The organism is Lacinutrix sp. C3R15, from assembly GCF_018860825.1.
Taxonomy (GTDB): domain Bacteria; phylum Bacteroidota; class Bacteroidia; order Flavobacteriales; family Flavobacteriaceae; genus Oceanihabitans.
Genome location: NZ_JAHKPZ010000036.1, coordinates 115,343 through 170,596, shown reverse-complemented (window position 1 = coordinate 170,596; position 55,254 = coordinate 115,343). Strand labels below are relative to the sequence as shown.

General features: G+C 30.2%; 54 protein-coding genes (1 of these 54 running past the window's edge). 36 read left to right on the top strand and 18 right to left on the bottom strand.

Going from position 1 to position 55,254, the window contains the following annotated elements; translation table 11 throughout:
- Positions 1-216 precede the first annotated feature (216 nt).
- From KO494_RS14780 to KO494_RS14715, 14 genes are all read left to right on the top strand, one after another.
- Entirely contained in the window at positions 217-2,235 is a 2,019-nt protein-coding gene (locus KO494_RS14780) for a YHYH protein (RefSeq protein ID WP_215968387.1), read from the top strand.
- Positions 2,236-2,484: 249 nt separating this feature from the next.
- Entirely contained in the window at positions 2,485-3,360 is an 876-nt protein-coding gene (locus tag KO494_RS14775; protein ID WP_215968386.1) for an alpha/beta fold hydrolase, read from the top strand.
- Entirely contained in the window at positions 3,350-3,844 is a 495-nt protein-coding gene (locus KO494_RS14770) for an RNA polymerase sigma factor (RefSeq protein WP_215968385.1), read from the top strand. Before KO494_RS14775 ends, KO494_RS14770 begins: the two co-directional genes overlap by 11 nt.
- 2 nt (positions 3,845-3,846) lie before the next feature.
- Complete coding sequence (locus KO494_RS14765) at positions 3,847-4,425, top strand: hypothetical protein (RefSeq protein WP_215968384.1); 579 nt, start codon at positions 3,847-3,849, stop codon at positions 4,423-4,425.
- 153 nt (positions 4,426-4,578) lie between these two features.
- On the top strand, positions 4,579-5,559 hold the full coding sequence (locus KO494_RS14760) for a hypothetical protein (RefSeq protein ID WP_215968383.1): 981 nt from the start codon (positions 4,579-4,581) through the stop codon (positions 5,557-5,559).
- 176 nt (positions 5,560-5,735) lie between these two features.
- Positions 5,736-6,989, top strand: a complete 1,254-nt coding sequence (locus KO494_RS14755) for an alpha/beta hydrolase-fold protein (protein WP_215968382.1) — start codon at positions 5,736-5,738, stop codon at positions 6,987-6,989.
- Positions 6,990-7,242: 253 nt separating this feature from the next.
- Positions 7,243-7,665 (top strand): hypothetical protein, encoded by a 423-nt coding sequence (locus tag KO494_RS14750; protein ID WP_215968381.1) that lies wholly within the window; start codon positions 7,243-7,245, stop codon positions 7,663-7,665.
- Between the two features lie 243 nt (positions 7,666-7,908).
- The gene (locus KO494_RS14745) at positions 7,909-8,754 is read left to right on the top strand and encodes an SDR family oxidoreductase (protein ID WP_215968380.1); all 846 of its coding nucleotides are present in this window, start codon (positions 7,909-7,911) and stop codon (positions 8,752-8,754) included.
- A gap of 13 nt (positions 8,755-8,767) precedes the next feature.
- Complete coding sequence (locus KO494_RS14740) at positions 8,768-9,016, top strand: Atu4866 domain-containing protein (RefSeq protein ID WP_256447839.1); 249 nt, start codon at positions 8,768-8,770, stop codon at positions 9,014-9,016.
- 16 nt (positions 9,017-9,032) lie between these two features.
- Complete coding sequence (locus KO494_RS14735; RefSeq protein ID WP_215968378.1) at positions 9,033-9,947, top strand: AraC family transcriptional regulator; 915 nt, start codon at positions 9,033-9,035, stop codon at positions 9,945-9,947.
- A 243-nt stretch (positions 9,948-10,190) separates the two neighbouring features.
- Positions 10,191-11,108 carry an AraC family transcriptional regulator gene (locus KO494_RS14730; RefSeq protein ID WP_215968377.1) on the top strand — a complete coding sequence of 306 codons (918 nt, stop codon included), beginning with the start codon at positions 10,191-10,193 and terminating at the stop codon, positions 11,106-11,108.
- A gap of 69 nt (positions 11,109-11,177) precedes the next feature.
- Positions 11,178-11,642 (top strand): hypothetical protein, encoded by a 465-nt coding sequence (locus tag KO494_RS14725; RefSeq protein WP_215968376.1) that lies wholly within the window; start codon positions 11,178-11,180, stop codon positions 11,640-11,642.
- On the top strand, positions 11,643-11,963 hold the full coding sequence (locus tag KO494_RS14720) for a DUF3817 domain-containing protein (protein WP_215968375.1): 321 nt from the start codon (positions 11,643-11,645) through the stop codon (positions 11,961-11,963). It abuts the gene before it with no gap.
- On the top strand, positions 11,960-12,169 hold the full coding sequence (locus KO494_RS14715; RefSeq protein WP_215968374.1) for a hypothetical protein: 210 nt from the start codon (positions 11,960-11,962) through the stop codon (positions 12,167-12,169). The genes KO494_RS14720 and KO494_RS14715 overlap by 4 nt, the downstream gene beginning before the upstream one ends.
- Positions 12,170-12,708: 539 nt before the next feature.
- Here KO494_RS14715 and KO494_RS14710 read toward each other — a convergent pair.
- From KO494_RS14710 to KO494_RS14695, 4 genes are all read right to left on the bottom strand, one after another.
- Positions 12,709-13,947 (bottom strand): DUF1566 domain-containing protein, encoded by a 1,239-nt coding sequence (locus tag KO494_RS14710; RefSeq protein ID WP_215968373.1) that lies wholly within the window; start codon positions 13,945-13,947, stop codon positions 12,709-12,711.
- Positions 13,948-14,104: 157 nt separating this feature from the next.
- Positions 14,105-15,292: a DUF1566 domain-containing protein gene (locus KO494_RS14705; RefSeq protein ID WP_215968372.1), complete on the bottom strand. Its 1,188-nt coding sequence runs from the start codon at positions 15,290-15,292 to the stop codon at positions 14,105-14,107.
- A gap of 90 nt (positions 15,293-15,382) precedes the next feature.
- Positions 15,383-16,099: a LytTR family DNA-binding domain-containing protein gene (locus tag KO494_RS14700; protein WP_215968371.1), complete on the bottom strand. Its 717-nt coding sequence runs from the start codon at positions 16,097-16,099 to the stop codon at positions 15,383-15,385.
- Positions 16,096-17,205 (bottom strand): sensor histidine kinase, encoded by a 1,110-nt coding sequence (locus KO494_RS14695; protein WP_215968370.1) that lies wholly within the window; start codon positions 17,203-17,205, stop codon positions 16,096-16,098. The genes KO494_RS14700 and KO494_RS14695 overlap by 4 nt, the downstream gene beginning before the upstream one ends.
- Before the next feature lie 612 nt (positions 17,206-17,817).
- On the opposite strand from KO494_RS14695, the gene KO494_RS14690 reads away from it, so the two are divergent.
- From KO494_RS14690 to KO494_RS14630, 13 genes are all read left to right on the top strand, one after another.
- Positions 17,818-18,399 (top strand): hypothetical protein, encoded by a 582-nt coding sequence (locus KO494_RS14690; protein ID WP_215968369.1) that lies wholly within the window; start codon positions 17,818-17,820, stop codon positions 18,397-18,399.
- A gap of 147 nt (positions 18,400-18,546) precedes the next feature.
- Positions 18,547-19,035 (top strand): hypothetical protein, encoded by a 489-nt coding sequence (locus KO494_RS14685; protein ID WP_215968368.1) that lies wholly within the window; start codon positions 18,547-18,549, stop codon positions 19,033-19,035.
- Between the two features lie 778 nt (positions 19,036-19,813).
- Entirely contained in the window at positions 19,814-22,102 is a 2,289-nt protein-coding gene (locus tag KO494_RS14680) for a discoidin domain-containing protein (RefSeq protein WP_215968367.1), read from the top strand.
- Between the two features lie 661 nt (positions 22,103-22,763).
- On the top strand, positions 22,764-23,750 hold the full coding sequence (locus KO494_RS14675; RefSeq protein WP_215968366.1) for a hypothetical protein: 987 nt from the start codon (positions 22,764-22,766) through the stop codon (positions 23,748-23,750).
- A gap of 884 nt (positions 23,751-24,634) precedes the next feature.
- Positions 24,635-26,161 (top strand): sensor histidine kinase, encoded by a 1,527-nt coding sequence (locus KO494_RS14670; protein WP_215968365.1) that lies wholly within the window; start codon positions 24,635-24,637, stop codon positions 26,159-26,161.
- Complete coding sequence (locus tag KO494_RS14665) at positions 26,145-26,801, top strand: response regulator (RefSeq protein ID WP_215968364.1); 657 nt, start codon at positions 26,145-26,147, stop codon at positions 26,799-26,801. Before KO494_RS14670 ends, KO494_RS14665 begins: the two co-directional genes overlap by 17 nt.
- Before the next feature lie 317 nt (positions 26,802-27,118).
- Complete coding sequence (locus KO494_RS14660) at positions 27,119-29,041, top strand: T9SS type A sorting domain-containing protein (RefSeq protein WP_215968363.1); 1,923 nt, start codon at positions 27,119-27,121, stop codon at positions 29,039-29,041.
- Between the two features lie 327 nt (positions 29,042-29,368).
- Entirely contained in the window at positions 29,369-30,022 is a 654-nt protein-coding gene (locus KO494_RS14655) for a methyltransferase domain-containing protein (RefSeq protein ID WP_215968362.1), read from the top strand.
- A gap of 97 nt (positions 30,023-30,119) precedes the next feature.
- Positions 30,120-31,091: a bile acid:sodium symporter family protein gene (locus tag KO494_RS14650; RefSeq protein ID WP_215968361.1), complete on the top strand. Its 972-nt coding sequence runs from the start codon at positions 30,120-30,122 to the stop codon at positions 31,089-31,091.
- A gap of 291 nt (positions 31,092-31,382) precedes the next feature.
- The gene (locus KO494_RS14645) at positions 31,383-32,801 is read left to right on the top strand and encodes a carbon starvation protein A (protein WP_215968360.1); all 1,419 of its coding nucleotides are present in this window, start codon (positions 31,383-31,385) and stop codon (positions 32,799-32,801) included.
- 311 nt (positions 32,802-33,112) lie between these two features.
- Positions 33,113-34,738 carry an AMP-binding protein gene (locus tag KO494_RS14640; protein ID WP_215968359.1) on the top strand — a complete coding sequence of 542 codons (1,626 nt, stop codon included), beginning with the start codon at positions 33,113-33,115 and terminating at the stop codon, positions 34,736-34,738.
- A 29-nt stretch (positions 34,739-34,767) separates the two neighbouring features.
- Entirely contained in the window at positions 34,768-35,517 is a 750-nt protein-coding gene (locus tag KO494_RS14635) for a YoaK family protein (RefSeq protein ID WP_215968358.1), read from the top strand.
- 252 nt (positions 35,518-35,769) lie between these two features.
- Positions 35,770-36,468 carry a hypothetical protein gene (locus KO494_RS14630; protein WP_215968357.1) on the top strand — a complete coding sequence of 233 codons (699 nt, stop codon included), beginning with the start codon at positions 35,770-35,772 and terminating at the stop codon, positions 36,466-36,468.
- 125 nt (positions 36,469-36,593) lie between these two features.
- Here KO494_RS14630 and KO494_RS14625 read toward each other — a convergent pair whose 3' ends face one another.
- The 7 genes from KO494_RS14625 to KO494_RS14595 all read right to left on the bottom strand — a co-directional run bounded on the left by KO494_RS14625 (position 36,594) and on the right by KO494_RS14595 (position 41,786).
- A complete protein-coding gene (locus KO494_RS14625; RefSeq protein WP_215968356.1) occupies positions 36,594-37,589 on the bottom strand; it encodes a hypothetical protein in 996 nt (331 codons plus the stop codon).
- Positions 37,564-38,610 (bottom strand): cytochrome-c peroxidase, encoded by a 1,047-nt coding sequence (locus KO494_RS14620; RefSeq protein ID WP_215968355.1) that lies wholly within the window; start codon positions 38,608-38,610, stop codon positions 37,564-37,566. Before KO494_RS14620 ends, KO494_RS14625 begins: the two co-directional genes overlap by 26 nt.
- Before the next feature lie 61 nt (positions 38,611-38,671).
- Entirely contained in the window at positions 38,672-39,478 is an 807-nt protein-coding gene (locus KO494_RS14615) for an MbnP family protein (RefSeq protein ID WP_215968354.1), read from the bottom strand.
- A 167-nt stretch (positions 39,479-39,645) separates the two neighbouring features.
- A complete protein-coding gene (locus KO494_RS14610; protein ID WP_215968353.1) occupies positions 39,646-39,972 on the bottom strand; it encodes a hypothetical protein in 327 nt (108 codons plus the stop codon).
- 146 nt (positions 39,973-40,118) lie between these two features.
- The gene (locus KO494_RS14605; protein WP_215968352.1) at positions 40,119-40,316 is read right to left on the bottom strand and encodes a hypothetical protein; all 198 of its coding nucleotides are present in this window, start codon (positions 40,314-40,316) and stop codon (positions 40,119-40,121) included.
- 145 nt (positions 40,317-40,461) lie between these two features.
- Positions 40,462-41,262 (bottom strand): TIGR00266 family protein, encoded by an 801-nt coding sequence (locus KO494_RS14600; RefSeq protein WP_215968351.1) that lies wholly within the window; start codon positions 41,260-41,262, stop codon positions 40,462-40,464.
- 62 nt (positions 41,263-41,324) lie between these two features.
- Positions 41,325-41,786, bottom strand: coding sequence for a DUF4442 domain-containing protein (locus KO494_RS14595; protein WP_215968350.1), 462 nt, complete (start codon positions 41,784-41,786; stop codon positions 41,325-41,327).
- Positions 41,787-41,930: 144 nt separating this feature from the next.
- On the opposite strand from KO494_RS14595, the gene KO494_RS14590 reads away from it, so the two are divergent.
- The 4 genes from KO494_RS14590 to KO494_RS14575 all read left to right on the top strand — a co-directional run bounded on the left by KO494_RS14590 (position 41,931) and on the right by KO494_RS14575 (position 45,764).
- Positions 41,931-42,377 (top strand): DUF4870 domain-containing protein, encoded by a 447-nt coding sequence (locus tag KO494_RS14590; protein WP_215968349.1) that lies wholly within the window; start codon positions 41,931-41,933, stop codon positions 42,375-42,377.
- Positions 42,378-42,472: 95 nt separating this feature from the next.
- A complete protein-coding gene (locus KO494_RS14585; protein WP_215968348.1) occupies positions 42,473-42,817 on the top strand; it encodes a PadR family transcriptional regulator in 345 nt (114 codons plus the stop codon).
- Entirely contained in the window at positions 42,810-44,624 is a 1,815-nt protein-coding gene (locus KO494_RS14580) for a PspC domain-containing protein (protein ID WP_215968347.1), read from the top strand. The genes KO494_RS14585 and KO494_RS14580 overlap by 8 nt, the downstream gene beginning before the upstream one ends.
- 291 nt (positions 44,625-44,915) lie before the next feature.
- A complete protein-coding gene (locus KO494_RS14575) occupies positions 44,916-45,764 on the top strand; it encodes a GIN domain-containing protein (protein ID WP_215968346.1) in 849 nt (282 codons plus the stop codon).
- An 82-nt stretch (positions 45,765-45,846) separates the two neighbouring features.
- Here the strand turns inward: KO494_RS14575 and trxB are convergent, their stop codons facing one another.
- Entirely contained in the window at positions 45,847-46,830 is a 984-nt protein-coding gene (gene trxB, locus KO494_RS14570; RefSeq protein WP_215968345.1) for a thioredoxin-disulfide reductase, read from the bottom strand.
- A 163-nt stretch (positions 46,831-46,993) separates the two neighbouring features.
- Here trxB and KO494_RS14565 point away from each other — a divergent pair, with 163 nt between their 5' ends.
- On the top strand, positions 46,994-48,358 hold the full coding sequence (locus KO494_RS14565; protein WP_215968344.1) for an NAD-dependent succinate-semialdehyde dehydrogenase: 1,365 nt from the start codon (positions 46,994-46,996) through the stop codon (positions 48,356-48,358).
- A gap of 266 nt (positions 48,359-48,624) precedes the next feature.
- On the opposite strand, the gene KO494_RS14560 is transcribed toward KO494_RS14565, so the two are convergent.
- Entirely contained in the window at positions 48,625-48,819 is a 195-nt protein-coding gene (locus KO494_RS14560) for a hypothetical protein (RefSeq protein ID WP_068704658.1), read from the bottom strand.
- A 223-nt stretch (positions 48,820-49,042) separates the two neighbouring features.
- On the opposite strand from KO494_RS14560, the gene KO494_RS14555 reads away from it, so the two are divergent.
- From KO494_RS14555 to KO494_RS14540, 4 genes are read left to right on the top strand one after another with little or no spacing between them, the layout of a single operon-like run.
- Positions 49,043-49,798: a hypothetical protein gene (locus tag KO494_RS14555; RefSeq protein WP_068704656.1), complete on the top strand. Its 756-nt coding sequence runs from the start codon at positions 49,043-49,045 to the stop codon at positions 49,796-49,798.
- Between the two features lie 2 nt (positions 49,799-49,800).
- Positions 49,801-50,223 carry a DUF5675 family protein gene (locus KO494_RS14550; protein WP_068704654.1) on the top strand — a complete coding sequence of 141 codons (423 nt, stop codon included), beginning with the start codon at positions 49,801-49,803 and terminating at the stop codon, positions 50,221-50,223.
- Positions 50,201-50,419, top strand: a complete 219-nt coding sequence (locus KO494_RS14545) for a hypothetical protein (protein ID WP_068704652.1) — start codon at positions 50,201-50,203, stop codon at positions 50,417-50,419. Before KO494_RS14550 ends, KO494_RS14545 begins: the two co-directional genes overlap by 23 nt.
- 4 nt (positions 50,420-50,423) lie before the next feature.
- Positions 50,424-50,612: a hypothetical protein gene (locus KO494_RS14540; protein WP_068704837.1), complete on the top strand. Its 189-nt coding sequence runs from the start codon at positions 50,424-50,426 to the stop codon at positions 50,610-50,612.
- 26 nt (positions 50,613-50,638) lie between these two features.
- On the opposite strand, the gene KO494_RS14535 is transcribed toward KO494_RS14540, so the two are convergent.
- From KO494_RS14535 to KO494_RS14515, 5 genes are all read right to left on the bottom strand, one after another.
- Entirely contained in the window at positions 50,639-51,016 is a 378-nt protein-coding gene (locus KO494_RS14535; protein WP_068704649.1) for a DUF2493 domain-containing protein, read from the bottom strand.
- An 11-nt stretch (positions 51,017-51,027) separates the two neighbouring features.
- A complete protein-coding gene (locus tag KO494_RS14530) occupies positions 51,028-51,432 on the bottom strand; it encodes a hypothetical protein (protein ID WP_068704647.1) in 405 nt (134 codons plus the stop codon).
- A gap of 1,201 nt (positions 51,433-52,633) precedes the next feature.
- Complete coding sequence (locus KO494_RS14525; protein ID WP_215968343.1) at positions 52,634-54,238, bottom strand: Eco57I restriction-modification methylase domain-containing protein; 1,605 nt, start codon at positions 54,236-54,238, stop codon at positions 52,634-52,636.
- Positions 54,235-54,861: a hypothetical protein gene (locus tag KO494_RS14520; protein ID WP_215968342.1), complete on the bottom strand. Its 627-nt coding sequence runs from the start codon at positions 54,859-54,861 to the stop codon at positions 54,235-54,237. The genes KO494_RS14525 and KO494_RS14520 overlap by 4 nt, the downstream gene beginning before the upstream one ends.
- On the bottom strand, positions 54,861-55,254 hold the 3' portion of the coding sequence (locus KO494_RS14515; protein WP_215968341.1) for a hypothetical protein. 266 nt of this gene lie beyond the right edge of the window; the window shows 394 of its 660 coding nt (coding positions 267-660); the start codon falls outside the window, past its right edge — the gene reads right to left on this strand; it ends in the stop codon at positions 54,861-54,863. The genes KO494_RS14520 and KO494_RS14515 overlap by 1 nt, the downstream gene beginning before the upstream one ends.

The window sequence follows — 55,254 nt, the reverse complement described above, 5'->3', positions numbered from 1 at the left end:
CTTAAGCCGTGTATAATTAATGGCTGGTTCTCGCCTACTTACGAAAATCCTCGCGGATTTTATATTTAGTTTTTATTTACTAAATTAGGTGCTTAAACACGCCACTAATCATACACAACAACGTTGTAACCAATTTAACTAAACCTGTCTGAATTTACTTCCTTTTTAAATTAAACCATTTAGAAAAAAAAGTGTCTAACAAACAAAATATTTAAAATGATAAAATACTTAATATTAATGATGGTTTGCTTAGGCTCTAAACTTTTTGCACAAGAAAATAATAACCATTTAACGGCAACAATAATTGGCTCTGGCTCACCTAAATTTAATACAGAACGTTCGGGTCCTTCTGTATTGATATCCTACAAGAACACTAAAATTTTAGTAGATATGGGAAATGGTACTCAAGCCAACCTCCATAAAATTAACACCAAAATTAAAGACATTGATGGTTTTCTTTTTACACATCATCATTTAGACCATAATGAGGAGTTTGCCCCTATTTTTATTCAGTCGCTACTTGGCAGAAATAAAACAACTATTGCTGGCCCAAAACAAACAACGTCAATAATTGATAATATTATTGATATTTATAAAGAAGATATTGAGTATAGATTATCAAAATCTGGAAGAAGTTTAAAAAGTGTAAAGTCCAACTATGCAGCTAAAAACTTGACAGGAAACTCTCCACTTTATATTGGAGATATAAAAATCACATACACTGCTGTAAACCACACGATTGAAACCTTAGCCTATCGTTTTGATGTAGGTGGTGAATCTATTGTAATTTCTGGAGATTTAACATACTCCAAATCCTTACCTATTTTGGCTAACAATGCCGATTATTTAATTATGGATTCTGGTGGAGCTATTGAATTAGGAAAAAAAAGAAATGCTACAAGAAGTAACAACGATAGAAGCGGTACTAAAACTAAAGAAAAAGCACACGTAAATTTAGTAGAAAGTTCGCAAATGGCTAAAGAGGCTAATGTTGAAAACTTGGTATTAACACATTTCAACTTTACAAATGTTGATAAAGAAGCTACATCTACCGAAATTCGCAAAAACTATGTGGGCACAGTTTTATACGCTAAAGATTTGATGGTATTACCGCTAGAAAATGAGGTTCATAGTCATAACGGCATATCTCATTCGCACAATAATGAACACTTGCCAGAAATAAAGAACTCTTCCAAGGAAAAACTATTACTTCAAAACAAAGTTTCTATAACAGAAGATAAAAAAAATGATGTTCGAATTATAAAATCCAATGCTATTCCAAATCATACTGTTGGTCAATTTCCCACAAAAGGAAATCCAAACACAATTACAGAACAAAACAAAGAATATACTATTGATTTAACACCAACATTAGCGAACAAAATCACCTATGTTTATGATTTAGGAATTGATAAAGGAAGACCAAGTTATGTATTTGGTGTTGCTATTAATGGAGTGAAATTTGAGCCTTCTGCCAACGAATATTTTAGAAACATAGAAACAAATGAACCTAATCATGAATGGACACTTGAACCTTTAAGTGAAGAAGTGAACTTAGGTGAAGACTATAACAACGCTCACGTTCAACCAAATGGCGAGTATCACTATCATGGAACACCAACAGGATTGGTTGCTGATTTTGATAAAAACAAAATGACTTTAGTGGGTTGGGCAGCAGACGGATTTCCTATGTATTATAAAATGGGTTATGAAGACCCAATGGATGCAAAGAGTAAGGTTGTTCAATTAAAATCTAGTTACACATTAAAAAAAGGAGAACGACCTGGAGATGGTATTTCTGCACCAAACGGAACATATTCTGGAAAATATGTGCGTGATTACGAATACCAAAATAACTATGGTGATTTAGATGAATGTAACGGAAGAACTGGAGTAACACCAGAATTTCCAAACGGAACATATTATTATGTAGTGTCAGATGAGTTTCCTTCTGCTAGCAGATGTTTTATGGGAACACCAAGTAACGATTTTAAAATTGGAGGAGGAAGAAACCAAACACAGCAAAGGCAAAACCAACCACGACAAAGGGAAGAAAAAACAAATGAAAACACGCCTCCAAGTTTCACGAATATACTCAAAAGAATGGACACAAACAATGATGGAAAAATATCAAAATCTGAAGCTAAAGGAAATCTAAAAGAAAATTTTCAGAATAGAGACAAAAACAAAGATGGTTATATCACACAAGATGAAATGACAAGAAGAAACCAATAAAAACTGGTTACAACACCGTATATAATTTATTGCTAGTTCTAGCCTATTTGCGAAAATTCTTTCGGATTTTCTATTCGGTTTTTATTTACTAACTTTAGTGCTTAAAACACGCAACAAACCATATACAAACACGTTAGGCACAAGCACTCACGAAACCTTAAAAATCGAAATAAATAAAAAAAATAATTGAAAAAGTGTAATAAAATTACCTTTTGCTAATCTAAAGAGTAAATCATAAAAACATTTACAATGAAAAAATTAGCAATTCTATTAGTCATCTTTTTTTATCAAACAACAACTTACTGTCAATCTGAAAAATATTCTTTCAATATTGAAATTAAAGGGCAAGGGAAACCGATAATTTTAATTCCAGGATTGGCATCTTCTGGTAAAGTATGGGAAGAAACAACAGATACATTAGAGAAAAATTTTGAATGTCATATTTTGACTTTAGCAGGATTTGCTAATCAAAGTGCAATTTCACTCGAAAATGGTTACTTACCAATTATTGAAAACGAAATTATAAAGTATGTTCAGGATGAACTCAATGAAAAACCAATATTAATTGGACATAGTTTGGGTGGTTTTTTATCACTTTCAATTGCAAGTTCTCAACCTAAATTATTGAAAAAGATTATAATTGTTGACTCATATCCTTTTATGTCTTCGGCTTATAACCCAAATGCAACCGTAGAAAATGTTCTTCCACAAGCAAAAATGATGAAAGAAATGATGCTATCAACTTCTGATAGTCTATTTATTCAACAACAAAAAATGACAATGCCAACTATGATAACTGATTCCACAAATATTCAGTTAGCGAATAAATGGTCTATGCAATCAGACAGAAATACAATGGCACAAGCAATGTTTGAACTTATGACAACAGACTTAAGAGATGGTATTGAAAAAGTAAAAATACCTATCCTTTTATTTGGAAGTTGGTATGGAGCAAAAGATTACGGAATATCAAAAGAAATAGTTCAAGCAAACTATAAAAATCAATTTTCAAAAGCAGACAATTGCCAAATTATAGTTGCAGAAACAGCAAAACACTTTATAATGTTGGACGAACCTAAATGGTTTATTAATTCAGTTGAAGCATTTATAAATTATGAAGAATAAAGAACAAAAATTTAAACAAGTCTATAAACATTCAAAGGATAAAGTTTATAGGCTTTGTTTAGGGTTTATGGGAAATAAAACGGATGCTGATGATTTATTTCAAGAAGTTCTTATAAAAGTTTGGAATAATTTAGACACCTTTAGAAATGAGAGTAATATAGATACTTGGATTTACCGAATCACAACAAACACAGCACTCTTAACTCTAAATCGAAAAACCAAATTAAAAAAAAAAGAGATAGAATATCAACCCAATATTCCTCATTACGAAATTGAGATTTTGAACTCAACTGATAAAGAACAAAAAGTAAAAAAACTCTATAAAGCCATTTCATTACTTAAAGAAATAGATAGAATAATTATAGGGTTATTATTAGAGAATTGTAGTTATGACGACATTTCAAATATAACAGGATTAAAAACTTCGAATGTTGGAGTTAGAATAAATAGAATTAAAAAAATATTGAGTAAAAAACTCAAATAATTATGGAGAAAGATATTACAAATTGGCAAAACCTTTGGAAAGAAGAAAAGTCGACACCTTTAGATTTAGGTAAGTTGATTACTCATTTAAACAAAATTGAAAAGAAAGGAAAATTAGAAAGAACCATTTTACTCGTTGCTGTTCCAGTTACGATAATAGTTTTAGCAACATTACTTCCTATACTCTCAAATATTTATTATTTAATATCTATCCTCATAATTGGTTTTGGTATGATAATGATACTAATCCAATCTTATAGAAGTAAGTATAGCTTAATAAGCTATGATGCTGAATTAAATAATCATAAGTATATAAAAAACCTTATTCATAAACTAAAGCAACGAATGTTAACTACATCAAGATATATGTGGTTCTATACATTTCTATTAGTATTAGGAATAAATATAGGCTACATTGATGTTTTACAAAAATTTAATGTATCAATAACTCTAAGGATAATTATTCACGTTGTTTTCACAGTTTTAATGATTTGCGTTATGTATTATTCTATAGAAAAAAGAAAAAAAGAAAATAATAACGGAATTTTACCATTAATTGACTTTTTAGAAAATTTGAACTAAAAAATTGCCAGTGCCTAACAAAGAACTGAATTAAATTAAAGCCGTTTAAATTCATACATTTAATCATTTGATTTACTATGTCTAAAAATCCTCGTACACAAACCCGCAACGTTCCTTTCAAAAACACGTTTGCGTAATTAAAAACTAACGATAATGAAATTACTTTTAAAGGTATTGTTTTTACTCTTCATGACTATTTTTAGTACAAAATCTTTTTCACAGAAAATGGTTGAGTACTACGAACCAACAAAAAATGACAGCATAAGAATTGGTATAGGAGAAAATGATTTTTTACCTTTTATTCAAAAAGGGTATACGCTAATGCTTCCTGAAAATAAGAACATAAAAGGTGTGCTCATTTTCCTTGAAGATTCAAAGTATGACAAAAAGAACAATAGCGCAAAGCAGTTGTATACGCAAGCATCAGAAAAAGACTTTGCAGTATTGTCCGTTTCAACCAAAATTCCTCTAGATTTTTACTTTTCTAAATCATCCATGATTTCTACGCACAAGCTTATTCAAGAAGTCTTTGATAAATATCAGTTACCAAATAACAACATTTTCTTTTTAGGAGCAAGTTTAGTTGGACATAGAGCCATGCGATATATTAAATTCGTGAAAGAAAACGACTTCAAATTTCGACTTCAAATAAAAGGTATTGTCATTTGCAATTTTACGATGGATTTTACAAGAAAATGGTATCAACACAAACGTGATATAAGAATAAACCGAATTAACCTGTGGGAACCAAAATTTATAAACTATCTATTGGAAACTAACTTGAAAGGAACACCAAAAACTAATCCGGAAAATTATTACAACTTCTCATCATATAGCTATTTTGATGAAAAAAATGAAAATATTAAGATTTACAAAGACTATGCAGTTTTAGCATATATAGAACCAGCAATAAAATATAAGCTTACAAAACAATTAAGAACCTTATACGAGAATAACTCGACAGATATAGTTGGCTTTTTAGCTGAGTTGGAACTGGCTGGAAATAAAAATATAGAATTAATTGTTTTACAACCCGAAGACAATCTATCAGAAATAAAGAATACGCAGTCAACTTGGGATGCAATTAATAAAGACCTCCTAATGGATTGGGTTCAAAAGCAGGTGGAAAAATAACTACTCAAAAGCCGTATATAATTTATTGTTGGCTTCTTGCCTACTTACAAGAGTACCCACAGACTTTCTATCTGTGATTTATTTGCTAACTTTAGTACTTAAACCACATAATTAACTATATACAAAACCGTGGTGCATTATGAAAACCAAAATAAGAATAATAAAAAGACAATAACATGTCCAAAGAATTAAAAATAGTATTGATAGTAGGATTCATTATTTTCTTTCAACAATTTGTAAAAGCTCAAGAAAACCAAGATCAAAAGTTTTTACACAAAGTAGGTGTTTTAGATAGTCTCTATTCCAAAATATTAGACGAGTCAAGACAAATTTATGTGCAATTGCCTGCCAGTTATACTCCTGAGAAAAGTCAAAAATACCCTGTAGTATTTATTTTAGATGGAGAAATGTTTCTTCCTATAGTAAATGATGTGCAAAATTTTTATAGTGGTGGTTTTACACCAGAAATGGTAATGGTCGGTATCTCGAATGAGACACATAGAGTAAGAGACCTAACCACTTCAATTATAACTACTAAATACGGAATGCCTTTTAGCGAAAAAAACGGAGAGGCTTACAATTTCAGGAAGTTCATTGAGACAGAACTTATTCCTTTTGTAGAAAACAAATATCCGATTACCAATTACAGAACGCTGATTGGTCATTCATATGGAGGTTTGTTTACTATTTCCACACTAATTAATCAACCTGATTTATTTGCTAACTATTTAGCCATCGACCCAAGCCTGGATTGGGACGACCAAAAGCTATTGAAAGATGCAAAAAAAATAATTGCTACCCAGAATTACAAAAACAAAGCTTTATTTATGTCGTTAAGTGGACAATTACATATGCAAAACTCGCAAATAACAATAGACAATGTAATGCAGGATACAACAGATTTTACATTGTTTTCCCGTTCTAATATTGCCTTTTCAAACATGGTAAAACAAAATACCAAAAACGGATTATCTTTTGAATGGAAATTTTACCCCAGAGATATACATGGTACAATTCCTTTTCCATCTATCATGGACGGGTTAATTTCACTTTTTGAATGGTATCAAATGGAAAATACTGATAAAATAAATTCATTTGATACGACAAAAGAGGAGCTTTTTAGTATTATAAAATACAGAGAAAAGAAGCTCAAAAAACATTTTGGTTATTCTAAGCCACCTTATCCGGAAGAACTTTTAAATATGTCAGGTTATATGAATATGGATATGCAACAACCTGAAAAGGCGAAAATGTACTTTGAACTTGCCACTGAGTATTATCCTGAAAGCGCAAATGCTTATGATTCTATGGCTGATTACTATGAAACACAAGGCGACTTTACTAATGCAATTAAATATATTACTAAGGCTTTTGAATTAAGTGGCAGCGATTTTTACAAGAAAAGAATCGAGGAACTTAAAAATAAATAACGGAGGCTAACATTTTGTATAAGTAAAAGCTGGTAAAGTGCTAAACATCGAGAATCCTATCCCTGTCAAACTACGTAGTGTTTTGAGCAGGAAAGACCCACGCCCTCTGCCACTACTCATACAGTTTACCATTGTCTGCAATACTGCCCCATCCTGAAATAAGGATTAAAAATTAACTTTATGTTAATCATTTAAAACTATAAGCATTAATTACTAGCATTGAATTAAGTTAAATTTGATAAAAATTAGAATTATGAAATATCTAAGGTTTATTATTTTAGCGCCGTTTTTAATGGCTTTTCAATGTGAAAGTGATGACCCATCTTCTTTTGACAACCTTGAAGCTACCGGTTTATTAGGTCGATGGGAAATCCAAGATGAAATCATTAATGGCTCTATTTCAGATATGACTCCAAAGTGTTGTGAATTTTTAGAGTTCAATCTAGACGATAACATCAAAGATACTATAGGATTTTTAACTTATACAGATTCACAAGATGTAGTAAATATTGGTGTTTTTGAAGTTGAATTAAACAACCAATCGATAATATTTACTGATGAAGAATCTGATGAATTTACATTTGAATTTGAAGTAGATGATGTGCAACAAAATCTTACATTAGACTTTACTAAAGACGGAACAAATTACATACAGACTTGGGTTAAAATAGAATAAAAACGAAAGCACTACAACGTGTATAATTTATTGCTAGTACAAGCCTACTTAGGAAATCCTCGCTAATTTTCTTTGTCAGTAATTATTACTTAACCACACAAGAAACCATAAACAATCTCTTTAACAGTAAATATGACCAAAAATCACCAGATAAGGTAGATTTGACTATACCATTCTTAGATTTGGAAAAGTGAAAAACACTTTAATGAACCAATTTTGTATCATCAATTAAAATCAAAGAATATGAACACAAAAAAAGTATGGTTTATTACAGGAGCATCAAAAGGTTTAGGATTAATATTAACAAAAAAGCTTCTTTTACAAGGGTATAATGTTGCCGCTACCTCAAGAAACAAACAATCTTTAATTAAAGAAATTGGAGAAGAAAATGAAAATTTCTTACCAATTGAAATGGATCTAACAGAAAATAAAAATGTCAAGAAAGCTATTGAAATTACGATTAGTCATTTTGGTAGCATTGATGTTTTAGTTAACAACGCAGGTTACAGTCAAATAGGAACATTAGAAGAGCTTACTGAAGAAGAAGTGATAGGTAATTTTAAAGTAAATGTGTTTGGCTCTCTAAACGTCATTAGAAATGCTTCACAATATTTACGCAAACAAAAATCTGGACATATTTTTAATATAGCTTCTATAGGTGGTTATACAGGTAATTTTGCAGGTTTTGGCATTTATTGTTCTACAAAATTTGCTGTTGCAGGTTTTACAGAGGCATTAGCCGAAGAAATGAAATCATTTGGTGTACACACAACCTTAGTATATCCTGGTTATTTTAGAACCAACTTTTTATCAGCAGGTTCTGTTAAAACACCTAACAATCCTATTGATGAATATAAATCTGCTCGTGAAATGGAACAAGCACATTTAAAAGAGATTGATGGAAATCAACCTAATGACCCCGAAAAAGGAGCTGAAGTATTAATCGCTTTAAGTAAACAAGAAAATCCTCCTGTACATTTTTTTATGGGAGACGATGCTTATCATTATGCTAAATTAAAAATAGAGACAATTCAGAAAGCGATGAAAGAAAATAGAACTTTAGGAACCTCTACAGGGTTTAAAAATTAAATTTTTCAAGCAAATGACGATAGAAGCATCAAAACAATATATTGGAATGTGGGTAACAAAAGATGGAAATATCCGTCACGAATTATTGCCAAACAATCGATATGACGAAGCGAGAGGAAATAAAAAAAGTGCTTATCAAGGAAGTTATCAAATAACAGGAAATCATATTGACTATAAAGACGATACAGGATTCACAGCAGATGGAGAATTCAGAAATGGAATCCTTTATCACGCAGGAATGGTGCTACATAAAGAAAATTAATTCATACATTTAAATAATGAAAACGATACATCAATTTAAATCTATAAGTGAATTTCATAACTATAGTAATTTACCTAAACCAGAACATCCATTGATTAGTTTAGTAGACTATAGCAAAGTTAATTACCCTACAGATTCTGATAAAATTAAATGGATGCAGGATTTTTATTCTATTGGTTTAAAACGAAATGTAAGTGAGAAATTTAATTACGGACAACAAAAATATGATTTTGATGAAGGGGTATTTTCATTTATTGCTCCAAAACAAATGTTGACAATTACAATAAATCAGAACATTAAAGTAAATGCGTCTGGGTGGCTTCTTCTTATCCATCCAGACTTTTTTTGGAATACACCTTTAGCTAAATCTATTAAAAAATATGATTTCTTTGGTTATGCTGTTAATGAAGCACTTTTCCTTTCTGAAAAAGAAGAGCATATTATCATTGACATTTTAAAAAATATACAGAGAGAATATCAATCTAATATTGACAAATTCAGTCAGAATATTATCATTTCACAAATTGAATTATTACTCAATTATGCAGAACGTTATTATGAACGACAATTTATTACAAGAAAAATTAGTAATCATCAAATTCTTATAAAACTAGAACAAATACTAAATAACTATTTTAATAATAGTGAAACACTTATGAATGGAATTCCTACGGTCATTCAAATTGCAAATGATTTAAATCTTTCTCCTAATTATTTAAGTAGCCTATTAAAAATAAATAGTGGACAAAGTACACAACAGCACATTCAGAATAAGATAATTGAAAAAGCCAAAGAGAAATTATCAACTACAGAATTAAGCGTGAGTGAAATTGCTTTTGAATTAGGCTTTGAATATCCTGCTTCATTTAGTAAACTGTTTAAAAGTAAAACTAATGTCTCCCCTATTGCATTTAGACAATCTTTTAATTGAATAAAAAGTACTACTACTCACAAAGCAAAATAATCATAGGTTTTCTATAATTTAAGAATGTTTAGTACTTAAAAATTACTATTTTAGTTATCGCAACAATACGTAACGTTTGTTCTTCTGAGTCGCACACAGCTCTTAGTAATTTGCAACTAAGAAGATAATGAAAAACTTGTCGCTGCTGCCCGCATAGTGCTGCGCTAAACACAACAATTATTATACAAAACATCCTGCCTCATCAAACAAATGCAATCTGAAATAAAAACATACAATTCTGTAGATTTTCGAAAAAAATACTTTAACGAAAGTCCTGAATTAGACAAGCTTTTTAAAAAAAGCGTGGAAGATTTCTTTTGTTTAAAAAATGAGGATTTGATTGAAAGTGTACTCAAACCAATTAATCCTTCAAAAGAAGAAAGTCATACCATAATTTTTGTAACAGAAGGTTCATACAAAACTAAAATTGGTTTTAAAAAATACACGATTACACCAAATACTATTGTAGTGCTTCAAGCTGGAGCCGTTTTCTCTACAGAACAAATTTCTAAAAACCTCAAAGGGTTTACGTGTCATTTTCATCCAAATATACTCATTGGAAAGTTTGGAAATCGCTCATTAATTTCTGACTTTGAATTTCTAAACACAGGAAGTCATCCAATCATAAAGGTATCTAGCTTATTTTCAAAAAAATCTATTTTAAGAATTTTAGAAAGGTTGACTTTTGAATTTAAAGGAGACGAAACCCCAAATCCAGATATTATTCATTCATACTTATATACATTACTTACCGAATTGAAAATAATATTTGGTGAAAGTAATTTAGTTAGTCATAAAGCATCATACCAAATCACTTCTCAATTTCGGTTATTGGCTCACAAAAAAGCTAAAGAGAATTTAAAAGTAACCGACTTTGCTAAAATGATGAATATTAGCCCTAATCATTTAAATAAATCTGTAAAAACCATCACTTCTAAATCTGCTTCTGAAATCATAAACGAAGCTAAACTTATTGAAATTAAATACCTACTCTATCAATCTAATTTATCGATTAGTGAAATCTCTTATGAAATGGGATATTTAGACGCCTCTTACTTTACGAGGTTCTTTAAAAAAAATGAAAACATCTCGCCCACAGAATTTAGAAAAATGATTGAAAAATCCTAAGTATAGCATAAAAATTTCTATTTCTTATTTAGATAAACATAGACATTTGTAGCTTCAAATTTAAAGTTTATGTATTCAACTATTTTAACACTTCATTCGGTATTTAGGTGGCTTGTTCTTTTAACATTATGTTACGCCATATTTAGAGCCTATAGAGGCTACAAGTCGCAATCTATCTTTTCTAACCTAGACAATACAGTTAGACATTGGACAGCAACTATAGCTCACATACAACTTATAATAGGAATACTAGTTTATACAAAAAGTCCGATTATTACATATTATTTCTCTGATTTTAAAACTTTAATTTTGGAATGGGAGTTAACTTTTTTTGGTCTTTTTCATTCTATTTTTATGATGGTAGCCATAGTTGTTATCACAATAGGTTCAGCAAAAGCAAAAAGAAAAAAAACAGATGTAGAAAAATTTAAAACAATGCTTGTTTATTTTTCACTGGCTTTACTCCTTATATGCATAGCTATTCCTTGGCCATTTTCTCCATTAGCTAACAGACCATATATAAGACCATTTTAGATGATATCCTTTTTTAATTCAAATATTGGTAGGCTAAGAGTATTGGCTCTTCTAGAAGGACTTTCCTTACTTGTTCTGGTTTTTATAACCGTTCCGCTGAAGCAATTTTACGGAATTACGACACCATCTACAATTTTAGGTCCTATTCACGGTATACTATTTTTACTTTTTGTTTTCAATACACTAAGTATTGGAACGGAGTATAAATGGAAATTTAGAACAACCACTTGTAAAGTTTTGATTGCTTGCTGTATTCCATTTGGCACATTTTATATTGACCACAACATACTTAAACCATTACATAAAAAAATACATCTATGAATATGTACATTTTTAAGACTTCTATAGAACCACAAGATATTCGTATTGTTAACTCGATACTTAGAGCTATTATACCTTCCTGTATTTGGACTTTTGATTTAGAGGATTGTGACAGAATTTTAAGGATAAAAAGTAATAAAAACATAAATAAACTAGTATGCTTTCACCTTAAAATAGACGGGTTTCAATGTGAGGAATTACAATAAAGGTTGTGGGTAACACTATATATAATTTATTGCTTGCTACTCGCCTACTTACAAAAATCTATCCGGATTTTCTTTTAGGTTTTTATTTGTTAACTTAGTTACTTATCAAAGCAATTAACCTTATACAAACACATTATAGTCATTTGAGAAAACCAATGAACATGATTATTATTATCAAGTTACCCTATCACTCCTACAACAAGACCACCTGTAGAAAACGATCTATTATCTACACTTGGTAATTTTCCTAAAAGCAATAAGTTCTTGTTTTATGAAAAATAATAACTCCCAAAGAACTATATATTAGGAAGACGACCATGTTTTTACATCTACTCCTAAAGAATCAATAAGATGCGTCGTTTTATCTCCTATATAGGAATATAACACATAACCTTCTGTAATATTAGATATTAACCCCATATCTATTTCTGCTTCACTACGTTATACCTCATCCTATTCACAAGCACAAACGACACACAATATAACGAGGAATAACGCTATATTTAAACATCTTATTTTCATCTTTATTTTTTAAAAAACTAGTTAGCGTCTCGTACACATCTTATAAAATTATACACCTTTCTTATATCGCCTTGTGGACCAAATGTATCAGGAAAATCATCTGTGCTACCCGCTTTCGGGTCGTTACGTTGTGCTCCTGCACCATGTACATCTAATAATTGACCGTTCATTTCGCCTTCAGCTTCTCCAAAACAAAAATAGACGGCATCGGTATAAGGTGTTGGTCCGTCTTGTAAAGGAGAGCTTGCCCAATAATAACCGTATTGCCCAGAATTACCGTTATAATCTAAAATTGGTGTACATGTAAATAAGGGATCAATAGCAGGAGAATTTGTGGTTTGTGGCGACCTTGTATAGTCTACAATACTCTGTATTTCTTTAGCATTAGGCATTCTCCAATCATCATGACCTCCCAAGCTTAGTGATTCTGCATAAGCTAAGCCATTTTCCCAATCGTAAGTTTCACCATTATCTGCTTGTTGCCACATTAATCCTGTGGCATGATCTGTAATGGTGCCATCTCCATTATCTGTAAAATTATTTTCACCATAAGCTTCATTTCCTCTTACCATTCTAAAATACATAGTATTTGGTGCTCCTGTTTCAGGATCATATTTTGGATACCCTTTTAATCGACCATCCACAAAATTATATCCAAAAACCGCTTCATCTCCATTCATGGTAAGTCCTACATATTCAGTAATAGACCAAGTTTGCCCATCAATCTCTCGTTCTCCTATAGACTCATCTCCTATAGGTTGGTCAAAATAATTAACATCAATAAACATATCTACAGCATCATCACCAAAACAACGTCCTGTAAAATTAGCTAAAGAATATAGCTCTTTAATCGTTGGTATTCTCCAATCGGAATAATCTCCTAAATTAAAATCTTCTACCAATACTACAGCATCTGCATAAGACATCTTATCACCCATATCTTGTTGCCACATTAACCCGGTAACATTATCGGTTACTGTACCATCTCCGTTATCTGTATACGAAGGCTGATTTCCATTATATGTGGCATCTTGACCATAAAAAGCGTCGCCTTCATTGGGTTCTGATAGGATAGCATCATTGCTATAAAAATCTGAGACGCCTGTGTCTACAATAGTATACGTAAGCTCTGTAATTACTGTATCTCCTCCTCCATCTTCACTGCTCTCAGCTGTATTAGCATCATCATCTGAACAAGAGATAATAGAAAAAAGACCCAGTAGACTCAATGTTATTTTTAAATATTTAAAATTCATATATTTTGTTTTAAGTTATTATTTATAATTCAAAGGTCATTAATCAAAGTGTTTTAAAAAAAAGGTATCAATAGAATTTGGTATGCAATCAATGAAAAGCAATTAAGATTATAGTTTTAAGGCAAAGTCTACTTTTAAAGCTTCAGTAAACGAAAAATTACATTTTAATATTACGTACGCTTCTCACATAATTGTACACATAGCGTACATCGCCTTGCGGACCAAAATATTTTGGATACTGATTTTTATTACCACTTTTAGGATCACTTCTTTGACATCCTGCTCCGTGTACATCCATCAACTGGTTTCTCATTTTTCCTTGACCTTCGCCAAAGGCGATATAGACAGCTCCAGATGCTGGGTTTACACCATCTAAATGCGTTGTACTCGTCCAGAAGAACGGATATTGGCCAGATTTTCCTTCTGGATCTTTAATTTCAGTTGTAGAAAAAACAGGGTCTATTGCAGGAGAATTTGTGGTTTGTGGCGATCTAGAATACTCTACTATACTTTGTAATTCTTTGGCATTAGGCAAACGCCAATCTGTATGACCTGCAAGCTCTAAATCTTCTGAATAGGCTAAAGATGCTTCCCAATCTCTTGCTTTACCATCATCTGCTTTTTGCCACATTAGTCCGGTTGCGTAATCACTTACGGTACCATCTCCATTATCGATAAAATTATTTTTTCCGTAGTCTGTATTTCCTCTAACCATACGGAAATACATAGCATTTGCTGTTCGTTTTCTTTTATTAACTTTAGGATAGCCTTTTATTCGTCCATCAATAAAATTAACTCCGAATATTGTGGCATCATTTCTCATGGTTTTCCCAACATATACTGTTGAAGACCACGTTTGCGCATCAATTTCACGTTCTCCAAGGCTTGTATCTCCCAAAGGTTGATTAAAATAATTAATATCAATAAATAGCTTGTTGGATTTTGCACCTTTAACCTGACCAGTAAACAGAATTAAAGAATACAACTCTTTGATTGTGGGTACTCTCCAGTCGTTATAACCTCCTAAGGTAGATTTTTTTGCTTTTTCTATGGCTTCTTCCAGTGTCATTTTGCCTCCCATATCCTGTTGCCACATCAAGCCTGTAATGTTATCTGTTATCGTGCCATCACCATTATTAGCATATGAGGGTTGGTTTCCGTTATAGTTGGCATCTTGTCCATAAAATGCATCGCCTTTATTGGGTTCTGAAACAACACTATTATTACTATAAAACGTTTGAACACCTGTATCTACAATAGGATATGTTATTTGTGCTACTGCAGAATATCCTATGGATAAGCAGATACTTAATGTTGCAAACCTCCTTTTTATACACGTTTTCATAATCTTAAATATAATCTACATCAAAGATCTGTATTTATATATTGAAAAAAGAACAAAATCAATAGAAGGGCATTTTCTATCAATGAAATTTTAGTTAAAGAAATTAGTATTCAAAAACCTTTTAAAAGCTTCCTGATACGTATCACTAACTACAATAGACTCTTTTTGGTTATAAATGATTCTATTCCGCTCGACGGTAACAATGTGATTGAGGTTAACAATAAAAGAACGATGAATACGCATAAAATGCTCCTTGGGTAAAATTGCTTCTATATTTTTAAGGCGAACTAAGGTTTTTACAGGTTCATCATGTATTAAATTTATAGAAACATACTCTTTTTGCGCTTCGAGGTATTTAATGTCTTTAAAATGGATTCGAATATGTTGCTGACCAGATTTTATAAATAAAAACTCATCCTTCTTTTTGATTTCGGTTGCAAACTGTCTTTCTTTATTAATTACATCTGCTGCTTTATTGGATGCCATTAAAAAATCAACATATTCAATAGGTTTTAGTAAATAATCTACGGCATTTACTTTATAACCATCAATAGCATATTCACTATAAGCCGTGGTGAAAATTATTCTTGGAGGATGTTCTAAAGATTTAGCCAACTCCATGCCGTTTAAATCAGACATATGAATATCCAAAAACAATAAATCAACAGGGTTTTCTTTTAAAAAACCACTAACCCCTAATACATTGGTAAATTTCCCTTTAAGTTGAAGAAAAGGCGTTTGCTCTATATAAGACACAATTTGTCTAAGCGCTAAAGGCTCGTCGTCTACAGCTATGCAAGTTATCATATTGGTATTTTTATAGTTGCAATATATATATTTTCATGCTCTGTATATGTAAATACGTAGGCGTCATTATATAATAACCTTAAACGCTTCTCAGTATTTTTTATACCAATTCCTGATTTTTCAACGGATTTTAATTTTTCGTGTACACTGTTTTGAATGGTAAATTGAAGTTCATTTTCATGAATACTTAGGTTAATATCTACAAACGAGTTCTGCTCATAACTAATACCATATTTAAAGGCGTTCTCTAGTATATTAGTAAATAATAATGTTGGAATAGAAATTTTTGGCGGATTTTCAGGCAAATTCAATTGAATCTTAACATCTTCATGAAAACGCAATTTCATAAGCTCTACATAACTCTCTATAAATTTAATTTCTTTGGTTAATGGTATCGGTTTATCGCTAGATTCATATAACAAATGACGCATTAAAACAGATAATTTTCCAATGCTACGTTTGGCTTCTTTGGTGTCAAAATCCACCAAGGCGTGAATATTATTAAGGGTATTCATTAAAAAATGGGGACTCACCTGATTGCGTAAAAAAGCCAATTCATTTTTAATGTTTTCTTTTTCTACTTCTGCCTTTTGTTGTTGTATTTCCGCCCATTTTACAGAGGTTTTCATGCCTGTATCAAAACCAACCAACAATATCGATAACAGGATTAAATTAACATATGGCGGATAGGTTCCGTCATCAGCTCGTGGTTCAAAACCCCTTTGTGGATGAACTGTTTTAGTTGAATTTGGAAATTGAAGTCCCACGCGCTTTTGTTGCGGATTTATACTTTGAGAAGGCAATTCTTCACGAAAGGAAATTGAACCAATTACAGTTAGCCCAATGACTATAATTACCGATAATAGATATAGAAACTTCTTATTTTTAAATAATAACAAAGGAGTTAATACAAATCTGTTTACACAGAATATAGTCAACAGTGGTAAGTAATCAATCCAAACGTTAAACAACACATTCCATCGAATAGCATGACTATTAATCCATTGATAAAAAAGCGGTAAAATAAATAGTAATATCCAAAATAAAAAGATAAATGTTGTCTCAAAAAAACGAGAAGCTTTTTTATTTAAGATTTTTTTATTCATTATACTAAGATACATTTAAATGGAAGCTAATTAGAAAAATCAAAAGTGTCTATTCTATCTGTAGTATTCAAATATAATCAATAGAAAGTTGATTTGAATCAATGAAAAATTAAAATACTTCTGTTAAAAAGTTATACTGTTATAACTCATAAGCAGTAGTACCCTTTGCAGAATATATTGCACAATAACGCTGCGTGATTAAAATAAAGAATAATAATCGTTTACTAACAAAAATAATAGCCTGTTGCCTCCATAACAACTATAGCTGTTTTAGGAAATGATTTTAAAATGCTTTTAAAGCTTTTTTCATCATTTTTTAATTGGGTGTGTCCTATCGTTTTGCAATACACATCAAAGACATTTTTACTAATGTCTATACCATATTTTTTTATCTTTATTCATAAGAACTGATTTAGGAAAGGGCACTCTACTTAGTTTTCAACAACTTAAAACCGATATCTAGGTCTCACAGAACTGAACAAAATTTATAGCCAACTTGTAAAAATTCTCGAAGACTTTCTATCTGTGATTTATTTACTAACTTTAGTACTTAAAAACGTAACGAAATCATGCACTAGACCCTTATAGTACATTTCAGAAAAACCAATGAACATGACTGAAAAACTCAAAAATAAAACGGAATTGGCATACAAAACATGCTTTATAATGGGATTGGTTTTATTTCTAATTGGTCAGATTATAATGTCAAAAGGAAATGATTTTGTGTATGCTCAAGAACCAATTGATTTTGCGCATTGGTTTTTGTTAGTTGGAGTAGTATTACTAATTCCTCAAGTTGTTTCTTTCCCTAAAAAAATCTTTAGCCTATTTGGAATTCCTTTAACTTTAATAGGGATTACTTGTATTATTGGAATGTGTGTATTGGACTTCATTTGGTGGAGCTTTCCTAATGAAGAAATGCGTAATGAATTCACTAATCATATTTCAAAAGTTCCATCAATTTGGAAACCTTTTATGACCATAGGACCAAGCTCTAAAGTTTTCAATCTTGGCTTATTAATTTTAAGCTTTAATTACTTTCATAATAATAAAACAGGAATAGTAATTATTTTAATCGCTAATCTAATTTTATGGCATATCATCCCCTTGCCTTATCGACTTATTATTGGATATGCGATAACTCTAATTGGTTTTAGTCTAATTTTAGTTAAAAGTAGAAATAAAACATGCTAGAACAACGTTCATAAAGCATTGCTAGTTTTTATCTACTCGTAAAATCCTACAAATTCCCTCTGGTTCATTTATTTTTGCTAAATTAGTTACACAAACACACAACAACCTAATAATCAGATGCTTTATACGCAATTAAAACTAATCAATATGAAAAATTTAAAATCACTTTCGTTATTAATGGTCATATTATTTTGTATTTTAATTGGGTGTAAAATTGACAAAAAAACAGAACTTGTATCAAAAACTTCTGATTCAGAACTTACTGCACTAATAACAAAACAAGTGGATAGTCTTTATTCCGTTTATGAAAGATTTGATTACGATTGGATTGAATTTTATGCTGACAATTATACAGCCATCTATCCTGATTCACCTATTCAACATTTGACTAAAGATTCCTTAATAATACAATGGGAAAAGATTTACGCTAAATATGACGTAAAACTCATTCATCGTGGAAGACCTACCATCATACCATCAGAAGATATGGCTATTTCGTATAATACTTTTAACGAAATATTTATTAATAAAGAAAGTGCTGATACTATCAAGAATGTTGGAACTTATATTGTCAATTGGAAAAGACAATCAGATAATTCTTGGAAAATTGTATTTGAGACTTTACAAAATCATTAAAAGACAAACTTAAGATGTGTATAATTCATTGCTTTATTAAGCTTACTTGTTAATGTTTGCTAAATCTCCCCAAATGCCCTTAAAAGGTCCTGGATTATAGGGAAAATGCTCTGTAGGATCACAATATAATTTTACATCGCCATATAGACACTTATACAGATGCACATTCTATTTTTATAAGGTGTAACAAAATATTGCATAAAGGTTATGGTTATTTTAGTGGTGTAATAGTTGATATCTTTTTTGATTATTTTTTAGCTAAAAACTGGAAAGCTTACTCTAACACTCCTTTAGATTATATGTCTCGGATTTCTATAAAAATCTCACCCAAAACATAGTTAACATACCTCCTAGATTTCAAACTTTAACACCTATTATGATTAAAATAATTGATTACTTAGCTACGCTAGCATTAAAGGCATTCAGAAAGTTTTAAATGGAAGGAACAAAAGAACAGAAGGAAGTTCTAAAATGAATGAAGCAACTAAAGAATTTTATGAGGACTTTGAAGAAGACTTAATGGAATTTAGTCGCTTAAAACGAATAGAAATAAAATCAATTCGAAATATAAAGCTCATTTATTACAAAACTTAAAAAAATTAAAATTTAATTAGTCTCATTATTTTTACCAAAAATTGTAGATACAATAATATAAGGGCATTTATTTACTATATCTACAAATACCATCACAACACAAGTCATTTTTCATGTTTTTAACAAAAAAAAGGTGCTATTTTCAATATATTTAGCTTTTTTTTATAACAAATTAACCCTAATTATGACTAAAATATTTACCCCTTTATTATGCTTTCTCTTGGCTTTTTCAGCTAATATGTTCGCACAACAAATTGATCAATCAAACTATTCGGTAGAAGCATACAGTAGTGATAACAACAGTACACCTGTAACAAACGCTTTTGACGGAAACACTTCTACCTATTGGGCTATTTATAATGCTGGTGGATTTTCACTACCGGCATATGTTGAAGTTGATTTAGGAGCAACTTATGATGTAAATGGATTTGGCTACACACCTAATGCAAATAACCTAGAAAGAAAAGCCGTTGGATATGAAATTTATCTTAGTACTGATGGATCAACGTGGGGAAATCCTGAAAGTGTAGGTGATTTTGTTTGGGCAGACCTTTCAGATGTAGCACAGAAAAATATAACTTTCGGAGCTGTATCTGCAAGATATGTAAAAGTTGTATACACATCAAATAATAGTGATGCAACAGATAATACCCATACAGCAGAACTTATTTTTTATGAAAGTTCTACGGGATCTACGCAAGAAAATCAAACCATAGCCTTTGATCCTGTAGAAAATAAAAGTTCTACGGCTCCACCTTTTGCTATTTCAGCTTCAGCAAGCTCTGGTTTAACAGACATTACTTATAGCGTTGAATCTGGACCTGCAACAATCAGTGGTAACACTGTGACTTTAACTGGTGCACCAGGGACGGTTACCTTAAAAGCCGAACAAGCAGGTGATACTAATTATTATCCCGCTGAAGCATATCAACAATTTGAAGTTTTAGACCTTAGCACATATTACCCTACAGTTTCAACACGACTAACGGAAGACTATTCTTTAGATATGCCTTCTTTTTATGCATATCCTATCTATGTAACATCTTCAATAGAAGAGCCAGATTTTATGACAATAGATTACGTAGAAATTTCAGTTGATGGAAACCCTATAACCGTTGTTGGAGAAGAAGGTTTACATTATGGTCTATGGACACCAACATCATATGGTACAAAAACTGTAAATATAACGGCATTTGGTACTAACGGCAACAGTACTACAATTACAAGAAATATAAATGTTACTAATGTTATTAACACTCAAAATGTGCAAACAATGGAAGACGTGGTAATAGAAATTGGTACTGAGAATAGTCAGTTTTATTATGGTTCACATACCTTACCTCAGCATATTGGTAGCTACAATCAAATTATTGCAAATTTAACTGTAGAATGTCCGTCTGATGATGGAGATTGTGATGATTGGGATCGTAGAGCTAACATTGATGTAATGGGACCTGATGGTAACTGGATACAAATCATTCGTTATATCACACCTTATGGAGTTGGTTGTAATCACACCATAGATTTAACAGATTACGCTAGCTTGCTTCAAGGAGAAGTAGAATTTAGAATGTATATTCAGACTTACGGAACGGGAGGTTGGCAAATATCTTTAGATTTTGACTTTATACAAGGTACTCCAACCTACTTATATTCAAACATCGATGAATTGTGGGACGGATCATGGGATTTTGGAGACCCTAGCAATTTACAACCAGTTGATGTAATAAACTACACTTACAATTCTAACATTTTAAGTTCTCACTTACGCTTATCTACTACAGGTCATGGTTGGGGAAGTAACAATACAAGCAATGCTGCAGAATTTTATAACGCTACGCATTATATAGATGTTGATGGTGTACCAAATTATACGCAAAATTTATGGAATACATGTAATCCAAATCCTGATAACTGCACAGGACAACTAGGCACATGGACCTACAGCAGAGCCGGATGGTGCCCTGGAGCTATTTCTCCTCCTGATATTATTGACATGACATCACAGATTGCTAATGGCACTGTAGATTTTAGCTATAGATTTGACCCAACTTACCAAGATTATTGTCACCCAAACAATCCTAATTGTGTTACTGGAGTTACTTGTGATGACTGCGACGATGGCTTTAAAGCCCAATATGTTATAGATGGTCAACTTATAAACTTTAGTAATACACCTTTAATACAAGGAACACTTGGTATAGAGGAAATAAATAACACATCTACGTATGAATTATTAGCATATCCTAATCCAACTACTGGAATATTTCATATATCTAGCACAAATGCTATTGGTAAATCTGTAATGCACATACAAAGTGTTTCTGGTGAAGTAATTAAAAGTTATTATTTAAATTCTGCTGCAGAATTAAATAATAAAACTTTTGATTTATCTTCAGTAGCTTCAGGAGTCTATTTTATTAGTATAGAAAACAATGCTGGTCAAGGAAATTTAAAACTTATAATACAATAAAAAAATAGTAGATACTATTTTTAAATTCTAAAAACATCGTTAAGATTCGTCTTAACGATGTTTTTTTATGTTTTTTTTAATCATTACATACTCTCTAATCCATTTAAAGCTTACAATAAAACAATACTAGTTTTCTTTTCTTTCTTTACTTTCCGTACTTAAACTTAGTACTCTTATAACCACAACAAAAATACTTTCACATATTAAGCTGAAGGTTGTTTTAATAACAATTCGTTATGGCTTGTAGTCCCTTACAAAGTATTTGATGCTGGCGTAGAGCGGCGACTTGTAACCACTAAAGATAACAAAAAAGCCCTTTTGGTTACTTATACATCAAGCGGTTCTACAACCAGAGATTCCTATTTATAAATAAAATAAATGATAGAATAATAGACAGATTAATCGATGTAAATACAGGATATTTTCGAAGAAAAGGAACATTAAACCGATTAATAAAAAGAAAAAATATTTTGGAAGATGAATCTTATGGATGCGTAAATTAATAACTAGGTACAACACTCTATATATTTTATAGCTAGTTCTAGCCTACTTACAAAAATCCTCTCAGATTTTCTATTCCATTATTATTTGCTAAATTTAATCCTTATATACATTAGCGCATTTTAACGAATTATAATTCTTGTTAAAAATTTATTTAAAAATGATTAAACAAATACTCTTAACACTATTCATTTTTGGTACAAACTTATTTTATGCTCAAACTTTTGACGATAAAAATATTTCACAATTAGAAGAGCTTAAAATTAAGGCAGCAACTAGCGAAAAATATGAACTTGCAGCTAAATACAAAAAAGCCATAGAACTTAAAACGGCAATAGAATTGGCTGTAAAAGAAGAAGATTATGAGAAAGCGAATCAGTTAAAAAATGAATTAATAGGTCTTAACCCAAAAAACACATCCGATAAAGAAAACATTAAATTTATTTTTGATGACACTATCGGAGAATTAGACTGTAAGGATAACAATTGGAGAACAAAAAATTTAAGCAAAACACATGCTAGATTTTATGGAGATCGTGCAAATGAAGTACATATAGCTGACCATATAATTTATTACGGAGTTGACATCACGTATAGCAAATTAATAGACAGGAAAAATCTTGGTAACGGAAAATCGATATTAGATGATAAAGCAGATCATTTTAACGATTACTTTAATAAATTAATTACAGTTAAAGATCTGCAACGCTGGATGAAAAAACCAGGCATGTTAAAAGGTACAGATATATTTAGCAATTATAAAGCTATGAATATGGATAACTTTGTAATCGATAAAAACTATTGTCTTTCTTTTTCAGACATTAAAACCATAATTAAAGGCTATAGCTTAAAAGAAAAGAATGGCATTGGAATGGTTATTAATATTGCTAATTTTAATGAAAACTTTAGTGAAGGAAAACTGAAAGCATTTATTTCATTATATATTACTTTTTTCGATATTGATACTAGAGAAATATTATATGCTGTTGAAGCTACTGGTCTCTCTAATATACCTACAGCATTTTGGCACAAAAAATTTGCTATAGGTGCTAATTTAGCTGTAAGAAATTTATTTATAGATCAAATATACCTTCAAGGTATTACGTCTACAGATCAATTACCCGAGAAATTTAGATTAGATAATTAATTACGTATTCTAACATGTTTATAAAAAAAATAATATATGGAAAACTCAAATAAATACTTATTTCTTTCGGCCTGTTTCTTTGTTATTTACCTAATTATTGAGTTTACTGATATATATATATTGACAGCGCTTGGTTTAAAATATTTTTATTAATACTTAGTGTCACTTTTTTAATTAGTGGTATATCTAGAAAAAGAAACAATAAAAAGTAAAACCAACACCTTGTATATTCTACCTATTTGCATAACTGCAAAAAAACTAATTATTAGTTTAATAAAGTGTTGCTAAACGTACTATTAATAAACGTTACTTTGTTTTTTGTTAATTTTAAGATATTTCTGTTATCTTATTTAATAAAAAAGAATAGAATTGGGTATTTTATTCCATTTTGGAATAATTTAAATAATACCAACTCTTTAAAATAATTTAGTGCTCCTTGCTTTAAATTTTAATCAAAACGAGTATTTGTAGTTATAGATAGATTTAAAAAATAACAAATGATACAAAAACTATGTTTTTTGTTATGAAATTTATCCTCTTCAATCCTAGCATTAAATATAAATAGTAACTTTGAAAAAAGTTGTATTAATGCTAAGTATTAGCTTTTTTGATGCAGAAAATTAAAGACATATCAACCTAATACTATTATCTCAAAAAAGAGTTAGTAAAACAAATAAGTCACCTTGAAAGTTTTTTTTTTAATCCTATCATTACTAAATGTAATTTGCAGTTTTACCCAATCACATAACTATGATACATTTTATAATAGAATAGAAGACCTTATTTTTTATCACGAACATACTAAGGTTCTAGACGAAATAAATTTTGTCTTAGTTAATAAACCTAAAAATTTCACTGCAGAACAAATAGACAATTTAAAAGTCTTGAAGGTTGAAGTACTTGTTGATGCCAACCTGCTAGATGAAGGATTGGCACTTTCTAATGAAATTTTATCAAAAAACCATTTAACAGGTTATCACCTCACCAATTTATATATAGAACGAGCGCTTATTTTTGAAATTATGGAAGACTTTCCAAGTTCTTATAACAATCTTACATTGGCAAAAAAATATATCGATAAAAGCGAGCGCATCAAAAACAAATACTATGCTACGTGGCTTATAAGAGTTTCTTCTTGGTATCGAATTCAAAAAAAAAGAAATAAATCTTTTCAATTTGCCTTAAAAGCAAAACAGTTTGCAGAAGAACATAACGATACAAGTAAAAGTTCTGAAGCTGGTATACTTCTGGCCTTCTACTACTTTAATAAAAAAAACTATAACAAATCTATACAACTTAATAAAAAGGCAATTGCTGTAGGAAAAAAGCTTAATAACAAAATAAGCGTCACCTATTTATATCTAAACCTTAGTGAAATTTATGAAAAACTAGACAATGAAGCGCTAGCGTATAAATATATTGATTCTGCTTTTAACCATATTAAAAACACTAATTATCTTGAAACTAAAGCTGAAAGTTATTTAAAAAAAAGCAATGTTTTTGAAGCGCAAAAAAAATTAGACTCTGCTTTATATTACTATAAAAATGCTGTAGCATTTGAAAAAGCTCACAATTTTAATCTAAAAACGATAAAAATGAATGAGCAAACTTTAGATTTTGAACTTGAAAAGGAGAAAATTCAGAAAGAAAAAATTGTTACTGAAAATAAAACTTTACAAAAAAATATTTTATTAATTCTAATCGTGGCAATTGTACTACTCGCCTTTTTAATTCAAGAAAACAGAAGAAAAAAACAAATAGACAAGCAAAAATTAATCATTGAAAAAGACGCACTAAAACTAGAAAAAACAGTAAAAGACAAAACATTTTTAATTCATGAAATTAATCATAGAATAAAAAATAATTTAGCCGTTATTTTGAGTTTGATTGAAATCCAAGGACAAGAAAACAATAAGTCTTCTGAAGAACTTATTAAACAACTGCATGACCGAGTAAACACCATAGCTATTGGGCACCAACTCTTTTCTTATGACATGGAAACTACAAAAACATCTTTTGTCAACGTAGCAGAATACGCTAAAAATATTTTTGAAACGAAGCAATCTATTACAACTAAAAAATTTAATTATAAAATAGAAACCACAAATATTGAATTAAAAGTAGATATCGCATTGCCTTTCGGTTTGGTATTAAATGAACTCATAACAAACTCTATAAAACATGCCAAACCACCTAAAAACAAAGATCTAGAACTCCAATTACATTTAGTTATAAAAGATAACAGTATAGAAGTTATCTATAAAGATAACGGTAATTATTTTCCTGATAACGCCAACCCAGAAGCTATGGGTATTTACATTATAAAAGGTATGCTCAACCAAATTTCAGGAACCTATAACAGAAAACAAAGTACTTTTTTTATTACCATACCTTATGCAAAAACAAGCTAATATCCTTATTGTAGAAGACGAAATGCTTATTGCTTATTCCATACAAAAAATGGTTCAAAAACATTTTAACTGTATTGCTGTTGTTAAAAACTATGATGAGGCCTTACAAGTATTAGAAAATCAACCTGTAGACTTAGCACTTATAGACATTACATTAAACAATAGCAAAAGCGGCATTGAAATTGCACAACAAATTAATGAAAAGTATAACATCCCATTTATTTACTTAACAGCCTCTACAGATGAAGCTACAGTAACAAAAGTGATACAAACAACACCAAGTGCCTATATTTCTAAACCTGTACAAGAAACCAATGTTATTACTGCTATAAAATTAGCGCTAGCAAATACTTCTTCAAATAATATTGTACTAACTATAGGTAAAAAAGAATACCATATAGATATGGATCAATTTTTATTTGCAACATCAGAAGGCGTTTACATTACATTGCATTTTACCCAATCGAAACCAATGTTATTAAGAACAACATTTGCACAACTACAAACACAAGCACCAGAAAGTAATTTTAAACGCATTAATAAAAGCGAAGCTATTAATCCAAAATGTATTACCAAAAGAGATTCTAAAAGGGTGTTTTTAGATAATAAAACCTTTAAAATCTCAAAAACATACTGGTAATTACACGTTTAAAACACGTTTCATAACAAAAAAAAGAGTTTCATAACATTTTTTTTTATTACCGAAGGGAAGCATCTATTATTGTTTAAAATTAGTAACCCAAAACATTAGTAACGGCATCCTATCATGAAACCTACATTTTACTCTAGTACAATTCTTTTTATTTCATATTTCCTTTTTATAAATAAGTAAAACAGTTACGCTATTTATAAATACGGATTCTAAGCAGCCTTTTTTTGTGCTTACTACCTAAAAACCTACACAAACATCTTTACAAAAATTAAAAAGCAAAAATTAACCCTTAAATTATTTATCAAATGAAACAAAATTACTTAACTACTACACCGCTTAAAAAACACCTTTTGTTTGTGGTATTTCTTTTTACCATATTTCAAATTAATGCTCAAACTACGTATACTTATTCTGGATCTGGTGATTGGTCAAATACAGCAAATTGGTCGCCTTCTTATCCTGGTACAACCATAAATCCTGGGGATACTGTTGTTATTATAGACAGTCATATTACCTTTGATACTGCGATAACAAATTCTGGAACAGTAAATGTTGGTGCGGATTCATATATTGATAATATTGCACATTTTACAAATTCTGGAACATTAAATATGGATGGAAATTTTTTTAGTTATTATGGGACTGTTGCGAATTTAGAGACAGGAACAATTATACTTACAGGTCAAACTTCATCTTTTGAATTTAGAAGTGGTTCTATAAATTCTGGAACAATTACAGCTACTTCAAATGATTCTAGCATCTTATTTTATGATTCTTCTTCAAATTCGGGAACAATTACTTCAAATGGGTGGATACGTTTGCGTGTTTCTTCTACAAATTCGGGAACAATTACTTCCAATGGAAACTTAAATATTGGTGTAGTTACAAATACCGGAACAATAAATAATAATGGAACAGCTGCTGTAATTCTTTATTCCTTTACGTTTACAAATAATGGAATTTTTAACAATACTGGAACATTTAATAATACTGGAATATTTGAAAATAATAGCGTATTTGATAATACTGGAACGTTTGTTAATTCTGGAACACTAACAGGTGTAAATACACAACATACTAGTAATTTTAGCAATCCTGGTATTTTAAGTCCTGGTAATTCTCCAGGAACCTATACGTTTAATAACGATTACACACACGAAGCTACTGCAACATTGCTTACAGAACTAGAAAGCACATCAAATTACGATAAAGTATTTAGTGGTGGCAATGTAACTTTAAATGGTACGCTAGACGTTAGTCTTTTAAATGGTTTTACACCTAGTGTTGGAGACAGCTTTACCATTTTAACTGCCAACAGTATTTCTGGTACTTTTGATACCGTAAATTTACCTTCTGGTTACGATTGGAATGTTAGTTATACTGATACAGAGGTTATATTAAGGGTAACACAAACTTTTACATCTCTATTCGAGGCTTATTCTGCATCACAAACGGAAGGATTTTCAGCAGGTATTTACAATTTTAATGTTAATGGAAATCTATTTAGCAGCTATGTCGATGATGAAGGATTTGTGTTAGTAGCTTCAGCAGATTTGTCTGAGGAAAATGATACATCTGGATACACTCAAGTGTCTGTTATGACCTTACAAAGCGATGATATTTTATCTCAAACTATTGTTGCAGCATTGTCACCTACAGAATTAAAATTAAATTCTTCTTCTGGTGTTGCAATTAATAGAACAACTACCAATCAAACCATGCTAACTAGATTTTCTAACTATGAGATATTGTCTAGAGTTCCTGGTGATGGTGCACTTTGGTCTGGTACAGGTGGTGCAATTAATTTTAATAATAATGTGTCTGCAGCAAGCTTGAATATGATAATTTGGCATTCATCAGGTGCTTCCAATAATTTACATTGGTTTCCAAATACAAACCCAGAAGGAAGCTTACAAGCAGATGGATTTAGTGTATCGGCAAATGATACGGAAATGAATCTTTGGACAAGGAGCACTACTAATCCAACCTTATCTACAATTGATTTTAATTTAGGAGAAGTAAATTTATATCCAAATCCAGCAAATAACTCTATTACTATAAGTGGTTTACAAAATAAAGAAAACTATACAATATATAACACCTTAGGTCAAGAAGTAAAAAAAGGAATTGCTCTTAATAATTCTAAAATAGATGTCCAAAATTTAAATAATGGCTTATACTTTATAAAATTTGGCAATCGTGTTACCTTAAAATTTACAAAAAAATAAACAGCATCAGCTATAGTTCATTAAAGCATGAAATTCTTATTCAGAATTTCATGCTTTTTTGTTATACAAAATAGTAAAAACACATTATGCATCTTTTTAAGTTACTTTTTTTAATGCTCCTGGCAAACTTAATAATTTCTTATACTACTTATACGTTTTGCCTAGTTACCCCAAATTTGGTTTTTATTTTATAAATTCGAAGCCTATAACAAGAAACAAAGCTTACAACAAACCATCCTTACTAATTTATAAAATAGCTAAGAATAGTTATCGTTTTTTGTAATACCTCTTTAATTAAATAACTACGTAAAAAATAATTTCTTTTCTATGAAAAAACTTTTAAGTTATATATGGCCTTTAACGTCTAATACTATTGACTCTGATACAAATGGAAAATTAGAAATAATATTTTACAACGGAAAAAAAATGCTTAATAGTAAAGACGCTAACTACTCTTATGGTTCGCTTCAAAAAATTCTAGAATATGCCCTTAGCAGAATTGAATTAAAAGAAATAAAACATGTTTTATTATTAGGTTTAGGAGGCGGAAGCGTAATTTATTCTTTAAGAGAAAAATTTGGGTTTAACGGACATATTCAAGCTGTAGAAATTGATGATAAAATGATATCTATTGCTAAAAATGATTTTAATATTTCTGCTTCACAAAATTTAACTATAAGTAAATATGATGCCTATAAGTTTGTGCAAGAAAACAATAAAAAACAGGATTTAATAATCATTGATTTATTCATCAACAACCAAGTTCCTAGCCAATTTTACTCTTCTTTTTTTTGTGAAAATGTTTCAAAATTAATGAACAAAAACGGTTATTTTATTTTTAATTTAGGCATCAAAGGAAAGATGTCTAAAAAAACCAATGAGGTTATTCGTTTTTTTAAAAATTCGCCAGATTTTGAAACTTCTTTTCTCAAAAATATTGAAAAGACAAACAACGTTATTATTGGTAAAAAAATCAGATAGCAAACCTTGCATCAAAAAAGCAAAAATAGAAGCTGCTTTTATTAGACTTCCAATTGACAAATCTTTATTTTAGCGATTTTAAACAAAGGATATTATTATGAAAATAAAGGTTGACAGATTTGTGCTATCTATTATTATAGTAATTGGCTTAGCCTATATTTTTCCGCAATGGGGAGCTCCAGAAAGTAAAATTCCTATAGATACAATTGGTGCTATAGGTATTTCGCTTATATTCTTTTTTTACGGGCTTAAATTAAGTCCTTCAAAACTAAAAGAAGGGGTTAAAAACTGGAAACTACACCTTTTAATACAAACGTCTACCTTTTTAATATTTCCTTTATTAGTTTTAGCATTGCAACCCTTTATTCAAAATAAAGAACAAGAAACTATTTGGTTGGCATTTTTTTTCTTGGCTGCATTACCATCAACCGTATCTTCATCTGTAGTAATGGTTTCAATTGCAAAAGGCAATATTCCTGCAGCTATATTTAATGCTAGTATTTCTGGTATTATAGGTATAGTGCTTACACCATTATGGATGGGTTTATTTGTTAAAAATGCGCAAGCAGATTTTAATTTTATAGATATCTATACAAAACTTATTATTCAAATTATTTTACCTGTTGTAATTGGAGTGCTTTTACAGCGTTATCTTGGAGAGTTTGCGCTTAAACACAGTAAAAAATTAACTTTGTTTGACAAATCTGTTATCCTACTAATTATTTACAAAAGTTTTGCAAATTCTTTTAATGATAACATATTTAGTTCGGTTTCTGTTTTAGATTTACTACTACTTTTTATCTTAGTTTTAATATTATTTAGCATGCTGTTTTATGCAATAGGATTTCTAGCTAAAAAGATGAAATTCACTATTGAAGATCAAATTACTGCACAGTTTTGTGGTACAAAAAAATCACTGGTTCACGGAACCGTTTTTTCTAAAATAATCTTTGGAAACATAGCAACTATAGGTATTATTCTCTTACCAATTATGTTATTTCATGCTACACAAATATTGCTAATTAGTATTGTAGCATCAAAAATGAGTCATAGAAATCACAGCTCCTAATTTCTTTAAAGCTTTAAGCTACAAAAAGATAGCTTCTCCTGAAGGTGTTTTAATACTTTTCTAACAAATAAGTAGTTACTTACAGCATAGCTCAAATATGTAATTTAACAACATTACATTATTAAACTTTTGTACATTTGCGCCTTCATTTACCACACAAACGGTTTCCAACAATGTAAAAAATAGTATTTCTAAATAGGTACAATACTATAAGTCTGTTCCTGTTTAAAAACTAAAATCTAAGGTTGAAAAAACAGGTGTGATATTTATAGCTCCAACAAAATAGCAATTATGATTACTTTTATAACCGCTTTAATTTTATTACTTATTGGGTATCTTACTTACGGAAAATTTGTAGATAAAACCTTCAAGTCTGATGCCAACAAAACTACACCAGCACATTCTTTATCAGATGGTGTAGATTTTGTTCCTATGAATAGCAACAGAAACGCCTTTATTCAAATATTAAACATTGCAGGTGTTGGACCTATATTTGGGCCAATTCTAGGTGCTTTATATGGTCCTTCTGCTTTTTTATGGATTGTTTTTGGATCTATATTTGCTGGTGGAGTACACGATTATCTTACAGGTATGATTTCCATAAGATATGGAGGTGCACACTTACCTGCTCTAGCGTCTAGATTTTTAGGTAAATCTTTTAGCCATGTTGTTAACTTTTTTACCTTATTACTTTTGGTGTTAGTAGGTACTGTTTTTGTTACAGCTCCTGCCAAAATGATAAATGAACTAATTGGTAATGAAACCAATGTTCTAAAAATAATTATTTTGTGTATTTTTATATATTATATTATTGCTACTATTTTACCAATAGACAAAATAATAGGTAAAATCTATCCAATATTAGGGTTTTTACTAATTGTAAGTGCTATAGGTATTTGTATTGGTATGTTTATGTACGGAAATCCTTTACCAGAATTAACCTTAGAAAATTTACACCCAAAAAACACACCTTATTATCCTGTTATATTTTTAACCATTTCTTGTGGTGCACTATCTGGCTTTCATGCTACACAATCTCCTATTATTTCTCGTACTATTAATAATGAAAAAGATGGACGAAAAATTTTCTATGGTATGATGATTCTTGAAGCTGTTATTGCCATGATTTGGGCTGCTGCTGCTATGAGTTTGTTAGGTACAGATGAGCTAAGCACGCTTCTAGCAAATGGTGGTCCTGCTGCAGTTGTTAATAAAATTGCTATCGTATTATTAGGTACTGTTGGTGGTACTATTGCTGTACTTGGAGTTATTGTTTTACCTATTACTTCTGGTGATACTTCTTTTAGAGCAGCAAGAATGATTATTGCAGATTACCTAAAAATAGATCAAAAAGCTTTAAAAAATAGATTTGGTGTGGCAATCCCTTTGTTTTTAACTTCTTTTATTCTTACTAACATGGATTTTCAGCTACTTTGGAGGTATTTTTCTTGGTCTAATCAAGTGACAGCTTCTATAGCTTTATGGATAGGTACTGTCTATTTATACCAGAACAAAAAGTATTACATGATTGCTTTAGTTCCTGCTTTCTTTATTACTTCTGTTATCTTTTCATACATTTTTTACGACCCAACAATTGGTTTTAACTTAGCTGTAAACACCTCAAATTGGACAGGCTTAGCACTAACCTGCCTAGTAACCTTTTTATTTTTTATAATAATGAAAAAGAGAAAAGAACAAACTGGTTCTTAATCTTTTTTAAAATTATTTTCTTGTTTTAATAGCTTAGGTTTTAATTGTATATTATTTTTTTTTATAGACCACAACTTCTAATTAAAAAATAAAAAAAGACTATTTATTTTGCTAAATTTCAATATACGGTTAGTCTAAAAACTCGTAAATTGCAAAAGCAAAGATATTAAAAGCCAAAAACCATCTTTGGTAAACAAACCAGATACAAATTACATATCCAAATTTTTAAATACTATAGTTAGTGTACCCTTTTTAATTATTAAAATAAAAACCTCATCTATCTATAGTATATGTTTTTAAATAATTAGTAAATGAAAAAATTGTCCTATACTACTAGTAACGCTACTGCTCCTTTACTTGGAGAAACTATAGGTGAAAACTTACGAAAAACAGTTCAAAAATACCCAAACAATGATGCGTTAATTAGTGTGCATCAAAACTATAGAGCCACTTATAAACAGTTTCATCAAGAAGTTATTCATTTAGCTAAATCGCTTCTTGCAGATGGTGTACAATTTAGAGATCGTGTTGGAATTTGGTCTCCTAATAGATACGAATGGACTTTAGTACAATACGCAACCGCAGAAATTGGCGCTATACTAGTAAATTTAAATCCAGCATATAGAGTACATGAATTAAAATTTGCCATAAACCAATCTGAAATATCTTATGTCATTTGTCCTGTAAAATATAAAACAAGTGCCTATAAAAAGATGCTAGAAGAAGTAGGTGAAAATTGTATATCCTTAAAAAAAACGGTTTTTCTAGATACACCAGATTGGGAAAATTTATTAAAAAAAGGAGAGACTATTAGTGATGCACAACTAGAGGAAGCTACTGCTAAAACAGACTTTGACCAAGCCATCAATATACAATACACTTCTGGTACTACAGGTTTTCCAAAAGGAGTTACTTTAAGCCATCATAATGTTTTAAATAACGGTTACTTTATTGCAAGACGCTTAGAGTACACAGATGCAGATAGAGTTTGTATTCCTGTTCCTTTTTACCATTGTTTTGGTATGGTAATAGGTAATTTAGCATGTACATCTCATGGTGCATGTATGGTAATACCTAATGATAGTTTTAAAGCAGATTTAACCTTATCTGCTGTAGAAAAAGAAAAATGCACCTCCCTTTATGGTGTACCAACCATGTTTATTGCTGAGTTATCTCTAGACAATTTTAAAAATTATAACTTATCTAGTTTACGAACAGGAGTTATGGCAGGATCTACTTGTCCTGAAGAAATTATGAAACGTGTGCAGTCTGAAATGAATATGAAAGATGTAACCGTTTGTTACGGAATGACAGAAACCTCACCTGTATCATTACAAACAAAAATTGGTGCTCCTTTAAAAAAACAAGTCGCCACTGTAGGTACTGTAATGGAGCATTTAGAAGTTAAAATTATTGACCCAGAAACAGGGAAAACACAACCTATTGGTAAAGAAGGAGAACTTTGCACTAGAGGCTACTCTGTTATGCTAGGATATTGGAATAATCCTGAAACAACCCAACAAGTAATCGATGCTTCTAGGTGGATGCATTCTGGTGATTTAGCAGTTATGGACGCCGATGGTTATGTAAGTATTTCTGGTAGAATTAAAGATTTAATTATTCGAGGAGGAGAAAATATTTCGCCTAAATCTATTGAAGACTTTTTGTATACACACCCTAAAATATTGGATATACAAGTAATAGGTGTGCCAAGTGAAAAATATGGCGAAGAAATAATGGCTTGGATTAAATTACACCAAAATGTACAATGCACAGAAGCCGAATTATTAGCTTTTTGCAAAAATCAAATGGCACATTATTCGGTTCCTAAATACTGGAAATTTGTAAATGATTTTCCTATGACGGTTTCAGGAAAAATACGAAAAGTAGAAATGAGAGAAATGGCTATTAAAGAAATAGTATCTACCAATAGATAGCCTAGCTAAAGGCAACCAAATAAAAAAGAATGTTTAGACACCAAGGCAAAAGCAGAACTTTTAAGCACAATCTCAAAATTGCTACAATTTTGTCTTTTGTAGCTGGTATAGTTAATGTTACAGGCTATTTAGCCTTTAAACAATTAACAACAAATGTTACGGGTCACTTTGCTCTTTTTATTAGTGATGTTGCTAATTTTGACTTTTGGGTAGGAACCATTTATTTTCTTTATATTTTCTCTTTTCTCTTTGGTTCTTTTGTTTCTAGCTTTTTAATTGAAAAATATAGAGAAAACAAAAAACTTAATGTTTTTGTTATACCTACAATTATAGAGTGTTTCATTTTAATTAGCATTGCAACCCTTAGTAATTTTATTGAAATAAAATACCCAGATGCTGTGGTTTGCCTATTGCTTTTTGCAATGGGACTTCAAAATTCTTTTGTTACTAAAATTTCTAATGCCATAGTAAGAACAACGCACCTTACAGGACTTTTTACTGATTTAGGAATAGAATTATCACAACTATTTTTTTCAAAGTCTTTTCCGCAAAAAGAAAAAATTAAATCCACCATAAAACTAAGAGTATATATTATTTGTTTTTTCTTTATTGGAGGATTAATAGGTGGGTTTCTTTATTCTAGAATAGGCTTAAAATTAAACACGCTTACTTTTGGAGCCATTATTTTATTTATAAGTTTAATTTTTGACGATTTGAGATATGGCTTGATTAGAACAAAAAGAAAATACAGAAAAAAAACAACACCCAAAATTCCTTAATCAATTCACTGTATATTTCTGCTTCAACTGGTGGCTCTTTTTATAATAAGAATGTAGTATAACAAAAAACACCTTTGGTAGCAGATTATTAAAATAGCTTTATTTTTCTTAAAATTTTTAAAGATTAAAAATGAAACTAGCCTTGTATAATTAATTATTAAAAACAGTAAAAAAAACACAACAAGCACGATAAATGCAATTCTCATTATGCTATATTTAATGCTAAAACTATCCTTAAAACAAAAGTATTCTATGAAAAAACTATTTTTATTAAGTATTCTTTTTAGTGGTATTCTTTTTACTGGTTGTACTGAAAAAACCAAAAAAAACATAGTAATAGAAACCAAACAAGAAGTTGAAAAAGAAGTAAAAAAAGAATTAAAATTTACAAATGAGCAATTTTATGATGCAGAAGGTAATTTTTTAAAAGAAAAAGCAAAAGACGCATTAATAGAAATGCTTGAATACCATAACTATCCTGTTTTTGAAGGCTTAAGAGAGAAAATATGGCTTACCGATTATAACAAAGGTAATTATGCAGAATTAGGTTTAGCGTCTGTAATGTTTGTAAACAATAAAGAAGATAAATATATGCTAATGGATATCTTTTTGTTACCAAATCAAATGCTAGGAGAACACATGCATTTTGCTGCAGAAGGCAATCCTGTAAAAATGGAAGGTTGGCTAGTTAGACATGGTAAGAGTTATATAGTTGGTGTTGGTGAAAACAATCGCAATCAGTTTCCGCAAGTTAAAGTTCCAAAAAGCCATTGGGATGGAAAAGTAACAACCAACCATATTATAGAGGCAAACGAAGGGGATTTTGCTTCTTTAGCTAAAGCAGAATCACCACATTGGCAAATGGCAGGACCTGAAGGTGTTGTTATTACTGAAGTTGGAAATGTTCACACAAATTCTGGAGTACTAAGGTCTGACCCTGAAATGAACTAACCTTCAGGTAATTAACCGGTGTTTTTTAAGACTTTTACAATAAATAAAAGTTATGTATATAAAAAAACAGATTGCAAAAGCAATCTGTTTTTTTTTGTATTGTCATTAGTAAAAGTTAAAAAGTACTATAACGCAAAATTTACATATACAGATACACGTTGCTTTGACTCTACATTATCACCAAATAAGCTTTGACTTATAGGTAAGGTATAACTGGCTCCAAAAATAAATTTTTCTATAGCAAGTTCAGAACCTACAGATGCATTAAAAATGTTTCCGTCAGTATCTGCAATGGTTTCCCCATATTGTGTAATTGTTTCATACACATCTCCAGAAACTCCTACAAATGGCATAATATTCATTTTTTCGGTTGCAAAAGATCTGTATAGGTTTGTTGCATAACTAAACTGATTACCAAATTGATAATCGTTTTTATTTTCACCTTTCAAATAATAACTAAATAGTGTGTTTACTCCGTATTTATCTCCTCCATAATTATAACCTAACGAAAAAATACCATCTACACTTCCTGTTCCTACTTGAAAACCAGGATTAATATTATCTGCAAGGCTTTCTTCAAACTTACCCGTTGGTAATTTAATACCTAAACCAAATTGTAAAGAATGCCCTGAAGCTTCTCTTTCTGTATTAAAATCTACCTTATTAGCATCTTTCTTTTTATAAAAGGGCAACTTGTACCAACCAATAACACTTGCATCTCCTAGACCATTAATATTTTCTTTAACCTTATTAAAATCTCTTGTTAAATCTTGGTAAGGTAAATTAGCGCTTACATAAAAAGAGTTGGTAATTGGTATTTGAGCCCATAATTGGTACGTATTAAAATGCTCTTTACTTGTAGGTGAGTTTTCAAAAATACCGTTTCTTGATTCAAAATTCTGGTATATATAGCGTACACCAACAAAATTAGCGTTGCTTAATGTTCCAAAACCAAAGCTTCCACTACTGGTTGAGCAACCACACAAATCACACAAAACTTTAAATGGTTCGTGATTATTACATGGTTTTTCAATGTTATTTGCATGTATCAAACTTGTTTGTAATAATACAATTACAAGCAATACAATTCTTGTTTTAATATTCTGAAAAACGTTCATCATTTAAATATTCGTTGTCTGTTAATGTTTTTAAGAAAGAAATTAAACTTTCTTTTTCGTAATCGTTTAGCGAAATACCATAGGTACCATCGGCTCTTAAAAGTAAAGGGTCAACATTACCATTATCAACAGCTCCAGAATCATAAAAATCTAATACCACTTCAAGAGTAGTAAACCTACCATCATGCATATAAGGACCAGAAACCTCAACATTTCTTAAGCTTGGTACTTTAAATTTATATAAATCATTAGGATCTTCCAGTATTTCAAAACGTCCTGTATCATTTAATAAAGGATTTACTGGTAAACCATTATTTCTAAAAGTTTGATCTGTAAACAAATCTGTTGCATGGCATGTTGCACATTTTTGCTGAAATGTATTTAAACCATCTAACTCTATAGTTGTTAATGTAACATTGTCTTCTTGCCTAACATACTTATCGTATTTAGAATTTGAAGAAACCATCATTACCATAAATTGTGATAGTGCTTTAAGCATGTTTTCTGTACTTACTTCGCCATCTTCAAAAGCTCTTGCAAATTTTTCTTGGTATTGTGAATCTGCACTTAATTTAGAAATAACATTGCTTAAGGTTTCTCCCATTTCAACTTCTGCTGTAATAGGTATAATAGGCTGTAAATCTAAATGTGAAGCAGCACCATTCCACATAAAAGAGGTTTGGTATGCTAAGTTTTGTATTGGTTGCGCGTTTCTAAAACCTACTCCTCCATTTACACCATGACTTAAATTATGTCCATGATGTGTAAATGCAAAAGCTTGTTCATGACAAAAAGCACACGGAATGGCATCATTTACAGACAATTTACCTTCATAAAACAAATCTTTACCCAGTTCAAAACCTGCTTCTGTAACAGGATTATTATCTAAATTATAGACTATATCAGGAAAATTATCTGGCAACGCTACTTCTAACGGAATTGCAACATAATCTACCGTTTCAGATTCTTTAGTACACGAAAAAATGATTAAGCATCCTAATAATAAAAGGCTATACTTTTTCATAAATAGTTATTTTAATAAATTCAAGGAAAGCCATTTACTTTCCTTGAATTTATATTGATAATTAATCGTTGTGTACGTGGTGTACAGAAAACATTCCGTTAACATTGTCTGCAATAATTGGCGTTTCCACATTGTCTGTATGCACTTGATCATAACCATCTGCAAAATTTACAGAGGTTGTACCATCAAACACTTTAGCTATATCTGCTTTAATATGTACTTGTGGAGAAGTAGTTTCTCTAACTAAAACCGTATTTGGAAAAGATAAAGTTACTTCGCGGTAGTTATCTAAAGAAGTACCAACGCTTCCCATATGTATGTTTACAGGCGCATCGGTTACTGTATCTGAAGAATATGTACCATCTAGTCTAATAAATCTATAACCAGTAGCCCAACTCCACAGCATACCTTCTTCTGAAGCTTCATCTAAAAATGCACCTTGACCTTCTGCTCCTAATAAAAAACGGTCTTGATCTATACCAACACCAAAGGTTACAGAAACATAATCTGCAGCATCTACATCATTTAATGTAACATATATTTCTCCAGCTGTATTACCATCTAATTCATTTACAATAAATACATTTTCTTCTGTTGGGTAAGTAAAAACGTTACCTTCACTATCTGTAAATCTTACATTACTTACAATGTATTTTAATGTTTCTAGTTTAAAAGATTCGTTATTAGATTTGCTATAAGAAGTACCAAAGATAAAATCTTGATCTCCTACTCCATTATCAAATTTTAAGATTAATTCTCCGGTTTGTCCTGATAAATCTTCAGAACCGTTATCATCATCATTATCTGTTGAGCATGATGCTAGTGTTACGCTTAATAATAAAGCAAATGTATATTTTAATAATTTCATTGTTATAATTTTAAATTTTATGTATTGTTGTTGCGTACCAAATTTCGATTATTATTGTTACTATATAAACAAGCAACCTTTGCATTTTTTATACACAGAAATGCATTTAAATAATAATTAAAAGTAGTTATGGTACAGGCTAAAAAGCCTATATATTAAAAATAAAATTATACAATTGGTGGCTTAAAATGACTATACGAGAATTTGTATGTATAGTTTTGTGAGTGAAAAACAGATTTCTCACTGGCATCTATCAAGAAATCAGGAGTAAATACTATAGTAGGATATTGATTATAATAAACAAAAGTAAATGCTTCTATAAGACTAGAAATAGCATCATTATTTTTGGTGTCATTAGAAACAGATTGCAACTGTTTGGCTAAATGACATTTACCATTACATTTTAATTCAGGCTTATCTGTATTAACACAATAGGTATTTACTATATAATCAATATTAAGCTCATAGTAAAGCACTTGACCTACATAATACATTGGTTTTAATGCAAATGCAAATAATAATATATATATAAATATTTTTTTCAGCTTATCTATTTTTTGCAAATATAAAATATTGTAAAAAACTATCTACATTAATTTATATATTAAATAAAAAAAGCGACTTGAAAGTCGCTTTTTTTCTATTCTTTTAAATAGATTAAACATTGATTTAATTCTGGGTTGTTCTGTACAAGCGATTGAATAAAGATTCTTAATTCTTCTAGCTCATAAGGTAGTAATCTTTGAACCGCTTTTTGTACTTCTTTACAAAACAACGTAGCATCAAAACTCACTTTATTAAGTACCGTTTTAGTGTACTCAAACATTGCTCTTGCCATAATATTAATATAGTATTAATTAAGTTTAGTTTTAAATAAAAAGTAGAAGTGTTTTATAAGCTATGTCTTTTAGTTTGATTAAATATAGTAAAAAAACCTATTGGTATTTCTATTTAAACAAAAAATTAACAAAGAGATGACTTTATTAAAACCTATTATCACCATCTAGCAAATCACCAATTCCTCCAAGAATACTACCTTCTCCTTTATTGTTACCTCCTGCTCTTGGTGCACTTGCCAACACTCTTCCTGCTAATCTGCTAAAAGGTAAAGACTGCACAAAAACAGTTCCCGGCCCTTCTAATTTTGCAAAGAAAAGACCTTCACCTCCAAAGACCGTGTTTTTTATACCACCAACAAACTCTATGTCATAATGTACAGTTTGATCAAAACCTACAATACAACCTGTATCTACACGCAAAGTTTCTCCTGCTTTTAGTTCTTTTTTAGCCATAGTCCCTCCTGCATGAACAAATGCCATACCATCACCTTCTAATTTTTGCATGATAAAACCTTCACCACCAAACAAGCCTCTTCCTAGTTTTTTACTAAACTCAATACCAACGCTAACGCCTTTTGCTGCACATAAAAAAGCATCTTTTTGGCAAATAAACTTACCACCAAACTCTGTTAAGTCTATAGGTATAATCTTTCCTGGATATGGAGAAGCAAAACTTACATTTCTTTTACCTACCAAATCATTATAAAAAGCGGTCATAAATAAACTTTCACCAGTAAGAATACGTTTTCCTGCACCTAAAATTTTACCTAAAAACCCAGTATCTTTTTGAGAGCCATCACCAAAAATGGTTTCCATGGTAATACCATCATCCATCATCATAAAACTACCAGATTCTGCAACAACACCTTCTTGAGGGTCTAATTCAATTTCTACGTATTGCATTTCTTCACCATATATTTTGTAATCTATTTCGTGTGCTGTCATATTTTTTTAAGATTTTTAATTGATATGCTTATGAGTTGCTTGGTTTTAAAATTTGTTACAATTTATTTTTTACTCTTCACTTTAATACTCCATTCAAAATTAAAAACAGAAACTTCTACTCCATCTGCATTTGTACCTATAGATTGCATCCATACCGTTTGCCCTTCACCTGTTTCAATTGCGTTTGCAATGGCAGCATCTATTTTATTTCCATCTGTACAAGTGAATGTAATTTTACCTGTAGCTTTTTTGGTGAATGTAGCATTATTATTAGCTACTAACATAGAAATATTTTTTCCGCTTTCTTTAATTTTCATCATCATTAACGCTCCTGTCGTTAGTTCTGCTGCCATCCCTTGTACTGCCCAAAACATAGATTTAAAAGGATTCTGGTTTATCCATCTGTGTTTAACAGTTGCTGTACAAGAAATATCTGTGATAGTCTTTACCCGAATTCCTGTAAAAAAAACAGATGGTAATTTTATTAAGTTAAAAGTATTTATCTTTTTAGGTGTTAGCTTCATTATATATGTAAGTTTCTTCAAAACTATTGAAAAATTTCGACAATCCAATTTGTTAAAATTATGTTAATTTTAAGTACTATGCGTAACATAATACCTGTTAAAAGACATATATTTGTATAAGAAACTATTATATACTTTTAAATCATGGAGAGTAACCATCAAAAAAACATTGCCACTTTTATACATTTATCTACCTTTTCAAGGTTTATAATTCCTTTTGGAAACTTTCTAGGACCAATACTACTTTGGGCAACCAATAAAGATAAGTCTGCATTTATTGATGCACATGGTAAGCAGGCCATAAATTTTCAAATAAGTATTTTACTGTATAGTATGGTAATAGGATTGTTAACGGTTCCGTTTTTTGTCTTTAATATTTTTAAACAAATAGACTTTATAAGTATTAATGCTTTTGAAAATATTAGTATAAACTTAGATAAACCTTCTCCTCTATTATATATAGGAGGTGCCTTTGCAGGATTTGCCATTATAGCATTTTTATTAGAGCTTGTTTTTATTATAAAAGCAAGTTTAACAGCAAGAAATGGAGAACTATTTAAGTACCCATTAACCATAAATTTTTTAAAATAATTTTAAACGAATTAATCACTCGTTATAATACCATTACTAATGAACCATCTAATCCATCAAAAAATGAACAGTTATAATAAAATTAAAAGGAAACTATGAAGATAGAAAACACAAAAGCACAAATGCGAAAAGGTGTTTTAGAATATTGCATACTATCGGTCTTAAAAGACGATGATGCGTATGTTGCAGAAATTCTAGGAACATTAAAAGACGCAAAATTACTAGTAGTAGAAGGTACCATTTACCCATTACTAACTAGATTAAAAAACGCAGGACTTCTTAATTATAGATGGGAAGAATCTACCTCAGGACCACCAAGAAAGTATTATGGTTTAACAGAAACTGGAAAACTATTTCTTAATGAACTAACCACTACTTGGAACGAATTACAAAACGCAGTAAACATAGTAACTAGTCAAAAAACAACAAAAAATGAATAAAACAGTCAACATAAATTTAGCAGGTATATTTTTTCATATAGATGAAGATGCATACTTAAAACTACAACGCTATCTGGAGGCTATTAAACGTTCGTTTACAGACTCTCAAGGTCGATCTGAAATTATTTCAGATATAGAAGCAAGAATTGCAGAACTTTTTACAGAACGCGTTAAACACGACAAACAAGTTATTGGTATTAAAGAAGTAGATGATGTAATCACCATCATGGGGCAACCCGAAGATTATATTGTTGACGATGAGATATTTGATGATGAACCTAAGCAATATACAAACAATAAAACAGCCTCTAGAAAACTTTTTAGAGATACAGACAACTCTTATGTTGGTGGTGTTTCTGCTGGATTAGCACATTATTTTGGAATTGATGCAATATGGATTAGACTAATCTGGATTTTACTAATTTTTGGAGCAGGAACAGGTGTATTACTTTATATATTATTATGGATTTTACTACCAGAAGCTGTTACTACAAGTGATAAGCTAATGATGAAAGGAGAACCTGTAAACATTAGTAATATTGAAAAAAAGATTAAAGATGGCATAACAACCGTTACAGATACGGTTCAAGATGTTGCAAAAAACGTATCAGATTCTGTAAGTGATGCTGCAAAAAATGTAGATTTCAAAAAAAAAAGTAACTCTTTAAAATCTACATCCACATCGTTTTTTGATACCATAGGGAATCTCTTTATGTTTTTGTTAAAAATAGTTGCAAAGTGCATTGGTGTTTTCTTAATATTTATTGGTGCTTCAACATTAATAGGCTTAGTAATAGCCATGTTTACCGTAGGTATTTCAGACGCTATAAACGTTCCTGGATTTGATCTTGTAGATACAGCAAATGCAGCAGGAACTCCTGTTTGGCTAGTTTCCCTTTTAGCTTTATTTGCAATAGGAATTCCGTTTTTCTTTATCTTTTATTTAGGGTTAAAGATATTAATCAATAACCTAAAATCTATAGGTAATATTGCCAAATATTCACTACTTGGTTTATGGTTTGTATCTATAATAGGGCTTATAATTATTGGTATTACACAAGCAACAGAACATGCTTTTGATGCTACTGTAAATGAAAAAATGGAATATTCTATTACTACCAATGATACCTTAAGTATTAAAAGAATAGACAATAATGCATACAACAAAAGCATGCATAAAAATGGCAACTCTTTTCAACTTGTATATGGAGATAATGATGAAAAACACATTTATTCTTCAGATATAGAATTGATTATTAAATCTACAGAAGACTCTTTAGTAAGCTTACATGTTGAAAAAACAGCAGATGGCAGAAGTTTTCAATCTGCTAAGGAGCGTGCAGAAAACATAAATTATAACTATACCATAGTGAATAATACTGTAGAACTAGACAAATATTTAACAACTAATGCTACAAACAAGTTTAGCGACCAAGAAGTTAGTTTAATACTCTATGTTCCTGAAGATATGGTAATACATTTAAATAAAAACACAAGATCTTTTTTAAACCGTTACAGGTCTAACAACAATCTTGTTACGTATAAAGATGCTGGACAGTTTTTAAAAATAAAAAATGAAGAAGCTATTTGTTTAGATTGTACTCAAGAAGAAACCGAAGAAGATTATAAAGTTAAAATAAATGTGAATGATGAAAAAGGAAGCATTAATATTAATAATGATGGCTTAGAAATTAAAACGGAAGATTCTAATGTAAAAATCAACAAAAATGGTGTTCGTGCAAACACAAATGAAGTAAAAGTACATATAGATGAAGATGGTATACAAATAAACCAAGATGAAGAATAACAATTCATCCTTAAAAACAAACAATTCAGATATTTAAGTTATTAATCACTAACAAAAAATATAATATTTGAATCATTAATTAATCAATCAAAAAACAAACCGTTATGTTCTATTTAGTAAATGCAATAATAGCAATGCTGTTAGATATATTTATCTAACAAAAATTAAAACCAACCAATTTAACCAAAAAAGGCAGAACAACTTTCTGCAAAAAAACCATTCTAAACTAAAAATCAGGTTTGGGATGGTTTTTGTATATATTTGTATATATATTAATTAACCAGAAAACAAATGTTGAAAAATTGGGTTTTAACACTATGTATTGCAATTACAGCTAGTACAGGTTTTGCACAAGAAAAAGTAAAGGGAAATAAAATTGTTACAACAGTACAAACAATAATAGACGATTTTAACACCATAACTTTTGGCGAAAAATTTGAAATAGAACTTATTCAAAGCGACGCAGCTTCGGTAGAAATTGAAACCGATGAAAATTTACACGAAATCATTCAGTTTTCAGTTAAAGACAGTGTATTAAGTTTTAGCACCTTGGCCAAGATACAATCTAGCAAAAGATTAAATATTGTTGTAAATATTACAAAATCACTTCGCTATATAGAAATTAATGAAGATGCCGAACTTAGCGCTGCCAATACTTTAAAAAACGATTCGTTAGAATTAAAAATTAACGATTATGCCAAAGCCTTTTTAAACATTAAAAACAAACACTTTACCCTTATAAACAATAACAAATCTAATTTTGGTTTTAGTTCTAAATCTAAATTGAATATTGAAAGTAATAAAGTTAACATAGAACTTAATGAAAATAGTAAAACCGAAGCTTTAATAGAAACAGACAGTTTAAAACTATATATGTACCAAAGTGCATTTACTAAAATTGAAGGAGAAGTAGAACATCTTGATTTAACAGCTATAAATTCCTCTGACTTTTCTGCTAAAAACCTAACAATAAACACCTGTAATTTAACAACGGAAGATTCTAGTGATGCTACTGTACATGTATTACATGACTTAACATTAGACACCTCTGGAAGTAGTGAGGTTTATTTATATGGTAACCCTAAAATTACCATTAATGCTTTTAAAGATACTTCTACTCTACACAAAAAAGAATTATAAATACAATTCCTTTTTAAAATAAAAAAGTGCCTAGTATTACATATAACACTAGGCACTTTTTATATTTATTTATACTACAGTTTTAGTTGTAGTTAGAAGTACTCACTTCAAAAGAAGCATCTTTAGCTGCTAAATAACGTTCTGCATCTAAAGCTGCCATACAACCTGTTCCTGCTGCAGTAATTGCTTGTCTATACACATGGTCTGCTGCATCTCCAGACACAAAAACACCTTCTACATTAGTTTTAGATGTTCCTGGTTTAGCATGAATAATATAACCTGTTTCGTCTAAATCTAAATAATCTTTAAAAATATCTGTATTTGGCTTGTGACCAATAGCTACAAAAAATCCTGTTGCAGGAATTTCATGTTTTTCATTGGTTTTATTATTTACTACTCTAACACCATTTACAACCTGTCCGTCACCTAAAACTTCATCGGTTTCTGTGTTAAATAAAATTTCAATATTTTCAGTATTTGCAACACGAGCAGCCATAATTTTAGACGCTCTAAAGGCATCACGTCTTACCAGCATAGTTACTTTTTTACAAAGCTTAGATAAGTAATGTGCTTCTTCACAAGCGCTATCTCCTGCTCCAACAATTACCACTTCTTGGTTTCTGTAGAAAAATCCATCACAAACAGCACAAGCCGAAACACCTCCACCAAGTTTTAAATATTTTTGTTCAGAATCTAAACCTAAATATTTAGCCGAAGCTCCAGTAGATATTATTACAGTATCACAATGAATTTCTTTCGTTTCATTTACCCATACTTTATGTACATCACCAGAGAAATCTACTTTAGTTACCCAACCATCACGAACGTCTGTTTCAAAACGCTCTGCTTGTTTTTGTAGTTGCATCATCATTTCTGGTCCTGTAATTCCTTCAGGGTAACCAGGAAAATTCTCTACTTCATTAGTAGTCGTTAATTGACCTCCTGGTTGTGTTCCTTGATAAAGAACAGGTTTCATATTAGCTCTAGCCGCATAGATTGCTGCAGTATAACCTGCTGGTCCAGAACCTATAATTAAGCATTTTACTTTTTCTATTGTATCAGACATAATTTTAGTATCTTATTATCTATACAAAAGTAGGATTTTTGATAGAAAACTAACACTTAAGTTATCAACAGTTATAATATCCATATTAGATTTTCTTATACCAATCCTTTTTTAATAAAAATCTTATCTAGTAACTTAGTAGTAACTTTTAAATCATAAAATCATGTCAAATACCATAAAATCCATAAATCCTTACAATCAAGAACTAATTAAAACCTATACGTTAGATACTGAAGAGCAAGTGTTTACTAAGTTAAAAATAGCAGATAAGGTTTTTAAGGATTGGAAAAATAAAAACATAGAACACAGAACACAGTTACTAACTAATGTTGGAAATATTTTAGAAGAACGACTAGACACATTAAGTGAGCTAATTACTCTTGAAATGGGTAAACCTATTCAAGAAAGTAGAGCAGAAATTAATAAATGTATTTTTCTTTGTGATTTTTACACCACTAATGCCGAAGAATTTTTAGCCGATCAAATCATTAAAACAGATGCATCAGAAAGCTTTATAAGCTATGATCCTTTAGGCGTAATATTAGCAATTATGCCTTGGAATTTTCCTTTTTGGCAAGTTTTACGTTTTGCCATTCCTACGCTAGCAGCAGGAAATACCGTTGTGGTTAAACATGCTTCAAACGTTACAGGATGTGCCATGGCTTTACAAACTATTTTTGAAGATGCTGGTTTTAATAAAGGATGTTATCAAACCTTAGTAACCAACCACAAGGTTATAGAAAAGGTTTTAGAAGACCCTATTATTAAAGCTGTATCACTAACAGGAAGTGAAAAAGCAGGAAGAAGTATTGCTAAAATTGCTGGACAGAATCTAAAAAAAGCCGTTTTAGAATTAGGAGGCAATAACGCATGTATTGTTTTAGATGATGCCAATTTAAATAAATATATAGATACTATAGTAAAAGCAAGAATGCTAAATACAGGACAAAGCTGTATTGCTGCAAAACGTTTTATTGTTACTGAAAATATTTATGATGAATTTGTTGATAAATTTACTGCTAAAGTTAAAACACTAAAATATAGTAACCCTTTACATCAAGAAACAGAAATAGCAACTCTAGCCAGAGAAGATCTAGCTACAGATATACAAAAACAAGTAGATGACGCTATACAAAAAGGAGCAAAAGTTGTTTTAGGTAACCAAAGAGACAAAGCTTATTTTGCGCCAACAATACTAACACATGTTACCAAAAACATGGCTGTATTTACCGAAGAAACCTTTGGACCAGTAGCTCCTATTTTTAAAATAAAAAATATAGACGAAGCATTAGAACTTGCTACAAATTCTAAATTTGGTTTAGGTACTATGCTATTTACAGAAGATACAGAAACAGCAACAAAATATATTTCTAAAATACCTGATGGTGCCTTTTTTATAAATGAAATGGTAAAATCAGACCCTAGATTACCTTTTGGTGGTACAAAAGCATCTGGCTATGGCAGAGAATTATCTGTAGAAGGAATACACGAGTTTGTAAATGTTAAAACGGTATATACCAACAAATAAAAAAGTTGGTATATAAAAAAAGCCCAACTAAAAAGTTGAGCTTTAAAAAGTCGGGGTGGCAGGATTGTAACTACCACTCTAATGTCTTTAATTATCAATTAGTTACAAGTTGTTTCCTTTTTGAGGTAACCGAATAGGTAACTTTAATGATATGAACTTTCGTTTTGAATTGCTTTATACAAAAGAGGTAAAAATATAAAAACCTTATACATACAAAGCAACATAAATTTACGCAAATTTTATGATTTATGGAAGTGATTTTATAACTAATTAATATACAGATTAATGATTTCAATTTCTATTCCAGAATATTCTGAAAAATCATTGATAGTAACAAATTGATGAGGTTCTTTGTCTAAAAAGTTCTTGATATCATTTAATAACTTGCGTCCATAACGTTCACTACGCCCTGTGATGCGCTGAATGTCTTTTGGGTATATACAAGCTCTTTTCTGATTCATAATACTCTATCTATACTTTATCAATACTTAAAACAGACTTAATATTTTTATGATGATGTTGATAATGCGTTGTTAAAATGTTGTGAACACTTTCGTGTTATCAATATTTTAATGACGTTTTTGGAGTTATCGGAACGAACATCCAAAAACGGATTTCGTTTTTTTATTGACTGCCATAAAGTTACGTGATTTGAAATGTTAATCACAAAAAAAAGTAAAAATTATGGCAAAACAAACTGGAATTATTAAGCTAAAAGGAACTATCGGAGGTATTTCTTTTTACAAAACAAGCGATGGACATCTTGCTCGTGAAAAAGGTGGTGTAGACAAAAGTAGAATTCAAAATGACCCAGCGTTTCAAAGAACGCGAGAAAATGGTTCTGAATTTGGTAGAGCAGGTAAAGGTGGAAAAGTATTGCGAAATGCGATTCGTGTGCTTTTACAAAATGCAAAAGACAAAAGAGTGGTTTCTCGTTTAACAAAAATTTTAGTAGCCGTTACTAAAACCGATATTGTTAATGAAAGAGGACAGAGAACTTTACAGGATGGTAATTTAAACCTTTTAGAAGCGTTTGAATTTAATTTGAAAGGAAAGTTAGGAGCAACTCTGTTTGCTCCGTTTGTTAAAGCTTTTGATAGAGTTTCTGGAGATACAACTTTAAATTTAGCTGCTTTTTCACCAACAGTTAGAATTGCAGCTCCTGCAGGAACGACACATTTTAAAATTGTAATGGGAGCATCAGAATTAGATTTCGTAAATGAAACCTCAACTTTTGAAAATGATGAAACTGCAATTTTACCTTACACAGTTGCAGATACAGCTGCAATTGCATTAACAGCTTCTATAACTGCTAATTCTACATTACCAGTAGTACAGGTTTTAGGAGTAGAGTTCTACCAAGAGGTAAATGGACAAATGTATTCTTTGAAAAATGGTACTTATAACGCATTATCTGTAACGATTATTGATAAACCTTAACAATGGAGTTAATACTTCAAAGAGCATATTTTAAAGAGGGTACTAATGGTACTCTCTTTAATTCTGATAAATTCCTTTGTCATACCATTGAATTGCCCTGGAGAAATAACAAAAGAAATATCTCTTGTATACCAGAAGGGCAATATGAAATTCTACCAAGATTTTCAAAACGATTTCAATATCATTTGATTTTGAAAAATGTGAAAGGTAGAAGCTTTATTTTATTTCATCCTGCAAATGATGTTAAAAGAGATTTAGAGGGCTGTATTGCTCCTGTAACCTATTTAAATGGTATTGGTAGAGGTGTATATTCCAGAAATGCTATGCAGAAATTATTGTCATTAGTGTATCAAGCTAAAGACCGAAAAGAAAAAATTGTATTAATCATTAAATCACAGAATTATGAAAATTATAGAACGTTATAAAAAACCAACACCGAAATTCTTTCGAGTGTTAAGAAACATTGGTATAGCCTTAGCCACTGCAGGAGGTGCAATTATTGCAGCTCCAATAAGTATTCCTGCAACAATAATAACAATTGCTACTTATATGACAGTTGCAGGAACTGTTGCAACTGCTGTTAGTCAAGCTGTAGTTTCTAATGAAAAAAAGGATGACTAAAAATATGTTTCAGAACGATATTCAAATAAAGTCAGGTGTTGTTGGGGGAACATTACTCTCTACAGTTTTTACTATTAGTTTAGACGATATACTTTTTACTGTTATTATGGCTGTTATTGGAGCAATTGTTAGTTTTTCTGTTTCTACATTATTAAAGTGGTTGTTTTTTAGAAAGCAAAAAAAGAATACCTAGTTTTAGTACTGGGTATTCTTTTGTTTTTATTGATTGATATTTAGAATTTCGTTTTCAAAGAGAATTATTCTAGTTTTTAATTGTCTTTGTTTAGCAAGTTGAATTATGTTTTTTGTTCCTTTACTTTTTCCATCCCAAAAAGCAATTAATGCGTCTGCATATATTGCCATTTGTTTATTTCTTTTTGGTCCAGCAGCTTTACCATATTTTATCCAATCAGCCGGAAATTTTATAATGTTGATGTTTTTTTCAGACGCGTATTTCTCTCCTAATTTGTCAGCACCTTTGTAATGAGCTCCAGAAATAATTTCGATATTTTTTTGTTTGTCCAGAAATTTATCACATTCGTGTTTTAATTTTTGGTAGTTGGTGAAGTTTCTGCTCCCAGCTATAATTATTTTCATAGTTTAATTTGTTAAGATCTTAGTAAGGCTATTTTTAGTTTTGAAATAGTTAACAATTGTTGTTGTAAGTTTTCTTCGAAAGCAGTTATTTTTTTGAGTTTTTCAACTTTCAATTGCCATTGTTGTTCTTCATAGTTCTGCAGTGCAGTAGTGATTACTTTTTTTACGTCTGAAATACCAATAAATGGAATGACAGAGCCTTTTAAATAGCACCCAAAGTATTGACCAACTTTTAAGGATAAACACAGATAATACAAAGACTCTCTATTTGTTGTAGAAGTTGTGGAAATTACAAAGCAGTTTGGACAAGGTTTGTCTAATGGCTTTCCAGAATTTAATCCTTTATTCAAAATAAAAAAATGTGGGTTTGAGTAAGTTCGTCCAATTTTGTGGGTTTTGATTTCAAAAATTTGCATAAGTATCCATTTTTAGGTTCAGGTTCTTTTGCTGTTTTTTTGCCCATAAAATTTTGGAAAGAAAAACAACAAAAAGAAAGCTGTTTCTAAATGGGGAGGATAGACTATCAAGGTTTTTGAAAAAAATACTACCAACTACTGAATGTTGAATTTTAAGTATTAAACTGTTAGTGGTGGAGATTTTTTTCAAAACCGAAGGGCTTGACCTTTATAGGCTAAAAGCGGAGGCTTTTAAAAGATAAAATTTTATACAAATACATTTTTTCTTGAGGGAAACAGATGCTGAAAGTATTGCAACATTAAGGGAACCATTTGTTTTGCTGTCTTTTTTTTGTTTTTCTTTTTATCCTTTATTATATCTAAAATGATAGATTTTATCTGGATTTTTTTTGATTACTTAAAGAAATGAAACAAACAAAGACTTGAGATAAGGAATACTTGGACTTAACGATGGTTTTGTGCAGTTGAATGAGGTAAGGAATTATAATAAAGTTAAAATACCTAGTGCGCCGGCAGCAGCGAGAATAAGTGTATTGCTTTTTATTTGATTGTACTGTTTTTTTGATTGGTTTTGTTAAAAGTGAATGTTTTGAAAATATTACTTATGAGTTAGATTATTGAAATATATAAGTTTATTTGATTGTTAATAGCATTTACTTTTAGTGAAACCAACTATCCTGATTTTTTCAAATAAAAAGTTATACTCTTATTGGCTTTTTTTTGATTTTATAGGTGCTTTACAATTTCTTTTATAAACTGAAATTTTAATGATTTTAAAAATATTCACTTAAATTTACCAGTAGGCACTTATAAAAACAATGTAAAAAAGACGGAATGTTATTAAATTATCTACTTGTTATTATTAATTACTGGATGCGCGTCGGATGTGTGGCTATTTTACATAATGGCGTTATAGTGCCTGGAGTTTTTCACGGAAGAGCAGTATAACTGCACGTTATGTAAATATAGCTTGGGATAGCGTTTAAATTATTAGCTTTTGGCAATGTGCAGCTCTTTGCAGTTGTGTAATGAGGCACGAATGAAACAAGCTGTAATGTGCTGCATAAGTGAGGCAATTTAAACGCTATAAAGGAATGGCGAGGGGAACAAACTAAAAGACAGAGGATTTTGAGGTACGAAAAAACTGGGTTTTAGTTTGTGGGGATTTGTTTAGATTAATTACCTATTGTAAATTTTTATCTTACACAATTTTATTGTTTTTCTGTCTTCTAGAAACCAACTTCCTTCTAATACCTTCAATTTTATCAATTTCTTCTGAATTTAAATCAAGTGCAGAATTTAATATTTCAGTATTGTACTTTGAGAGGATTTCTGTAATATTTAGTTTATTCTTAAAATTTTGTTTATAAACTTCAAAGTTATTTACAAACGCATAAGGCAATGGCAAAGCTCTAAATTCATTTGGAGTAATTTCTAATACACCTCCACCATAATAACGGCCTTCTAATTCTGCAAATGCGAGTGTTAAAGAATTATAAAATGAGAATATTATATTTTCAATTAGATAACCATCTTTTGGTTCAATCATATAGGCACTATCAGTTACATAAGCTGCTGCATTGTTCTTTAATAATTTTGGATATTCGTGAGCTCTTTTAAAGAAAAAAGCTTCTGATTGTTTTGCAATATTTGGAACTTGATACCAATGTTTTCTTTGACGACATTTAAACCTAGTTTCCAATTCTCTATCGGTTCCTATTTTTAAATAATTTACTATATTATTTGATAGCTTACTTGGATTTGCTTTATTAAAATCCAAGAGGTAAGCAGGTTTATTTTCTTCTACAAGCTTCTGAAAATCTTCATTTTCAAATGTTACAGAGCCATTTACGTAAAACCCTTTTTGAACAATAGGTTTAGAATAACTTCTTAATCTGTTTTTAGTAACAACCTCATCATTTACAATGAAATAATCATTGGCAGCAGTAACTATACCTGCTTTATTTTCTACGTATTTAGTTGTTAAATTTAGTTGAGATTTTAAATTTTCTAAAAATTGATGTTCATCTGGTGATAAGAAATGATGAGTCCATTTGGTATTTGATTCAGAAACAGAAACATTTTGCATTAAATTAAAACTTCTATTCTCTAGTTCTTCAATATTTTTTATAGTTGTATAATAAGTACCTTGCTCTTGATGTTGATTATAACCCACTATTAGAACAGTATCCTGTCCTTTACATTCTTGAAATTGTAATTCATCAAACATAAATACTTCAAGTCTATCAAAACTTGATTTCAGTAAATCTCTTATTTCTTCTGAAAATTTCACCTGAAGTAATTCTAAAGGAAGAACAAAAGCGATAACACCATTATTTTCTATTTTTTGAATAGCACTTACTAAAAATGATGTCCATATATTATTTATCTTTTTATCTTTTAATCCGCTATCAATATGAATGGATTTGCATAAGTCTTTTTGTTCATCAGTAAGTAGTGAACTTTTTACATAAGGCGGGTTTCCAATGATTAGGGAATATAAGTTGTCATCTGAATTATGAAAATCTAAATAGTCACTGTGAATCGAATTGAGATTAACAATTGGATTACATCTATCAATAGCTTTGTTTAATTCATTTAACTCTCTTTCAACTAAGGTAAGATTAATGTTTTGAAATCTATCTAATTGATTATTATTAGAAATTGCAGCAGCAAAATTACCATCACCAACACTAGGCTCTAATATAGAAATAACATCTTGATCAAAATTTTCAAGGCAATAATCTGCTATGAAATTTGCCAAACGTATTGGAGTGTAATATGATCCTAAACTTTTTTTATTCATTTCCTTATTTCTGCTAATTTATATGGACGAATACTGCTTCTTTTTTGAAGTGTTTTATTTAATTGTATTATACCTGATAATGATTCTTTTAATAGAGTAAAATCTTCTGGATTATTTATTTTGTCTTGAAGAACTTCAAGAGCTTTAGTAACATTTTCTTCTCTTTGCTTTAAAAAAGACTCACGCCTTTCATATAAAAGTTGTGGTCTGTTTAAATATAACCTTTCTGTCATATATTTTGTACTAACATAAGTGCCATAAACTTTGTAGTCTAGGGAATTTACTACAAACAAATCTGAATAGTCATAAGTAGAAGGGTCAGGATAACAAATAATATCTAAATCATCTGCATCATTAGGCCAATCATAACTTTTAAATCTATTGCAAATAGGACAGCTATAAAATAAATTACAAATATCATTTTCCAGAATTTTAAATCTTTCAATTGACTTAGGCTTGTAGTGTTCAATATGATAATGATCTATACCACCAAATTGAGCTTCGTTAATTGAGCAATAAATACATTGATAAAAACACTCTTTTGCAATTTGTTCTTTCCAATCTGAATATGTACCAACTGCTGGTTGATTTTCTTTATCTTTTATAATCTTCTTCCAGTTCACTATTTTGTGATTTTTGCTTCAATTTTTTTCTGTAATTCTTCTAAAAACTGAATTTTATTTTCATATTCATCTAGCCAATCTTTTCTTTCACCTAATCCGCTATCTAATGGCAAGTTAAGTTTTAATTGTAATGCACGTAGACGAATTAAATTATCCTTATCATTTTTGCCAGACGCTACTAATTCTGATAGTTGTTGAAATTCTTCAAGCTCACTTGTATTTTCATCTAAATATCTTTGTGAAGCTCTTATAAACCTATCCACATATCTTTCTCCTTCATCTGTAAACTCCTGTCTGTCAATTATGTCTTCAAATTCACTGAATTTTTGCTGTAAATCTTCATCACTTTTATTAGAAGTAATTACATAGATTGGAATATCTTTAAATTTGTTT

Bases quoted from the DNA above. Each gene is read 5' to 3' on its own strand.
- KO494_RS14675 (WP_215968366.1), top strand. From the start codon at position 22,764: ATGATTAAACAAATACTCTTAACACTATTCATTTTTGGTACAAACTTA.
- KO494_RS14540 (WP_068704837.1), top strand. From the start codon at position 50,424: ATGTTTCAGAACGATATTCAAATAAAGTCAGGTGTTGTTGGGGGAACA.
- KO494_RS14625 (WP_215968356.1), bottom strand. From the start codon at position 37,589: ATGATGAACGTTTTTCAGAATATTAAAACAAGAATTGTATTGCTTGTA.
- KO494_RS14595 (WP_215968350.1), bottom strand. From the start codon at position 41,786: ATGAAGCTAACACCTAAAAAGATAAATACTTTTAACTTAATAAAATTA.
- KO494_RS14760 (WP_215968383.1), top strand. From the start codon at position 4,579: ATGAAATTACTTTTAAAGGTATTGTTTTTACTCTTCATGACTATTTTT.
- KO494_RS14550 (WP_068704654.1), top strand. From the start codon at position 49,801: ATGGAGTTAATACTTCAAAGAGCATATTTTAAAGAGGGTACTAATGGT.
- KO494_RS14715 (WP_215968374.1), top strand. From the start codon at position 11,960: ATGAATATGTACATTTTTAAGACTTCTATAGAACCACAAGATATTCGT.
- KO494_RS14735 (WP_215968378.1), top strand. From the start codon at position 9,033: ATGAAAACGATACATCAATTTAAATCTATAAGTGAATTTCATAACTAT.
- KO494_RS14605 (WP_215968352.1), bottom strand. From the start codon at position 40,316: ATGGCAAGAGCAATGTTTGAGTACACTAAAACGGTACTTAATAAAGTG.
- KO494_RS14645 (WP_215968360.1), top strand. From the start codon at position 31,383: ATGATTACTTTTATAACCGCTTTAATTTTATTACTTATTGGGTATCTT.
- KO494_RS14600 (WP_215968351.1), bottom strand. From the start codon at position 41,262: ATGACAGCACACGAAATAGATTACAAAATATATGGTGAAGAAATGCAA.
- KO494_RS14780 (WP_215968387.1), top strand. From the start codon at position 217: ATGATAAAATACTTAATATTAATGATGGTTTGCTTAGGCTCTAAACTT.
- KO494_RS14700 (WP_215968371.1), bottom strand. From the start codon at position 16,099: ATGATAACTTGCATAGCTGTAGACGACGAGCCTTTAGCGCTTAGACAA.
- KO494_RS14640 (WP_215968359.1), top strand. From the start codon at position 33,113: ATGAAAAAATTGTCCTATACTACTAGTAACGCTACTGCTCCTTTACTT.
- KO494_RS14555 (WP_068704656.1), top strand. From the start codon at position 49,043: ATGGCAAAACAAACTGGAATTATTAAGCTAAAAGGAACTATCGGAGGT.
- KO494_RS14720 (WP_215968375.1), top strand. From the start codon at position 11,643: ATGATATCCTTTTTTAATTCAAATATTGGTAGGCTAAGAGTATTGGCT.
- KO494_RS14740 (WP_256447839.1), top strand. From the start codon at position 8,768: ATGACGATAGAAGCATCAAAACAATATATTGGAATGTGGGTAACAAAA.
- KO494_RS14695 (WP_215968370.1), bottom strand. From the start codon at position 17,205: ATGAATAAAAAAATCTTAAATAAAAAAGCTTCTCGTTTTTTTGAGACA.
- KO494_RS14680 (WP_215968367.1), top strand. From the start codon at position 19,814: ATGACTAAAATATTTACCCCTTTATTATGCTTTCTCTTGGCTTTTTCA.
- KO494_RS14655 (WP_215968362.1), top strand. From the start codon at position 29,369: ATGAAAAAACTTTTAAGTTATATATGGCCTTTAACGTCTAATACTATT.
- KO494_RS14725 (WP_215968376.1), top strand. From the start codon at position 11,178: ATGTATTCAACTATTTTAACACTTCATTCGGTATTTAGGTGGCTTGTT.
- KO494_RS14770 (WP_215968385.1), top strand. From the start codon at position 3,350: ATGAAGAATAAAGAACAAAAATTTAAACAAGTCTATAAACATTCAAAG.
- KO494_RS14745 (WP_215968380.1), top strand. From the start codon at position 7,909: ATGAACACAAAAAAAGTATGGTTTATTACAGGAGCATCAAAAGGTTTA.
- KO494_RS14630 (WP_215968357.1), top strand. From the start codon at position 35,770: ATGAAAAAACTATTTTTATTAAGTATTCTTTTTAGTGGTATTCTTTTT.
- KO494_RS14545 (WP_068704652.1), top strand. From the start codon at position 50,201: ATGAAAATTATAGAACGTTATAAAAAACCAACACCGAAATTCTTTCGA.
- KO494_RS14585 (WP_215968348.1), top strand. From the start codon at position 42,473: ATGAAGATAGAAAACACAAAAGCACAAATGCGAAAAGGTGTTTTAGAA.
- KO494_RS14775 (WP_215968386.1), top strand. From the start codon at position 2,485: ATGAAAAAATTAGCAATTCTATTAGTCATCTTTTTTTATCAAACAACA.
- KO494_RS14635 (WP_215968358.1), top strand. From the start codon at position 34,768: ATGTTTAGACACCAAGGCAAAAGCAGAACTTTTAAGCACAATCTCAAA.
- KO494_RS14580 (WP_215968347.1), top strand. From the start codon at position 42,810: ATGAATAAAACAGTCAACATAAATTTAGCAGGTATATTTTTTCATATA.
- KO494_RS14535 (WP_068704649.1), bottom strand. From the start codon at position 51,016: ATGAAAATAATTATAGCTGGGAGCAGAAACTTCACCAACTACCAAAAA.
- KO494_RS14575 (WP_215968346.1), top strand. From the start codon at position 44,916: ATGTTGAAAAATTGGGTTTTAACACTATGTATTGCAATTACAGCTAGT.
- KO494_RS14565 (WP_215968344.1), top strand. From the start codon at position 46,994: ATGTCAAATACCATAAAATCCATAAATCCTTACAATCAAGAACTAATT.
- KO494_RS14730 (WP_215968377.1), top strand. From the start codon at position 10,191: ATGCAATCTGAAATAAAAACATACAATTCTGTAGATTTTCGAAAAAAA.
- KO494_RS14610 (WP_215968353.1), bottom strand. From the start codon at position 39,972: ATGTATTATGTAGGTCAAGTGCTTTACTATGAGCTTAATATTGATTAT.
- KO494_RS14710 (WP_215968373.1), bottom strand. From the start codon at position 13,947: ATGAATTTTAAATATTTAAAAATAACATTGAGTCTACTGGGTCTTTTT.
- KO494_RS14750 (WP_215968381.1), top strand. From the start codon at position 7,243: ATGAAATATCTAAGGTTTATTATTTTAGCGCCGTTTTTAATGGCTTTT.
- KO494_RS14755 (WP_215968382.1), top strand. From the start codon at position 5,736: ATGTCCAAAGAATTAAAAATAGTATTGATAGTAGGATTCATTATTTTC.
- KO494_RS14660 (WP_215968363.1), top strand. From the start codon at position 27,119: ATGAAACAAAATTACTTAACTACTACACCGCTTAAAAAACACCTTTTG.
- KO494_RS14590 (WP_215968349.1), top strand. From the start codon at position 41,931: ATGGAGAGTAACCATCAAAAAAACATTGCCACTTTTATACATTTATCT.
- KO494_RS14765 (WP_215968384.1), top strand. From the start codon at position 3,847: ATGGAGAAAGATATTACAAATTGGCAAAACCTTTGGAAAGAAGAAAAG.
- KO494_RS14685 (WP_215968368.1), top strand. From the start codon at position 18,547: ATGAAAAATTTAAAATCACTTTCGTTATTAATGGTCATATTATTTTGT.
- KO494_RS14615 (WP_215968354.1), bottom strand. From the start codon at position 39,478: ATGAAATTATTAAAATATACATTTGCTTTATTATTAAGCGTAACACTA.
- KO494_RS14525 (WP_215968343.1), bottom strand. From the start codon at position 54,238: ATGAATAAAAAAAGTTTAGGATCATATTACACTCCAATACGTTTGGCA.
- trxB (WP_215968345.1), bottom strand. From the start codon at position 46,830: ATGTCTGATACAATAGAAAAAGTAAAATGCTTAATTATAGGTTCTGGA.
- KO494_RS14690 (WP_215968369.1), top strand. From the start codon at position 17,818: ATGACTGAAAAACTCAAAAATAAAACGGAATTGGCATACAAAACATGC.
- KO494_RS14530 (WP_068704647.1), bottom strand. From the start codon at position 51,432: ATGCAAATTTTTGAAATCAAAACCCACAAAATTGGACGAACTTACTCA.
- KO494_RS14705 (WP_215968372.1), bottom strand. From the start codon at position 15,292: ATGAAAACGTGTATAAAAAGGAGGTTTGCAACATTAAGTATCTGCTTA.
- KO494_RS14560 (WP_068704658.1), bottom strand. From the start codon at position 48,819: ATGAATCAGAAAAGAGCTTGTATATACCCAAAAGACATTCAGCGCATC.
- KO494_RS14650 (WP_215968361.1), top strand. From the start codon at position 30,120: ATGAAAATAAAGGTTGACAGATTTGTGCTATCTATTATTATAGTAATT.
- KO494_RS14665 (WP_215968364.1), top strand. From the start codon at position 26,145: ATGCAAAAACAAGCTAATATCCTTATTGTAGAAGACGAAATGCTTATT.
- KO494_RS14620 (WP_215968355.1), bottom strand. From the start codon at position 38,610: ATGAAAAAGTATAGCCTTTTATTATTAGGATGCTTAATCATTTTTTCG.